This window comes from Rathayibacter sp. PhB1 (assembly GCF_004362935.1).
Classification (GTDB): domain Bacteria; phylum Actinomycetota; class Actinomycetes; order Actinomycetales; family Microbacteriaceae; genus Rathayibacter; species Rathayibacter festucae.
Window position 1 is genome coordinate 650,921 of the sequence record NZ_SNYD01000001.1, and the last position, 54,547, is coordinate 705,467.

Here is a 54,547-nt window from a genome sequence, read left to right on the forward strand (position 1 = left end):
GTCGCGGCTCCTTCCCGCGCGCCTGCGGCGCGCCCGCCAGACCCGAGCCAGGAGCCGCGACGAGGCACCGCACCCCTCCGGGCCGGCGGCTGCAGAGGGGCGCGCCCTGCGGGCGGCGCGGTGCGGAGTCCGGGGTAAGGGACCAGGTGCGGGCCGACCTCCGTGGTCAGGCGTGGAAGTGGACCTCGTCGCCTGGGGTCAGGTGGGCCATCTGGTCGAGGGAGGCGGCGGCCATGACAGCGATGACCGGGTAGCCGCCCGTTGTGGGGTGGTCGGGGCCGAAGAGGACGGGGAGGCCTGAGGGCGGGAGCTGGATCGCGCCGGGGACGAGGGCCTCGCTGGGGAGTTCGGGGGCGTCGCCTGTGGGGAGGGGGGTGCCGGTGAGGCGGAGGCCGATGCGGTCGGCGGAGGGGCTCAGGTGCCAGGGGCCGGCGAGGAGGCGCTGCCACGTGCCCGGGGGCAGGAGGTCGAGGCGGGGGCCTGGGAGGACGCGCAGGACGGGGTTCCGAGGCGCGTCGAAAGGCCACCAGTCGGGGAGGAGGACCTCGCCGGCGGGGGTGCCGAACGCGAGCAGGTCGCCGGGGCGGAGGGGGGCCGGGCCGAGGGCGGAGAGGGTGTCGCGGGAGCGGGAGCCGAGGACGGGTGGCGCGGCGATGCCGCCGCGGACGCCGAGGGTGCGGCGCAGGCCCGCAGTCAGGGGGCCGAGTCGCAGAACTGAACCCGCGGGCGCGAGCGTCGGCAGGACGCGGTCGAGGGCGGCGCCGTCGAGGGTCGCGGCTCCGGCGGCGCCGGTCAGGCTGATCCAGGCGGGGGTCTCGAAGCGGGCGGTGAAGCCGGCGCCGAGCGGTTCGAGCGCAGCCGCGTCCGGGGCGTTGCCGAGCAGGCGGTTCGCGAGGCGGAGAGCGCCGCGGTCCATCGCGCCGGAGCGTCCGACGCCGACGGCGGCGTGGCCGGGGCGGCCCTCGTCCTGGATCAGCGCGAGGGGGCCGGGGTCGAGGATGCGCAGGCTCACGGCAGCGCCCGGAAGCGGACTTCGTCGCCGGGGGCGAGCAGGGCGGGCGGCAGGCGCTCGATGTCCCAGAGCACTGCGTCGGTCGAGCCGATCAGCTGCCAGCCGCCGGGGGAGGAGCGCGGGTAGACGCCGGAGTAGCCGGCTGCGAGGGCGACCGCGCCGGCGGGGACGCGGGTGCGCGGCTCGGCGCGACGGGCGACCTCCGGCCAGGGGGCGAGCGCGACGAGGTAGGCGAAGCCGGGGGCGAAGCCGCCGAAGGCCGCGCGCCACGGGGTCACCGTGTGGCGGCGGATCAGCTCGGCGGGCGTCCAGCCCAGGGCGTCCGCCGCCTCGGCGAGGTCGACGCCGTCGTAGCGGACGGCGATCTCGTGCCGGCGGCCGATGGTGCCGGGCCCCGTCGGCTCCGTCGTCTCCGCTGTCCGCAGGATCCACGGGGACGCGGTCGCGACCGGCAGTGACTCGTCCAGCACGACGAGGACCGTTCGCGCGGCGGGGACGAGGTCGAGGACGCCCGCGGGCCGGGAGCGGTCGAGCGCCGCCGCGAGGGCGAGCGCCTCGTCGAGGCCGTCGACCTCGGCCAGCACGGCGCGATCGCCGGAGGGCAGCAGCCGCACCGGGATCACGGCGCAGCGCTCACCAGGGTGACGCCCGCCTCGGAGAGGGCCGCGCGCACCGCCTCCGCCATCGCGACGGCGCCGGGGGTGTCGCCGTGGACGCAGAGGGAGTCGACGTCGAGGGCGAGCTCCTCGCCGGAGACGGCCGTCACGGCACCCTCGAGGACCATCCGCACGGCCCGGGCGGCGACGACCGCCGGGTCGGTCAGCAGGTCGCCCGTCTCGCCGCGGTGCACCAGCGTGCCGTCGGCGCGGTAGCCGCGGTCGACGAACGCCTCGCGGAGGAACGGCAGGCCGGCGCTCGCCGCCGCGCGCTCGACGGCGGAGGACCCGAGGCCGAGCAGGGGCAGTGCGGCAGCGGTGTCCCGGACGGCGGCGGCCACGGCCTCCGCCTGCCGCTCGTCGTGCACGATGCGGTTGTAGAGGGCCCCGTGCGGCTTGACGTAGCGCACCTCCGTGCCCACGGCCCGCGCGACGGCCCGCAGGGCGCCGAGCTGGTAGACGACGTCGGCGTGCAGCTCGGCCGGGTCGACGGGGAGGTCGCGGCGGCCGAAGCCGGCGAGATCGCGGTAGGCGACGTGGGCGCCGATCGCCACTCCGCGCTCGGCGGCGGTGCGGCAGGTGGCGAGCATGATCGAGGGGTCGCCGGCGTGGAAGCCGCAGGCGACGTTGGCGCTCGTGACGAGCCGGAGCATCGCGTCGTCGTCGCCGAGCGACCACACGCCGAAGCCCTCGCCGAGGTCGGCGTTCAGATCGATCGTCCTCCGCATCCTCCGAGCCTACGGGCGGCGTCCAGCCGGGGCTCGCTAGCGTGGGCAGACGCGCTCGCGTTCCCACCCCCTCCGGACCACCGCTCGAGCGCGCCCCCACGAAGGAGAAAACATGCTGACCGTCAACGCCTACGCCGCCCCCTCCGCCACCGAGCCGCTCGTCCCCACCACGATCGAGCGCCGCGACGTCGGAGCGCACGACGTGCTCATCGAGATCGCCTACGCGGGCATCTGCCACTCCGACATCCACACCGTCCGCGGCGAGTGGGGCCCCGTCCAGTACCCCCTCACCGTCGGCCACGAGATCGTCGGCGTCGTCGCCGAAGTCGGCTCCGAGGTGTCCAAGCACAAGGTCGGCGACCGCGTCGGCGTCGGCTGCATGGTCAACTCCTGCCGCGAGTGCGAGAACTGCCTCGCCGGCGAGGAGCAGTACTGCCTGAAGGGCAACACCGGCACCTACGCCTCCGTCGACCGCGACGGCACCGTCACCCAGGGCGGCTACTCCACGCACGTCGTGGTCGTCGAGGACTTCGTGCTCCGCGTCCCGGAGTCGATCCCCTACGAGGCCGCCGCGCCGCTGCTCTGCGCCGGCATCACCACCTACTCGCCGCTCTCGCACTGGGAGGCGGGCCCCGGCAAGCGGGTCGCCGTCGTCGGTCTCGGCGGGCTCGGCCACATGGCCGTCAAGTTCGCGCACGCGATGGGCGCCGAGGTCACCGTGCTCTCGCAGTCGCTGAGCAAGAAGGAGGACGGCCTCCGTCTGGGTGCCGACCACTACTACGCGACGAAGGACGAGGAGACGTTCTCGACGCTCAAGAACACCTTCGACATCATCATCAACACGGTCAGCGCGCCGCTCGACCTGGACGCCTACCTCGGCCTCTTGCGCCGCAACGGCACGATGGTCAACGTCGGCGCTCCGGCCGAGGCGCTGCCGCTGCACGTCTTCACCCTGTTCGCCGCGCGCCGCTCGTTCGCGGGCTCGGGCATCGGCGGCATCCGCGAGACCCAGGAGATGCTCGACTTCTGCGCGGAGAAGGGCATCGCGAGCGAGGTCGAGGTCGTCTCGGCGTCGCAGATCAACGAGGCGTACGAGCGCGTGCTCGCCTCGGACGTGCGCTACCGCTTCGTCATCGACATCGCGACGCTCACGGAGTAGCGGTTCCACCGGCCGCGGGGTCGGCTACGGTCGTTCGCATGAGCGAGCGCAGCCACCCCGCGGTCGACCGCGTCCTGGCCGATCTCGAGGTGCACGGGGTGCGGCCCCCGGTCCGCTGGCTCGACGAGGCGGCGTCGACGGCGGCGCTCGCCGCGGCGGCCCTCGGCATCGAGGTCGGCCGGATCGCGAACTCGCTGATCTTCCTCCTCGACGGGTCGCCGCTGCTGGTGCTCACCAGCGGCGCGCACCGCGTCGACACCGACTGGCTGGGCGCCGAGCTCGGCGGGACGATCACCCGCGCCTCGGCGTCGGTCGTCAAGACCGCGACGGGCCAGACCATCGGCGGCGTCGCGCCGGTCGGTCACCCGACCCCGCTGCCCACCGTGGTCGACTCCGCGCTGACCGAGTAAGACGCCGTCTGGGCGGCCGCCGGCCACGCCCACACCGTCTACCCGACGACCGCCGCCGAGCTCGTCCGCGTCACCGGAGGTGCCCTGCGCCCGGTCGTCCCGCCGGCAGGCACGCCGATCGAATAGCCCGCTCCGCGGGCCACCCCTGCTGATCGAGTAGCCCGTTCCGCGGGCCACCCCTGCTGCTCGAGTAGCCCGCTCCGCGGGCGTATCGAGATCCACCCGCCTGGAGTCGTGGGGTCTCGATACGCCGCTGCGCGGCCACTCGACCAGCATGGGGCGACCACGCATGAGCAGGATGCCTGACCGCCGGTGGTGATCGGAGAGCCCGCGGAGCGGTCCCTCCCTGCTGATCGAGTAGCTCGCGGAGCGCGCGTATCGAGCGGCGAAGCCGCCTCGCGTCTCGGTGGTGAGGGAGAGGACGCGCCGCGCCCCTTCTCCTGCTGGTCGAGTAGCCCCGCAGGGGCGTATCGAGACCCACCACCGTCAGCAGGGCGGGTCTGCAGACTCGCGTTCTGACGGTGGTGGATCTCGATGCGCCCGCTCCGCGGGCTACTCGATCAGCATGGTTCGCCCCTGCCTACCGGGTGATCTCTCCTAGGAGATCGGAGGGTCAGCGGACGCGGCCCGCGCCGTCGGCCGCCGTCACGAGGAACAGCTCGGGGGTGCGGAAGCCCTTCTCGGCGAAGGCGGCGAGGACCGCCGCGCGGACCTCCTCCTCCTTCTCGACGGGGGTGAGTGCGATGGCGGAGCCGCCGAAGCCGCCGCCCGTCATCCGCGCACCGATCGCGCCGGCGCCGCGGGAGGCCTCGACCGCGGTGTCGAGCTCGGGGATCGAGATCTCGAAGTCGTCGCGGAGCGAGACGTGGCCGGCGTCGAGGAGCTCGCCGATCGCGCGCGGCCCCTGCTCGCGGAGGGTGCGGACGGTGGTGAGGACGCGGGCGTCCTCGGTCACCACGTGCTTCACGCGGCGGTAGGTCACGTCGTCGAGGAGCGCCTCGGCGCGCGGCAGGTCGTCCACCGACAGCTCACGCAGCGACTCCACCCCGAGCGTCGAGGCACCGAGCTCGCACGACGCACGGCGCTCGGCGTAGCCGCCGGTGGCGTGCGCGTGCTCGACCCGGGTGTCGATGACGAGGAGCACCAGCCCGGCCTCCTCGAAGCCGAGCGGGACGACCTCGGTGTCGAGGCTCCGGCAGTCGAGGAAGACGGCCGCGTCGCGCTCGCCGAACAGCGAGGCGGACTCGTCCATGATCCCGGTCGGCGCGCCGACGGCCACGTTCTCGGCGCGACGGCCCACGCGGGCGAGCGTCGCGCGGTCGAGCCCGAGCTCCCAGAGCTCGTTCAGCGCCACGGCCATCGCGCACATCAGCGCGGCCGAGCTGGAGAGCCCGGCGCCGACCGGCACGTCGGAGTCGACGAAGGCGTCGAAGCCCGAGCGCGCGCCGAGGTCGACGCCGTACTCGGTGAGCGCCCAGACGACGCCGAGCGGGTAGGCCGACCAGCCGTCGAGCGCGTCCGGCCCGAGGTCGTCCAGCGAGATCTCGACGTGCTCGGGGGAGAAGGCGCTCGAGATCCGGACGACCCGGTCCTCCCTCGGCGCGACGGCCATCGCGGTGGCGCGGTCGATGGCGAACGGGAAGACGAAGCCGTCGTTGTAGTCGGTGTGCTCGCCGATCAGATTGACGCGGCCGGGTCCGGCCCAGACGCCGACGGCCGGGTGGCCGTAGGCGCGCTCGAAGTCCTGCGCGGCGCGCTCGGCTACGGCGTCGAGGGAAGCGGAGGTGGTCATCGGTTCTCCTCGGGGGTGGTGTCGGCGGCGGGGAGCGACGCGTCGGGGTTCGCGGCCGCCTCGGCGGCCAGGGTGGCGGCGTCGGCGCGCTTGATCGCCTCGCGCAGGGCGGCGGCGCTCGTCTCAGGTGCGATGTCGCCGATCCAGGCGCCCATCGCCGCCTCGCTGCCCGCCAGGTACTTGAGCTTGGTGGCGGCGCGGCGCGGCGACGTGATCTGCAGCATGAGCCGCACCTCGTCGCGCCGCTCGTGCACCGGCGCCTGGTGCCAGGCGGAGATGTAGGGGGTGGGCGAGTCGTAGAGCGCATCGATCCCGCGCAGGAGCCGCTGGTAGACCACGGCGAGCTCGTCGCGCTCCTCGGGCGTCGTCTCGCTGATGTCGGCCACGTGGCGGTGCGGCAGCACGTGCACTTCGATGGGCCAGCGCGCGGCGAAGGGCACGAAGGCCGTCCAGTGCTCGCCGCGGACGAGCACGCGCTCGCCGGCCTGCTCGAAGGCGAGGATGTCCGCGAACATCCCGGGGCCGTAGGCGTCGAGCGACGCGAGCAGCCGCGTCGTCCGCGGGGTGACGTACGGGTAGGAGTAGATCTGGCCGTGCGGGTGGTGCAGGGTGACGCCGATCGCCTCTCCGCGGTTCTCGAACGGGAAGACCTGCTGCACCCCGGGCAGAGCCGACAGCGCTGCGACGCGGTCGGCCCACGCCTCCACGACGGTGCGAGCGCGCGAGGCGGAGAGGGTCGCGAACGAGCCCTCGTGCTCGGGGCTGAAGCAGACGACCTCGCAGCGGCCGACGCTCGTCAGGGTCCGGCCGAGGCCGAGCGTGCGGAGGTCCTCGAGGGACGCGGGCGCGTCCTCGTCCTCGAGCAGCGGCCCGAAGGACGGCGAGCGGTTCTCGAAGACGGCGACGTCGTAGACGCTCGGCACCTCCGACGGATTGGTGGGCGAGGCCGGGGCGAGCGGGTCGAGCTCGGCCGGCGGGAGGAAGACGCGGTTCTGCCGGGAGGCGGCGATCGACACCCACTCCCCGGTGAGGACGTCCTGGCGCATGCGCGCGGTCGCGGGACGGGGATCGAGCTCGCGGGCATCCGCCGAGCGCTCGGGAGGGAGGGACGTGTCCGCGTCATCGAAGTAGATGAGGTCGCGGCCGTCGGCGAGGACGTGCGGGCGCTTGACGACGCCGGCGGAGAGGGGGATCGCTTCGTTCATGGCACCGCCCACGATAGACCGCGACCTTCGGAAAGGAAAGCGTGGTTTCTCTTTGACAAGTCGATGGCGCGAAGGACACGATGGAGCTATGAGGACGGACGGGGAGCAGGAGAGCCGCTCGGCGCTCGAGCGCCGCTTCGAGATGCGGCTGCTCGCCGAGAAGCAGGGCTTCGTCTCCGTCGCGGACCTCTCCGATCGCCTCGGCGTCTCCGTCGTCACCGTCCGCTCCGACCTCGATCGGCTCGCCGGCGAGGGGACCGTCCAGCGCGTCCGCGGGGGAGCCGTGCCGACCGGCGAGCGCTCGGGGGAGCGCTCGTTCGAGGAGGGCCTCGCCTCCGCCTCCGACGAGAAGGCCGCGATCGGCCGGGAGGCCGCCGCCTCGGTCGTCTCGGGCGAGAGCGTGATCCTCGACGTCGGCACCACGACGCTCGCGATCGCCCACGCACTCGTGGCGCGGGACGACCTCCGCGACGTCACCGTCGTCACCAACGGCCTCAGCATCGCCCTCGCCCTCGAGCCCGCCATCCCGCGCTTCACCGTCGTCGTCACCGGCGGCACCCTGCGCCCGCTGCAGCACTCCCTCGTCGAGCCGCTCGCCTCCGAGGTGCTCGAGCGGATCCGCGCCGACGTCGTCTTCGTCGGCTGCACGGGCGTCCATCCGGAGGCGGGCGTGACCAACGTGAACCTGCCCGAGGCGACGCTCAAGCGCCGCATGCTGCACGCGGCCACCCGCCGCGTCGTGGTCGCCGACTCGAGCAAGCTCGGCGTCGTCGACCTCGGCCGGGTCGCCGGCACCGAGGAGTTCGACCGCCTGCTCACCGGTGCGGCCGCGGGCGACGCCGTCATGGGGCGGCTCGAGGCGGCGGGCCTCGCCGTCACCCGCTGCGGCACGCTCCGGCCCGGTCCGCAGGCCGACGGCGGTGCCGGTCCGTAGGATTCAGGGATGGCCGACTTCACTCCCGCCCCCGCAACCGGGCGCCAGTTCGCCCTCGACCTCACCGCCGAGGGACGCACCCTGCACGCCGTCGTCACGGAGGTGGCCGCAGGGCTGCGCCACCTCTCCGTCGACGGCGTCGAGATCACCGCCGGATACCCCGAGACCGTCGTCCCGCCGTTCGGCTCGGGCATCGTCCTGATGCCCTGGCCCAACCGCGTGAAGGACGGCCGCTGGCACCACGCCGGGCGCACCCAGCAGCTCGACATCACCGAGCCCAAGTACCACAACGCGATCCACGGCCTGCTGCGCAGCGCCTCCTACCGCGTCGTGGAGCAGGGCCCGTCCTTCGTCGAGCTCGCCGCGCCCGTCGTCCCGCAGGCGGGCTACCCGTTCCACCTCGAGACCACGGTCCGCTACGAGCTGCAGGCCGACGGCCTGAGGGTCGTGCACCGCGTCGTCAACGTCGGAGCCGACGAGGCGCCCGTCGCGATCGGCACGCACCCCTTCCTCGCGATCGGCGACGTCCCGACCGACGAGCTCGAGATCACGGTCGACGCGGCTGTGCACATCGAGGTCGACGAGCGGCTCAACCCCACGGGTCAGAGCCCGGTCGACGGCACCGAGTGGGACCTCCGCCGCGGCCGCCGGATCGGCGAGCTCGAGCTCGACGACGCCTGGGCCGACGTCACGATCGTCGACGGCGAGAGCGTCCACGGCCTCCGCGCCGACGACGGCCGCCGCGTGCTGCTCTGGGCCGACGCCTCGCACAACTTCATCCAGGTCTTCATCACCCGGATCTTCCCGGACGGCGACGACGTCAGGACCGCCATCGCGGTCGAGCCGATGACCGCGCCCGCCGAGGCGCTCAACTCCGGTCAGGGCCTGCGCTGGCTCGAGCCGGGCGAGGAGTGGAGCGTCGCCTGGGGCATCCGCCACGAGGGCTTCCCCGCCTCGTCATGACGACGAGCAGCACGAGCGCCGTCAGCACCTCCGCCGGCGGCACCTCCGCCGGGCGCGACGACGAGGCGAAGCGCGCCGCCCTCGTCGCGATGAAGCGGCTCGCCACCGGGCTGCTGGTGCTGATGGCGATCGTGTTCGCCGTGTCCTTCGCGCTCCAGGACCGCTACCCCTGGCTGCAGTGGGTGCGCGCGGCGAGCGAGGGCGGCATGGTCGGCGCGCTCGCGGACTGGTTCGCGGTGACGGCGCTCTTCCGGCGGCCGCTCGGGCTGCCGATCCCGCACACGGCGATCATCCCGACCAAGAAGGACGAGATCGGCGCGAGTCTCGCGCAGTTCGTCGAGGAGAACTTCCTTCGCGGCGCGATCGTCCGCGAGAAGCTCGACTCCTTCGGCATCGCCCGCCGTGCCGGGCTGTGGCTCGCCGAGCCCGAGAACGCGCACCGCGTCGGCGGCGAGAGCGCGGCGGCGGTCCGCTCCGCGATCGCGCTGCTCGACGACTCCGACGTGCAGCGCGTGATCGAGGCACTCGCCCGGCGCCACCTGCTCGACCCGCAGTGGGGCCCGCCGCTGGGCTCGCTCGTCGGCAGCGTCGTCGAGGCGGGGCACCACCGCCGGCTCGTCGACACGCTGGTCGAGCAGGCCGAGGCCTGGCTGATCGCGAATCCCGAGAGCTTCACGAGGATGGTCAGCGGCCGGCTCCCCAGCTGGCTGCCCTCCGCGGTCAGCCGGGCGGTCGACGAGCGGCTCTACCGCGAGGCCCTCGTCCTCGTCGAGACGATCCGCGACGACCAGGGCCACCCGTTCCGGATCGCGGTGGACGGCTACCTCGCGACGCTCGCGAAGGACCTCGGCAGCGATCCGGATCTGATCGCGCGCGTCGAGGAGATCAAGAACCGCGCCTTCGACAGCCCGCGGGTGCGCGAGCTCGCCGGGGACGCCTGGGAGTCGACGAAGTCGTCGCTGCTCGGCGCGATGGACGACCCGGAGAGCCCGCTGCGCGCGAGCATCGAGTCGATCGTCGTCGACCTCGGCCGCCGGCTCTCGACCGATCAGGCGCTCGCCTCGACCGTCGACACCTGGATCGGCACCGTCGCGGCGAACCTCGTCGACCGCTACCGGGGCGACATCGCCAGCATCATCGGCGAGACGATCGGCCGCTGGGACCCGCAGGAGACCTCCGAGAAGCTCGAGCTGCAGGTCGGCAAGGACCTGCAGTTCATCCGGATCAACGGCACCGTCGTCGGCTCGCTGGCCGGCCTGGTGATCTTCACCGTCGCCCACGCGCTCCTCGGCTCCTGACGCGGGACGACCGCCGGATCATGCGCGCGATCGGAACGGGTCGCTCGGGCCCGCTCCGCAAGCCCTCGCCGGTGTCGGTGGTCGGGCGTACGGTCGCAGCATGAGCGACGACATCCCCAACACCACCGATCCCGACGTCAAGACCGAGGGCGACGTCCTCGGCGCCCGTGCCGATGACGGCAGCGACACCAGCGCCAGCAAGGACCCGTCCGACTGGGTCACCGGCGACGAGCCGATGACCGGCCCGCAGCGCAGCTACCTCGACACCCTCGCCCGCGAGGCGGGCGAGACCCTCCCCGCCGACATCACGAAGGCGGAGGCGTCCGAGCACATCGACCGCCTGCAGTCCGCGACCGGCCGCGGCGACGGCAGCAAGTAGTCACCCGCACCACCCGCACCCGGGCGCACGACGGCTGAGAATTGCTGCCGTCGTGCGCCCCCGTGTCGGGGCCGTCAGGACGCGCCGACCCTCTCTAGGGTCACGGGCATGGCGATGTCCCGGACCACGCAGACGGCTCTCGATCTCATCGACGCGGTACGGATCCCGGAGGGGATCGACCCGCGTCTCGCCCGCCAGGTCTCGCTCTCGCTGAGACTCCTCCTCGAGTCCGACAGCTTCGGTCCGAGCGACCGGACGCTGCGCCGCCGCTCCCGCAGGCTGCGCGCCGGTCGCCTGGTCTGAGGGCCGCAGCAGGAGTGCCTGCGTGACCTCGCAGGGGGCAGACAGCGTGCGCGCAGCGGTCTAGAGTTCGGGTCATCCGGTCCGCCGGACGCCCGCGGGGCCGAGCACGGGGACGACGTCGTCTCACGAGCCGGGCCCGCCGTCCGCTCGCACGACGAGCGACCGCTCCCTGCCGACGCTCAGCGCCGACGCCGTCTCGATGAGGAGACCGTCATGCCGTCCTTCCGCTCCACCCTGCTCGCCCTCGCCGCCTCCGTCGCCCTCGTGGGCGCCGCCGCCACCCCCGCCCTCGCCGATCACAACGCCGGGGCCAACCTCGACGGCTACGCCTCGACCGACATCTCGTCGAACGGCTCCTGCTACTACGGCGCCCTGCTGCCCGCCGCGCCCGGCTACAGCCTCCAGACGAAGGACTACCGCTTCGTCCGGTCCGGGACGTCGCTGACGCTCGTCTGCGTCTTCACCGGCATCCCCGCCTTCGTGCCCGCCGACGACACGGTCACCGGTGACGACTACACGGCGCCGACCCGGCTCACCCGGTACGTCTCCCTCGGCTCGTGCCTCCCGCCCGGCGTCGACTCCGCCTCCGAGCTCTACCCGGACTACGAGCGCGAGGTGCCGAGGGTCGACGCGGTCACCTACTCCTACCGCTCGACCACCACGATGGTCTGCCACTGGCGCGTCGACCCCACGCGCTGACCCGCAGGGGCGGCCGGCGGTGTCCCCTTCCGCCGGCCGCCCCGCCCCCGCGGCCTGAGGAGCCGCCTCCGGCGGCGCCCGACGAGCCACCGGCCGCCCGGCCCATGCTCCCTCCATGCTGGTCGAGTAGCCGCCGCAGGCGGCGTATCGAGACCCACCCACCGCCCGAGCAGCACCACCAGGCGCCCCGCCACGACCCCGCCCCGACAGGACACTCCCCGATGACCCACCGCCTCCAGCCCCACCAGAGCACGACCGTCCGCCTGGTCCGCTGGTTCCGCACCGTGGACGGCTGGCAGTCCGAGATCGTCCGCGGCCGCCTCCTCGAGCACCACGACGGCGTCTGGCGCCTCGTCTCGTTCGAGGACGGCGAGGAGCGCGAGTACCCCGACGCCGCCTGGTCCCTCTGCCACGAGTGATCGCGGCCGTCGGCGGGAGGGGCGTCGAGCGCTTCCGCTCCGCCACGTCCACCGACGCATGTTCGCAGCGGTCGTGCTCGGGAGACGGCGGGAGGAGTGGGCCCCGTCGGGCTCGAACCGACGACCCGCGGATTAAAAGTCCGCTGCTCTGCCAACTGAGCTAGAGGCCCGCGGCATCCAGGGTAGCGCCCCTGCGCGTCCGGACCGGCGTCGGGCATACCCGCACAGGCGCAGGCGTTACCCTCCTCGAACCCCCACGAAGCAGGACGCGTCCGCGCGTCCGCCCGACCGCGGAAGGCGGCCCCATGACAGACGGCTTCCACAAGCCGACCAAGTTCCCCTCCCGCGTCTTCGAGGCGTTCCAGGGCGGGGAGGACCCGGCGCAGATCAGCCGGGTCGCCCACGAGACGGCGATCGCACTGCTCAGCCGGGTGCGCGAGGACCCGGATCCGGTGGTCATCGACCGCCTGGTCGAGTACACCGACCACAACGGCATCGACGCGCTCGCAGAGCTGTGGGCCCGCTCCAGCCCGTCCAGCCTCCCCGGCGCCCTCTGGCGCATCTACCTGCTGCGGCTCGTGATCCGGCAGGACCCGGAGAGCACGAGCTTCCTCTACCAGCGCGGCGTCGAGCTCTCGGCGACCATCGACCCGGTCGTCGCCGGCGCCGTCACGCCGACCGGCCCGGCCGAGATCACCGAGCTGGCCGACCGCATCCTCCGCGGAGTGTTCGACGGCGACTTCGCCGTCGCCCTCGACCGCGCCGCGGCCTTCTGCCGGGTGAGCGCCTCCGGTGCCGCCTCGGTGGCCGACGACGTCGAGCTGATCGACGGACCGCGGGCGAGCCAGCTGACCACCCGCGCCCTCCGCCTCTCGACCACCGCGGCCGAGCTGGTGAGCTGCGCACGCCTCTGGCGCAGCGACTCGCTCGAGTAGGAGCGGACTCCGCTACCCGATCGCGGCGCCCTGCGGCACCCCGCGTTCTCGCTCCGCGAACGCCCCTCGCGGGCCTGCGGGGGACAGCCGGTACACTGGTCGGAGCCGGATCGCAGTAACCCCGGGCTCCACTTATAGCCGCTTCGAGCGGCCTCGCGCCGAGAGGCGTTTCTGCGATCCGGCCCCTTCTCCTCTCGACAGCATCCCCAGCGGATCCCGGCGGCGAGCGAGGGCCCAGTGGCGGGCGGTCCGAGGCGCGAGTCCTCCCCTCCCGGCAGAGTCCCCGACAGACAGGCGACATCCGGAATGAAGAACCGCAGGGCACTCCGGATCGGCGCGCGGTGGTGGGCCGGGACCGCCCTCCTGGTGATCGCCGTCCTCCTCTTCCTCTCCGCCCCCGGCGTCGACGACGAGATCGGCGCCCTCCTCGGCAACGGCGTCGTCTTCTCGCAGGGTGCCCTGATGCGCACGCTCGCCGTGCTCGACACGGCCGCCGCGCTCTGGGTGCTGGTGCGTCCGCGCAGCTCCGCCGGTCTGACCGCGGCCCTCGCGGCCGTGATCGGACTCTGGCTCGCCCCGCGGATGGGCGCCGCGGCGCTGGTCGACCTGGGCGGCTTCGCTCTCGACGTGCGCTTCGTCGTCCTCCCCCTCGAAGTGTCGGTCGTGATCGCGGGACTCGCCGTGACAGCCTTCTGGATGACCCGGAATCTGAAGTCCCGGGCACGAGCAGGGCAGGGCGCATGAGCGACGACACCACCGCCGAGGGCACCGCCCCCGACCTCGGCGCTCTCCTCGAGCGGATCGCCGCGGGGGAGCAGGCCGCGTTCTCGCAGCTCTACGACCTCGTCGCCTCGCGCGTCCTCGGACTGATCACGCGGGTCCTGGTCGACCGCGCCCAGTCGGAGGAGGTGGCCCAGGAGGTCTTCCTCGAGATCTGGCAAACCGCTGGACGCTTCGCTCCGAATAAGGGAAGTGCGACGACCTGGATCCTCACGATGGCACACCGCAGGGCCATCGATCGGGTTCGCGCGGCCCAAGCGGGCCGCGATCGGGACGTCCGCATAGGAATCCGCGACCTCGGTCGCGACTACGACCAGGTCGCCGAGCAGGCGGAGGTGTCCCTCGAGCACGAGAAGGTCACCGCCGCCCTGGAGCGGCTGACCGAGCTCCAGCGGCAAGCGCTGCAGCTCGCGTACTACGGCGGCTACTCGCACAGCGAGATCGCCGGAATCCTGAACTGCCCCGTCGGTACCATAAAAACGCGCCTGCGCGACGGGATGATACGACTGAGAGAAGAGATGGGGGTGGCCCTGTGAACGACGTGCAACTCCCCGAAGATCCGCGCGAACTCGCAGCAGGACACGCACTCGGCATCCTCACCCCGGACGAGACCGCCCGGTACGAGAGATTCCTGGACGAGAATCCGGAGGCGCGCGGCGAGGCCGACGCGTTCTCGACCGTGGCCGAGGCGCTCGCCGCCGACGCTCCGGCGGTCGCACCGTCGCCGGCCCTGAAGGCCGATCTGATGGCGCTGATCGCGACCACGCCGCAGCTGCCCCGCGACGACACCGCCGATGCCCCGGCCGAGGACCTCGCCGACCGGCGCGAAGCGGCCCCGACCCTGCACGCCGTCGAGCCCTCCGCGGCCGCCGCGAGCGGGCCGTCGGCCGTTGCGCCGTCCGCGACCTCCGGCCGCCACGGCGCCGAGGCCCGCGCCCGCGGACGCTGGTTCACCCGCCCCGCCGTCTACCTCTCCGCCGCCGCCGCCGCGGCCGTCATCGTGGTCGGGGGAGTGGCGCTCCCGCCGCTGCTCACGCCCGATGCCGGGCAGAGCCAGCAGCTGAGCGCCCTCGAGCAGATCCGCAGCGCCCCCGACGTGCAGGAGACCGCCGGAGCCGTCGCGACCGGCGAGACCGCGACCCTGGTCTGGTCGGCCTCGCTCGGCCGCTCGGCGCTCGTCGTGGACGACCTCGCGCCCCTGCCCGACGACAAGACCTACGAGCTCTGGTACATCGGCTCGTCCGGCCCGGTCTCGGCCGGCACCTTCGACGGGGGTGACGGCCGCACGGTCGCTCCGCTCGAGGGCACGCTCGCCGAGGGCGCCGTCGTCGCGGTGACCGTCGAGGACGCGGGCGGCTCCGAGGCGCCGACCACGGACCCGATCCTGGCCATCGCGACCGCCTGACACCGCCACAGCACCGAGCGCACAAGAGCCGCACCCCGTGAAGGGGTGCGGCTCTTCTGCGTTCCCGGCGCGGAGTGGGCCGCTGCCGGCGGACCGCACCGGCTCCGGACAGCAGAAGAGCCGCACCCCCGGGGGAGTGCGGCTCTCGTGCGTGCGGTCGGAGACTCAGCCGAAGCGGCCCGAGACGTAGTCCTCGGTCGCCTGCACCGACGGCCGCGAGAAGATCGTGGCGGTGTCGTCGTACTCGATGAGCTTGCCGGGCTTGCCGGTGCCCGCGATGTTGAAGAACGCGGTGCGGTCCGAGACCCGCGAGGCCTGCTGCATGTTGTGGGTCACGATGACGATCGTGTAGTCGTTCTTGAGCTCCTCGATCAGGTCCTCGATCGCGAGGGTCGAGATCGGGTCGAGGGCCGAGCACGGCTCGTCCATCAGCAGCACGTCGGGGGAGACGGCGATGGCGCGGGCGATGCAGAGCCGCTGCTGCTGGCCGCCGGAGAGGCCGGAGCCGGGCTTCTCGAGCCGGTCCTTGACCTCGTTCCAGAGGTTCGCGCCCTGCAGCGACTTCTCGACGAGGTCGTCCGCGTCAGACTTCGAGATGCGGCGGTTGTTGAGCTTGACGCCGGCCAGCACGTTGTCGCGGATGGACATCGTGGGGAACGGGTTGGGGCGCTGGAAGACCATGCCCACCTGGCGGCGCACGAGCACCGGGTCGACACCCGGGCCGTAGAGGTTGTTGCCGTCGATCAGCACCTCGCCGTCGACGTAGGCGCCGGGGATGACCTCGTGCATGCGGTTGAGCGTGCGGAGGAAGGTCGACTTGCCGCAGCCGGAGGGGCCGATGAACGCCGTGACGGTGCGGGGCTCGATGGTGAGACCGACTCCCTCGACCGCGAGGAACTTGCTGTAGTAGACGTTGAGGTCGTTGACTTCGATGCGCTTGGACAACGGAGATCCTTAGGGTTAGCGGCCGAGCTTGGGGGCGAAGATGCGCGCGACCAGGCGAGCGAGCAGGTTGAGCAGCATGACGATCAGGATGAGGACCAGCGCGCCGGTCCAGGCCCGATCGATGTAGGCGGCCGCGTCGGCCCCCTGGTCGGCGTACTGGCGGAACACGAAGACCGGGAGGGTCATCATCCGGTCGTCGAACGGGTTGTAGTTCATCGACTGGGTGAACCCGGCGACGATGAGCAGCGGGGCGGTCTCGCCGATGACGCGGGCGATCGAGAGCATGACGCCCGTGACGATGCCGGCGATCGAGGTCGGCAGGACGATCTTGACGACGGTCAGCCACTTCGGCACGCCGAGGGCGAAGGACGCCTCGCGCAGCTCGTTCGGGACCAGGCGCAGCATCTCCTCGGTGGAGCGCACGACGACCGGGATCATCAGCACCGACAGCGCGATCGCGCCGCCGAAGCCCATCCGGATGCCGTCGCCGAAGAGCAGCACCAGCAGGGCGTAGGCGAAGAGGCCGGCGACGATCGAGGGGATGCCGGTCATCACGTCGACGAAGAAGGTGATGCCGCGGGCGAGCGCGCCCCGGCCGTACTCGACGAGGTAGATGGCCGTCATCAGGCCGATCGGGATCGAGATGACCGCGGCCAGCGCCGTGATGATCAGCGTGCCCATGATCGCGTGCAGCGCTCCGCCGCCCTCGCCGACGACGTTGCGCATCGAGGAGGTGAAGAAGAGGAGGTCGAAGCGCGCGGCGCCCGCGGTGACCGCCGTGTACATCAGCGAGATCAGCGGGATCAGCGCGACGACGAACGCGGCGGTGACCAGGGTGGTGACGACCCGGTCCGTCGCGCGGCGGGGGCCCTCGACCAGGCGGGCGAGGACGAAGACGGCGACCGTGTAGAGCACGGCGCCGAAGAAGACGGTGCCGACGACGTCGAAGCCCTGGGTGGTGCCGGTGACGGCGAGGAGGGCGTAGACGAGCGCCATCACGGCGATGCTGCCGACCAGGAGGGCGACGGGCGCCCACTTGGGCAGCTGGCCGCTGGTGAGCGTGTTGACCGGCGCAGGGACCGCGTCCTCGACGCGGCGCTGGCGGGGCGGAGTCATCGTGACCATCAGTTCGCTCCCGAGAAGGCCTTGCGGCGGTTGATGATGTAGCGGGCGAGCATGTTGACGAGCAGCGTGATGACGAAGAGCATCAGGCCGGAGGCGACGAGCTCGTTGACCTTCAGGCCGTAGGCCTCGGGGAAGCTCAGCGCGATGTTCGCGGCGACGGTGTTCGAGTTCGTCGACTGCAGCAGGGCGAAGTTCACGACGAAGGACGGCGAGAGCACGATGGCGACCGCCATCGTCTCGCCGAGTGCGCGGCCGAGGCCGAGCATCGACGCGGAGATGATGCCGGGGCGGCCGAAGGGCAGGACCGCGGTGCGGACCATCTCCCAGCGGGTCGCGCCCAGGGCGAGCGCGGCCTCCTCGTGCAGCGTCGGCGTCTGGAGGAACACCTCGCGCGAGATCGCCGTGACGATCGGCAGGATCATGACCGCGAGCACGAGGGCGACGGTCAGGATCGTGCGGCCGGTGCCGGAGACCGGGCCGTTGAAGAGCGGGAACCAGCCGAAGGCGTCCGTGAGGAACGCGTAGAACGGCTGGACGAAGGGGGCGAGCACCGTGATGCCCCAGAGGCCGAAGACGACCGACGGCACGGCGGCCAGCAGGTCGATCACGTAGCCGAGGCCCTGCGCGAGCTTGCGCGGGGCGTAGTGCGAGATGAAGAGCGCGATCCCGATCGCGATGGGGACGGCGATCACCATCGCGAGCCCGGCGGCGTAGACGGTGCCGAAGACGAGCGGACCGACGTAGGACCAGAAGCCCGCTCCGCCGGAGATCGTGTCGGGGGACGCCGTGAGAGCCGGGATCGACTGGACGACCAGGAAGAGGGCGACGGCGGCGAGGATGACGAGGATCAGCGCGCCGGAGGCGACTGCCGTTCCGGAGAAGATCCGGTCTGCGGGCCGCTGCTTCGCCTTGATGGCGCCGACGGGCCGCTCTGCGGTGGTCATGTGGGTGTCCCTGCGTTCGGTGTGGGGGAGGGGGCCGAGCCGTGACGCGGCCCCGGACCGGCTGGGGTCCGGGGCCGCGTCATGAGGGGGAGGTTACTTGATCGACTCGATGGCCGTCGCGACCTGGGTCGACAGCTCGGACGAGAGCGGCGCGGCGCCGGCGGAGGTGGCGGCCTCCTGCTGGCCCTCCTCGCTGGTCACGTAGCCGAGGTACGCCTTGACGAGCTCGCCCGTCGCGGCGTCCTGGTACTCCTGGCAGGCGATGAGGTAGCTCACCAGGACGACCGGGTAGACGCCGGACTCCTCGGAGGCGTAGTCGATCTCGTAGACGATGTCGTTCTCGGGACGGTCGGTCGCCTCGGGGGACGCGTCGACGATCGCGGCAGCGGCCTCGGGCGAGTAGGCGACGAAGTCCTCGCCGACCTTCACCTTGGCGGTGCCCAGGCTGCCGGCGCGGGAGGCGTCGGCGTAGCCGATGGTGTTCTGGCCGTTGGTGACGGTGTCGATGACGCCCGAGGTGCCCTGGGCCGCCTCGCCGCCCTCGTAGGGCCAGACTCCGTCGGGCTCGGCGTCCCACACGGTGGGCGCGGTCGCGTTGAGGTACGCGGCGAAGTTCTCGGTGGTGCCCGAGTCGTCCGAGCGGTGCACGGCGGTGATGTTCGAGGACGGGAGCGTCGCGTCGGGGTTCAGCGCGGCGATCTCGGGGGCGTTCCAGGTGGTGATGGTGCCCTTGAAGATGCCAGCGATGGTGGCGGCGTCGAGGTTCAGCTCGTCGAGGCCCTCCACGTTGAAGACGATCGCGATCGGCGAGATGTAGGCCGGGACGTCGATGGCGGAGGTGCCGTCGGCGCACTTGCCGAAGGAGCCGTCGAGCTCCTCGAGCTTCAGCGCGCGGTCCGAGCCGGCGAAGTCGGCGCCGCCGGCGATGAAGGCCTCACGGCCCGCGCCGGAGCCGTCGGGGGAGTAGTTGACGGTGACGCCGGTGTTCGCCTGCTGGAAGGCGGAGACCCAGGCCTCCTGGGCGGAGCCCTGCGAGGAGGCGCCGATGCCGTTGAGGGTGCCCTCGAGGGTGCTGGCGGAGCCGGAGGAGGACGAGTCGCCGGTGGCGGCGGGCCCCTCGTTGGCAGCACAGGAGGTCAGCGTGATGGCTGCGACGGCGGCGATGACGGCCGCCTGGCCGAGACGCGAGAAACGCACAAGTATCCCTTTCGGGTAGGAAAGCAGGGGGATGGACGGGCTTAGTGCGGCCCGCCAGCGAGAGTACGGAGGGGTCGTGTCCTGCCCCCGTCCGCTCGGTGAACGCGCGGTGAACGACGGGCCGCCCTCAGGCGCCGCGGAGCGCGGAGGAGCACTATTCGCGCGGCACTCCGGCGGCCCGGGCGCGGCTCACTCGAGCGGTGCGTGCGTCTCGATCGCGACGATGCCGGAGCCCGGGTGCTCGACGGAGAGGTGCACGACCGCGAAGCCGCCGGTCGGCAGGTCGGAGGCCTCCTCGAGGTACGGGCCGATCGGCGTCGCGGTGGCCAGCGCCAGCTCGCGCAGGATCTCGGGGATCACCGGACCGTGGCTGCAGAGCACGGCGCTCTTGCGCGCGCGGACCCGCTTGCCGACGACCGAGCGGACGTCGGCGGCGCCGTGCTCGTGCGCGTCCTGGCTGAGGTCCTCCGAGAGGCGGACCGGCCGCTTGAGCAGCGCGGAGAGCGGAGCGATCGTGGCCCGGCAGCGCTTCGCCGTGCTCGTGACGAGCCGACGGGGCCGCCAGGCGGCGACGGCGCGGCTCGCGGCGGCCGCCTCCTCGTCGCCGCGGCGGTTGAGCCGCCGGGTGGAGTCGCGCCCGTCCCAGGAGGACGCGGGGACCGCCTTGGCGTGCCGGAGCACCACGACGGCGAAGGTGTCGTGGGTGCCGCGCGAGACGATCCGCGCGAACTCGTCGACGATCTCGATGTCGTGCGGGTAGGTCAGGTAGCTGCGGGCGCGCTTGATCGTGACCCACTCGAGCGCCTCGACCTCGCGGTTCGGCACGAAGTCCGAGGCGAGCACCGCCTTCTCGGTCACCCGGGCCGCCCAGTAGTGCACGGTCTTCGGTCGCCCGTTCGGCAGGGCGTACTGCACGGTGCCGAGCGGCACTCCGAGCGCGACCGCGAACCCGGTCTCCTCGCGGATCTCGCGCACCGCGGTCTCCGGCAGCGACTCGCCCGGATCGACCTTCCCCTTGGGCAGGCTGACGTCCTTGCGGTGCGGCCGGTGGATCACCAGGACGTGCAGGCGCCCCTCGATGATCCGCCAGCACACGGCGCCGGCCGCGTAGACGGTCCCCGTCACGGCGTCAGCGGGTGGAGGCTCGGGAGCCGGTCCGCGTCGCCGTGCGCTTGCGGTGCGTGATGTGCGCCATCAGCCGGTTCTGCAGATCGGAGAGGGGTGCGCCGTCCTCGTCGAGGTGGTGCCGCGTCCAGATCCCGTCCGGGCCGAGCCACCACGAGGCGGTCTTCTCGTCCATCGCGCGGTCGAACATGTCGGCGATCTCGCTGAGGTGCGCCGGCTCGACGATCCGCACCAGCGCCTCGACGCGGCGGTCGAGGTTGCGGTGCATCATGTCGGCGCTGCCGATGAAGACCTCGGGCTCGCCGCCGTTGACGAAGCTGAAGATGCGGGAGTGCTCGAGGTAGCGCCCGAGGATGGAGCGGACGCGGATGTTCTCCGAGAGGCCCTCCTGCCCGGGCTTCAGCCCGCAGATGCCGCGGACCCAGACGTCCACGGGCACGCCGGCCTGGCTCGCGCGGTAGAGCGCGTCGATCACCGACTCGTCGACGATCGAGTTCATCTTGATCCGGATGCCCGAGGGGCGGCCGGCGCGGGCGTTCTCGGTCTCGGCCGCGATCCGCTTCAGCAGTCCCTTGCGCAGGTGGCGCGGCGCGACCAGCAGGCGCTTGAACTTCTTCTCGATCGCGTAGCCGGAGAGCTCGTTGAAGAGGCGGGTGAGGTCCTTGCCGACCTCGGGGTCGGCGGTCAGCAGGCCGAGGTCCTCGTAGATGCGCGAGGTCTTCGGGTTGTAGTTGCCGGTGCCGATGTGGGAGTAATGCCGCAGCACGCCGCCCTTCTCCTGGCGGATGACCAGCGCGAGCTTGCAGTGGGTCTTCAGACCGACGAGGCCGTAGACCACGTGGACGCCGGCCTTCTCGAGCTTGCGGGCCCAGGAGATGTTGGCCTTCTCGTCGAAGCGCGCCTTGATCTCGACGAGGGCGAGCACCTGCTTGCCGGACTCCGCGGCGTCGATCAGCGCCTCGACGATGGGGGAGTCGCCCGAGGTGCGGTACAGCGTCTGCTTGATCGCCAGCACGTCGGGGTCGGCCGCGGCCTGCTCGAGGAACGCCTGGACGCTCGTCGCGAAGGACTCGTAGGGGTGGTGCAGCAGCACGTCGCCGCGCGAGACCGCCTTGAAGATGTCCTGGCGCTGGTTCGGCTCGCTCGGCGAGAGCTGCGCGGCCGTCGTCGGGACGTGGTTGGGGTACTTCAGGTCCGGCCGGTCGATCTTCTGCAGGCTGAACAGGCCGCCGAGGTCGAGCGGCGCGGGGAGCTTGTAGACCTCCTGCGTGGTGATGTCGAGCTCGCGGACGAGGAGCCCGAGGGTCTCGTCATCCATGTCGTCGGTCACCTCGAGGCGGATGGGCGGGCCGAACCGGCGGCGGAGGAGCTCCTTCTCGAGCGCCTTGATCAGATTCTCGGTCTCGTCCTCGTCGACCTCGACGTCCTCGTTGCGGGTGACCCGGAAGACGTGGTGGTCGAGGATCTCCATGCCCGGGAAGAGGTCGTCGAGCTGATTCGCGATCAAGTCCTCGAGCGAGATGAAGCGCATCGGCTCACCGGGGGCGGCGACGCCGGCGATCCGCACGAAGCGCGGCAGCATCTGCGGCACCTTGAGGCGGGCGAACTCGGTCTTCTGCGTCTTCGGGTTCCGCACCCGCACCGAGAGGTTGAGCGAGAGCCCCGAGATGTAGGGGAACGGGTGCGCCGGGTCGACGGCCAGCGGCATCAGCACGGGGAAGACCTGCGCCGAGAAGTAGTCGTCGAGCACCTCGCGCTCGGCGTCGCTGAGCTCGCTCCAGCGGACGATGTCGATCCCGGCGTCGCGGAGGGCCGGCTCGACGAGCTCCTTGAAGGCGCGCGAGTGCCGCTGCTGCAGCAGGTGCGCCTTCTCCGAGATGTCGGTCAGCACGTCGACCGGCACGCGCCCGATGTTGGTGGGGAGTGCGAGGCCGGTGAGGATGCGGCGCTTCAGCCCGGCGACGCGGACCATGAAGAACTCGTCGAGGTTGGACGAGAAGATCGCGAGGAAGTTGGCCCGCTCGAGCGCCGGGACCAGCGGGTCCTCGGCGAGCTCGAGCACGCGCTGGTTGAACGCCAGCCAGCTCAGCTCGCGGTCGAGATAGCGGTCGTCCGGGAGCAGGGGGTCGGAGTGACCCTCCTCCTCCTCGTCGAAGTCGTCGTCGAGCTCGTCGCTCAGGCCGTCTTCGAGAATCAGGTTGTCGCCGTCCATGCGACCATCCTGGCACCGCCTCGGACGCGCCCGCGCCGCCCGTGGTGAATGCCGGGTGAACCCGGCCTGGGGAGGAGCCTCGGAGCCGGTGCGCCGCTCAGCGCACCGCGGGGCGGCGGTGCAGGTACTGCACGTCGACGGCGGCGTCGGTGAAGCCGAGAGAGCGGTACAGCGCCACGGCGGAGCGGTTCTCCGCCTCGACGTAGAGGTCCGCGACGGTGCAGCCGCGCTCGAGCATCCGGGCGAGTCCCGCCCCGAGGAGCGTCCGCCCGAGCCCGCGACCGGCGGTCTCGGGAGCCACGCCGAGGACGTAGATCTCGCCCGTCGTCGACTCCGGCTCGATCTTCAGCCAGTCGTAGCCGACGAGCGCGCCGTCGGCGTCGCGGAGCAGGAGGAGGTCCTCGTCGTCGTACCAGGACTCGGCCCGGCGTGCGGCCAGGTCGTCCTCGGTGATCCGGCCCTGCTCCGGGTGCGCGGCGAAGACCCGGGCGTTGAGGGCGACCCACTCGGCCGGGTCGAGGTCGCGGCCGTCGGAGAGCGCGAAGCCCTCGGGGACGCTCACCTCGGGGGCGACGAGCGGATCGAGCGCGAGGTGCAGCAGCGTCCGCACCGGCGCGAAGTCGTGCGAGGCGGCGAGGGCCCTGGCCGCCGGGTGGTCGCCGTGCGCCCAGGCCAGGAGCCCGGTGCGCCCGCTCGCGAGCACCTGATCGAGCACGGCGCGGCCGAAGCCGACGCCGCGCCACTCCGGATCGACGACGAACTCGAGCTCGCCCTGGCCGAGCACGGCGGCCGCCACCACGACGTCGGCGCGCAGGCCGACGAGGAGCGTGCGCGACCCGGCCCGCGCGTCGATCAGGGTCTGATCGCTGAACGGGGGCCGGCCGTCGAACCAGGCGGCCCGGCCGATCAGGTGCTCGAGCCCCGCGGCGACGGCGGGATCGGCCAGGTTCTCAACCGAGAGATTGAGCGACTCGTTCATTGTCCTCTTCGTACACGTTGAAGCGGTATCCGACGTTGCGGACCGTCCCGATGAGCGATTCCAGATCGCCGAGCTTGGCGCGCAGGCGCCGCACGTGCACGTCGACCGTGCGGGTGCCGCCGAAGTAGTCGTACCCCCAGACCTCGCTGAGCAGCTGCTCGCGGGTGAAGACGCGCGACGGGTGCGTCGCGAAGAACCGCAGCAGCTCGAACTCCTTGAAGGTGAGGTCGAGCGGGCGCCCATGCACCTTCGCGGAGTAGCTGGCCTCGTCGATCACGACGCCGGACGCCTGGATCCGCGAGGTCGACTGCTCCTGCGCGAGCCGGCCGATGACCAGCCGGATGCGGGCGTCGACCTCGGCGGGGCCGGCCGAGTCGAGGATGACGTCGTTCACGCCCCAGTCCGCGGAGACCGCGGTGAGACCGCCCTCGGTGAGGATGAGGATGAGCGGGACGTTGATCCCGGTGGTGGTCAGGATCTTGCAGAGCGACTTCGCGCTGGCCAGGTCCTGCCGGGCGTCGACGAAGATGAGGTCGCAGCTCGGGGCGTTCACGAGGTGCGCCGGCTCCGCCGGGATCTGCCGGGTCTTGTGGCTGAGCAGGCCCAGTGCGGGGAGGACCTCCGAGCCACCGGCTGAGGTCAGTATCAACAACTGCGCCACGGATCCTCCAGGATTGGTCTCCGGCAATACTAGCGGCGGGTCGGAGAGGCCGATTCCCTGGGGCACAATTGAGGGATGGGCAGGGATCGCGCGGGAGTGGCAGCGGTCTGGGTGCTCGCGCTCCTCGGCTCCGTCGTCACCCTGGTGATCGCCCCGGCCGTCTCGCAGCAGCTCTGGCTGGCGCTGACCTTCGGCGGCTGCGTCCTCGCGACCTTCGCCGTCCAGCTCGCCGTGGCGAAGGCGGACGGCTATCTGGTGCGCACGATGACGAGCGTCGTCGGCGCGATGGTCGTCGTCGCGGTCGCCAGCGGCATCGCCGCCCTCACCTCGCTCTGATCGGGCCTCCTCCACCCCGTCGCGTCGGTGCCGCCGGATAGGATGGAGTCATGCTTCTCGCCCTCGAACTCTTCTATCTCGGACTGCTCGGGCTCGCCTCCCTCGCGATCGCGTGGGTCTCCGGCGTGGTCGTCTACAAGCTCTACCGCGGCCAGCGCTAGCCGCCGCCGGAGCAGGTTTGATCTCCCTCCCCTCGGGCCTCCCGCCCGAACTCGTCCCGCTCTCCTGGCTGCTCGGCGTCTGGGAGGGATCGGGCGTCATCGACTACGCCGTCGGCGACGACTCCGTGCAGGCCGAGTTCGGCCACCGCGTGAGCTTCAGCTACGACGGCCTGCCCTACCTCAACTACAGCTCGTACACCTGGCTGCTCGAGGACGACAGCGAGGTCGGCCACCGGCCGCTCGTGAGCGAGATGGGCTACTGGCGGCTCAGCCGCCCGCTCACCGACGCCGACGCCGGCCCCGCGATGCTGCCGGGCCGCGGTGCGCCCGCGTTCCCCGACGCCGAGTCGGTCGAGACGCTGCGCAACGGCGGCGGCGGCTTCGACATCGAGGTCGCGCTCGTGCACCCCGACGGAGTCAGCGAGCTGTACCTCGGCCAGGTCAAGGGCCCGCGGATCGACCTCGCGACCGACGCCGTCATGCGCACCGCCGCCGCGAAGGACTACGCGGCCGCCACCCGCCTCTACGGCCTCGTCGACGACCACCTGCTCTGGGCCTGGGACATCGCCGCGCTCGGCCAGGGGCTCCGCACCCACTCCTCCGGAAGGCTCGCCCGTGTCGAATGAGACCGCGTCCTCGGAGCGGCTGCCGATCTCCCCGCTCCTGTCGGTCTCGGGCGCCGTCGTCGGGACCAGTGCGGCCGAGCCCGGCGTCGCCGCGCACTACGGCGAGCCGTTCCGCGAGCAGCGGGCGCTCGCCGCGGGCACCGCGATCGTCGACCTCTCGGGTCGCGGCGTCGTCACCGTCACCGGCCCCGACCGCCTCACCTGGCTCGACTCGCTGACCAGCCAGGCGCTCGCCCGCCTCGCCCCCGGCGACTCGGCCGAGACCCTGCTGCTGGACCCGTCCGGGCGGATCGAGCACCTCATCCGCGTCGTCGACGACGGCGAGACCGCCTGGCTCCTCCTCGACCGAGACGAGACGCCGGGGCTCGCGGCCTGGCTCGACCGGATGCGCTTCATGCTCCGCGTCGAGATCGCCGACCGCACCGCCGAGTTCGCGACGCTCGCGACCCTCGGCGACGGCCCCGCGACCGCGCTCGCCCTCGAGCTCGCGGGGGAGTCCGGCATCAGCTGGCTCGACCCGTGGGCGCAGGTGCAGCCCGGCGGCTGGCAGTACGCCACCGCTCCCGCGCACCCCGCGGCCGGCTGGGCCGCCCGCGAGACCCTCGTGCCGCGCGCGGCGCTCGACGGGCTCGAGTCCCGGACCCGCGCGGCGGGCGTGGCGCTCGCCGGCTCCGACGCCCTCGAGGCGCTCCGCATCGCCGCCTGGCGCCCGCGGCATGCGACCGAGGTCGACGACCGCTCGATCCCGCACGAGCTCGACCTGCTCCGCTCCTCGGTGCACCTGGCCAAGGGCTGCTACCGCGGTCAGGAGACGGTCGCCAAGGTGCACAATCTCGGCCACCCGCCCCGCCGCCTCGTGCTGCTGCAGCTCGACGGCTCCGACTCCGCCCTGCCCGGGCACGGCGACGTCGTCACGGCGCTCAAGGGCGGCGAGCCGGTCGAGGTCGGCACCGTCACCGCGAGCGCCTGGCACTACGAGGAGGGCCCCATCGCCCTCGCCGTGGTGAAGCGCTCGGTCCCCGTCGACCTCGAGCTCACCGTGCTGGCCGGCGAGATCCGCGTCTCCGCCGCCCAGGAGGTCGTCGTGCCGCCGGGCGCCGGCGCCGAGGCGGGAGTGCCCCGCCTGCCCCGCCTCGGGGCCGCGACCAGGTAGGCCACGCCGTGGTGGCCGCAGGACCCGCTCGGCGGGATCGGGCGGCCGCGCGGATCCGGGCGCTCGTCCGCCTCGACGACGTCCGGCCCGGCCGCGGCGTCGCGCGTGCCGTGGCGTCGCTGCCCGCGGTGCTGCAGATCGTCCTCGCGGCGGTCCTCGCCTACTCCGTCTCGCGCTTCGTCTTCGGGCACCCCGCCCCGGTGCTGTCGCTGACGGCGACCATCTCGAGCCTGGGCATCGCGCGCGACACCCGGCCGAAGCAGGTCGCCGAGACCGCGATCGGCATGCTGATCGGGATCACCGCGAGCGAGGTGCTGCTGCTGCTCTGGGGCACCGGGGTCTGGCAGCTGGCCGTCGTGCTCGCGATCGTCTTCACCGTGGGGCGGGCGCTCTCGCCGTCGCCCGGCTTCGCGGTGGCGGCCGGCACGCAGGCGATGCTGGTGATGATCCTGCCCGCGCCCGACGGGGGAGTGTTCACCCGGAGCCTCGACGGTCTGGTCGGCGGGCTCGCCGCGCTGCTGTGCACCGCGATCGTGCCGCGCAATCCGCTCCGGGCAGCTCGCGCCGAGGCGCGGCGGCTGGTGTCGGCACTGGCGGAGACGATCGACGCGCTCGCCGACGCGCTCCGCCGGGGCGATCAGGCGGCCTCCGCGGCGGCGCTGGAGCGCGTCCGCGGCACGCAGCCGGTGATCGACGGCTGGACGGCCGCCCTCGACTCGGCGATCGGAGTCGCACGGATCTCGCCGTTCGTCCGGCGGCACCGCGCCGAGCTGGAGCGGCAGCGCACGATGCTCGCCGCGCTCGACCTCGCGACCCGCAACCTCCGCATCGTCGCGCGGCGCACCGACTTCCTGGTCGGCGACGCCGTGCCGCGGCCGGCGCTCGCCGACGTCGTCGCGGACTTCGGCCCGGGGATCGCCCTGCTCGGCCGCGCCGTCACCGAGCCCGCGGTGCTCGCGCTCGCGCGTCAGGACCTCGTGCTGCTCGCGACGACCCTCGACCCGCAGGCGCTGATCCCCGAGGCGCGGCTGGCGGAGAAGACGCTGCTGGTCATCCTCCGTCCGCTCGTCGTCGACCTGCTGACGGCGACCGGGGCGAGCTCGGCCGAGGCGAGAGCCGCGCTGCCCGAGCTCGCCTGACCGGCCGGGCTCCTCCGGCGCTCACGCGTTGGTGGCGTCCTGCACCTCGCCCACGAGCTCCTCGATGATGTCCTCGAGGAAGAGGATACCGGTGGTGCGGCCGTCGGCGTCGACCACCCGGGCGAGGTGCGCGCCGGTGCGCCGGAGCGCGGCGAGCGCGTCCTCCAGCTCGTCGCCGGCCGAGACCGCGGCGAGCCGGCGGATCCGCTTGCGCGGCACCGGCACCTCGGTCGCGTCGAGGTCGGAGACGTCCTTGAGGTGCAGGTAGCCGCCGGGCAGTCCGTCGCCGTCCGCGAGCAGGTAGCGCGAGTAGCCGTGCTCGGCCACTGCGCGGCGCACGTCCGCGGGCGAGGCCTCGGCGGGAAGCAGCACCATCCGCTCGAGCGGGACCGCGACGTCCGCGACCCGCTTGGTCGTGAACTCGAACGCCGCAGTGACGGTTCCGGAGGCGTCGACCAGCACGCCCTCACGGGTCGACTGGCGGACGATCGCGGCGACCTCGTCGAGCGTGAAGGCGCTGGTCGCCTCGTCCTTCGGCTCCACCCGCACCAGGCGGAGGATGCCGTTGGCGACCGCGTTCAGCGACCAGATCACCGGCTTCACCAGGCGCGAGACGAGCACGAGCGGCGGGGCGAGGAGCAGCGCGGCCCGGGTCGGCACCGAGAACGCCAGGTTCTTCGGCACCATCTCTCCGAACACGACGTGCAGGAAGGTGACGAGCAGCAGCGCGGCGACGAACGCGATCACGCCGATCGCCTCCGCGGACAGCGCCGTGAAGCCCAGCGGGATCTCGAGCAGGTGGTGGATCGCCGGCTCGGAGACGTTGAGGATGACCAGCGAGCAGACGGTGATGCCCAGCTGGCTCGTCGCGAGCATCAGGGTGGCGTGCTCCATCGCCCAGAGCGTGGTCTTCGCCGCGCGGCTGCCCGCATCGGCCCGCGGCTCGATCTGCGAGCGGCGAGCCGAGATGACGGCGAACTCGGCGCCGACGAAGAAGGCGTTGACGATCAGCAGGACCACGAGCCAGGCGATCCCCGGCAGGTACTCACTCATGGACGGCCCCCTCGGCTCGGAGGGCGGCGACGCCGACGGCATCGCCGCCGTCGGTCTCGTCTCCGGCGGCGGACGGGGTGAAGCGGACGCGGTCGACGCGGTGGGCGGCGACGCGGTCGACCCGCAGCACGCCGCCGGCCACGGTGACCTCGTCGCCGAGCTCGGGCACGCGGCCGAGGGTCGAGGCGAGGAAGCCGGCGACCGTGTCGTAGTCCTCGCCCTCGGGCACGACGGCGCCGAGGCGCTCCGCGACCTCGTCGGGGCGCAGCTCGCCGCCGAAGGTCGCCGAGCGGCCGGAGCGGACGACGCCGGCGCGGCTGCGGTCGTGCTCGTCCTCCAGCTCGCCGACGATCTCCTCGACGAGGTCCTCGAGCGTCACGACGCCCGCGGTCCCGCCGTACTCGTCGACGACGACCGCGATCGCGAGGCCGCTGCCGCGCAGGGGAGCGAGCAGGGCGTCGGCGCGCGCGGTCTCGGGGACGCGCATCGGCGCGATCATCAGCGACTCGGCCGTCACCCGGGCACGCTGCTCCGGCTCGAGCGCGAAGGCGTGCTTGACGTGCAGGACACCGCGGACGTCGTCGGAGTCGCGGCCGATGACGGGGAAGCGCGAGAAGCCGGTGCGGTTCGCCAGCCGCACGACGTCCTCCGCGGTGCTCTGCAGTGTGACGGAGGCCATCCGCACCCGCGGCGTCATCACGTCGGCGACGCTGCGGCTCGAGAAGCGGAGCGTGCGGTGCAGCAGGTCCGCGTGATCGCTGTCGAGTGTGCCCTCGAGCACCGAGCGGCGCACCAGCGAGCCGAGCTCGTCGGCGCTGCGGGCGCCCGAGAGCTCCTCCTTGGGCTCGATGCCCATCGCGCGGATCAGGGCGTTCGCGGTGTTGTTGAAGAGCAGGATCACGGGCTTGAAGACCGTGGTGAAGAGGATCTGGAACGGCACGACGATCTGCGCGGTCCTCAGCGGCAGCGCCAGCGCGAAGTTCTTGGGGACCAGCTCGCCGATCACCATCGAGAAGACCGTCGCCAGCAGGACGCCGACGACCGTGCCGATGCCCGGCACGATCTCGGCCGGGATCCCGAGCGAGCGCAGCGGATCGCCGAGCAGGGAGCTGATCGCGGGCTCGAAGGTGTAGCCGGTGAGCAGTGTGGTGAGCGTGATGCCCAGCTGCGCGCCGGAGAGATGGGTGGAGGTGATCCGCAGGGCGGAGATCGTCGGCTCGAGGCGCTTCTCACCGCGGGCGCGGCGCTCCTCGAGCTCGTTGCGGTCGAGGTTGACCAGCGCGAACTCGGAGGCGACGAAGAGACCGGTGCCGACGGTGAGGAGGAGGCCGATGACGATGCCGAGCCATTCAGGCACCCGGAGCACCGCCGATCAGGGTCGCGGTCGGTGCGGCGGGCGAAGGTTCAGGGGGAGGGTCGTCCATGGGGCACGAGGGTAGCGGGCGTGAATATGAGAATGCTCACAGTGACGGGGCCGGGTCGAGCGGAGCCACCGCCTCCCACGCGACGGTCACCTCGCCGAGCCGCCACCGCCGCCGGCCGCCGAGGATCGGCCACTCGCCGCGGAGCGTCTCGACGGCGGCGATCCAGCGCTGCGTCGGCCCGTAGACGGCGAGCGGGGCGGCGTGCAGCCAGGCCCGCTCGAGCGCGAGCAGGAAGGCGTGCACCGGCTCGCCCGCGACGTTGCGGTGGATCAGCGCCTTCGGCAGCCGCTCCGCCGCGATCATCGGCGAGGGCACGCCGCCGAGCCGGAGCGACAGGGTGAGCGAGCGCGGCCCCTCGCGTCCGATCTCGATCCAGGTGCAGATCCGGCCGATCTCGTCGCAGGTCCCCTCCACCAGCACGCCGTCGGGGGTCAGCCGGTCGGTCATCGTCCGCCACGCCTCCGCCACCGCGGACTCGTCGTACTGCCGGAGCACGTTGAAGGCGCGGATCACGCTCGCCCGCTGCCGTCCGGGCAAAGGCACCTCGAAGCCGCCGCGCTCGAAGCGCACCCGGGCGTCGGCCGGGAAGGCGGTGCCCCCTTCACGGACCCGCTCCAGCTGCCGTCGCGCGGTCTGGACGCGGGCCGGCTCGATCTCGAAGCCGACCACGTCGACGCCGGGTGCTGCGCGGACGAGGCGGCGGTGCAGCTCGAGCGTGGTGACCGCGCTCGCGCCGAAGCCGAGGTCGACGACGACGGGCTCCGGGGTCGTGCGGAGCGCCGGCAGCTCGGCCAGCCGGCGGTCCACCCGGCGGAGGCGGTTCGTGCCCGTCGTGCCGCGGGTGACGGCTCCGATCGGCATGGTCTCCAGCGTATCCGTGGGCGCAGGGGCCGCCTCTAAGCTGGACGCATGTCCGAGACCTACACCCTCATCCTCGTGCGCCACGGCAACAGCGAGTGGAACCAGAAGAACCTGTTCACCGGCTGGGTCGACGTGCGGCTGACCGAGCAGGGCGTCGCGGAGGCGACCCGCGCCGGCGAGCTGCTGGTCGAGGCGGAGCTGCACCCCGACGTCGTGTACACCTCCCGCCAGACGCGCGCGATCCAGACCGCGAACATCGCGCTCGAGAAGGCCGACCGCCTGTGGATCGACGTGAAGCGCTCCTGGCGCCTCAACGAGCGCCACTACGGCGCGCTGCAGGGCAAGGACAAGGCGCAGACCCTCGCCGAGTACGGCCCCGAGCAGTTCATGACCTGGCGCCGCTCGTTCGACGTGCCGCCGCCCCCCATCGACGACGAGGACCAGTACTCGCAGGCGCACGACGAGCGCTACGCCGACCTCGGCGACGACCTGCCCCGCACCGAGTCGCTCAAGCTCGTGATCGAGCGGATGCTGCCCTACTGGGAGTCGGACATCAAGCCGGATCTCGCCTCGGGCAAGACCGTCATGATCACCGCGCACGGCAACTCGCTGCGCGCGCTGGTGAAGACCCTCGACGGGATCTCCGACTCGGACATCGCCGAGCTGAACATCCCGACCGGCATCCCCCTCGTCTACACCCTCGACGAGAACTTCGAGCCGATCGGCGAGGCCCGCTACCTCGACCCCGAGGCCGCCGCCGCCGGCGCCGCCGCCGTCGCCGCCCAGGGCGCCAAGAAGTAGCCCACCCCCTCGCACGGCCCGCCGGAGTCCCGACTCCCGCGGGCCGTCCGCGTCCGCACCCCGCCCTCGCCTGACGGTGGATCTCGATACGCACGCTGCGCGCGCTACTCGATCACCATGAACGAGCCGGGTCGCGATACGCGCCCCTTGCATGCTGGTCGAGTAGCCGCGGCACGCGGCGTATCGAGACCGCGCGTCCGTACGACGGTGGATCTCGATACGCGCGCCGCGCGCGCTACTCGATCAGCATGGACGAGCCGGGTCGCGGAACGCGCCCCTTGCATGCTGGTCGAGTAGCCGCGGCACGCGGCGTATCGAGACCCCGCGTCCTTCAGACGGTGGATCTCGATACGCGCGCTGCGCGCGCTACTCGATCAGCATGGAAGCGCGGGCGATCGACCAGCGAGGCACGGCAGCTGTCACTCGACGCCCGGGCGCTGAGAGTCGAGACCAGCCGCCCCCCCCACAAGGCGAACGGGCGAATCGCGTGCCAGCGATTCGTCATAGCCGTACGCGTCCCGCTCTGCGGAACGCGCCCACGCGACCTGCCGACCGCGGTCGATATCGCGCTCCGCGCGACATCGACAAATGAACTCAGCCCCAGTCGCCCGAGATCAGGTACTGGACCTTCTTCGCGATAGACACCGCGTGGTCGGCGAAGCGCTCGTGGTAGCGGCTGGCGAGGGTCGCGTCGACGGTGTCGGCGGCCTGGCCCTTCCACGCCTCGCTGAGGACCTTGTCGAAGACGCTGACGTGCAGCTCGTCGATCTTGTCGTCCTCGTCGCGGATCTCCTCGGCGAGGCGGGGGTCCTGCGTGCGCAGCAGCTCGGTGAGCTTGTGCGCGACGACGACGTCGAGGCGGCCCATCTCGACGAAGGTCGGGCGGAGCGACTTCGGCACGACCTTGTCGGGGAAGCGGTAGCGGGAGAGCTGAGCGATGTGCTCGGCGATGTCGCCCATCCGCTCGAGCGAGGCGCTGATCCGCAGCGCGGACACGACGGTCCGCAGGTCGCGGGCGACGGGGCCCTGGCGGGCGAGGATGTCGATCGCGAGCTCGTCGAGGCTGATGGCCAGCTCGTCGATGCGGGCGTCGCTGGCGATGACCTCCTCGGCGAGGGACACGTCGGAGTGGTTGAACGCCTGGGTCGCCTTCTCGATCGCGATCTCGACGAGTCCGGAGATCTCGACGAGCCGATCCTGAACCTCGGCCAGCTCCTGCTGGAAAACTTCGCGCATCTTCTTCTCGACCCTCTCTGCGGCACGCACGGAGACCGGTGCCGATCCGCGCCGCGCACGGCGCTGCGACTGCACCAGTCCGGCGCAGGCGCAGCCATGATGACCACGGCAGGTTAACGAACGGTGCCGAGCGTTTGAACAGTACTCGACCCGCGACCCGTCGCCGGGCATCCGGTAGGGAGACGCGCGGTGGATGGATAGCCTGGGAGCGTGGATCCGGGCCTGATCGTCGTGCTGTCGCTCGTTCTCGGCATCGTCATCGGGATCGTCCTCACCAGTGTCGTCACCCTCGCCGCGCGCCAGGGCCGGATCGCGGCGGAGGTCGTCACCGTCGGCCTGCCCGAGGGCATCGGCGCGATCATCGACGCCGTCGGCGCTCCCGCGTTCGTGACCGACCCCTCCCACAACGTGCTGAAGGCGTCCGCCCGCGCGATCTCGCTCGGCCTCGTCTCCCAGGACACGCTGCTCCACCCGGATCTGGTCGCGATCGTCGACCGGGTGCGCCGCTTCGGCGACGACATCGAGCAGGACCTGGAGCTGGCGACGAGCCCGCTCTCGGACGCCGCGGTCACCCTCGTCGTGCACGCCACGCGGCTCGGCTCCCGCTTCGTCCTCGTCCTCGCCGAGGACCACACCGAGGCCCGCCGGCTGGAGGCGGTCCGCCGCGACTTCGTCGCCAACATCTCGCACGAGCTGAAGACGCCGATCGGCGCGGTCGGCCTGCTCGCCGAGGCCCTCGACTCCGCCGCCGACGACCCGAAGCAGGTCCGCCGGTTCGCGCACCGCCTGACCCAGGAGTCGCACCGCCTCGCGAAGATCACCCGCGAGATCATCGAGCTCTCCCGCCTGCAGTCGGCGGACGTCGCCGGCTCCGCGGAGGTCGTCCGCGTCGACGACATCGTGGTCGCCGCGCTCGAGACGACGCATGTGATGGCGGAGTCGCACGACGTCACCCTCGTCAAGGGCGGGATGAAGAAGGCGTACGTCGCCGGCCAGGAGAAGATGCTCGTCTCGGCGCTGCACAATCTGCTGGCCAACGCCATCCAGTACTCCCCGCCCGGCTCCCGCGTCGGGATCGGCGTCCGCTCGACCGGCGGCGTCGTCGAGATCGCCGTCACCGACCAGGGCATCGGCATCCCCGAGGAGGACCTCGACCGCGTCTTCGAGCGCTTCTACCGCGTCGACCAGGCCCGCTCCCGCCACACCGGCGGCACCGGGCTCGGCCTCAGCATCGTCAAGCACGCCGTGCAGAACCACGGCGGCGACGTCCGGGTCTGGTCCAAGCCGGGCCGCGGCAGCACCTTCACCATCCGACTCCCCGAAGTAGACCCGGCCAGGACGCCCTTCGCGTCCGCCGCCCCGATAGGAGACACCGCGTGACCAGCATCCTGCTCGTCGAGGACGAGAGCGCCCTCAGCGAGCCGCTCAGCTACCTGCTCGAACGCGAGGGCTACGACGTCACCGTCGCCGAGGACGGCCTGCGCGCCGTCGCCGCCTTCGACGAGGGCGAGTACGACCTGATCCTGCTCGACCTCATGCTCCCCGGCATGCCCGGCACCGAGGTGTGCCGCGAGATCCGCACCCGCTCCGCGATCCCGATCATCATGGTCACCGCGAAGGACTCCGAGGTGGACATCGTCGTCGGACTCGAGCTCGGTGCGGACGACTACGTCACCAAGCCGTACTCGACCCGCGAGCTGCTCGCCCGGATCCGCGCTGTCCTCCGCCGCCGCACCGAGGACCCGGGGGAGGAGCGCATCGTCGTCGCCGGCCCCGTCCGCATGGACATCGAGCGCCACACCGTCGAGGTCGACGGCGTCGAGACCCCGATGCCGCTCAAGGAGTTCGAGCTCCTCGAGATGCTTCTCCGCAACGCCGGCCGCGTCCTCACCCGCGGCCAGCTGATCGACCGCGTCTGGGGCAGCGACTACTTCGGCGACACCAAGACCCTCGACGTCCACGTCAAGCGCATCCGCTCCAAGATCGAGAAGACGCCCAAGGAGCCGGTGCTCCTGGTGACGGTCCGCGGCCTCGGCTACCGCTTCGACGCCTGAGACCGCGGGGCCTGGCGGGGGCGTCTGCGGGGTTGTCGCCGGGTGCAATGGAACATGCTGGTCGAGTAGCCCCGCAGGGGCGTATCGAGACCCGCCGTCGCCGGGGCGCGGAGTCTGCAGACCGGGCTTCTGATGCCGGTGGATCTCGATACGCCCGCGCAGCGGGCTACTCGATCAGCAAGTGGGCCCGCTGCGCGGGCTACTCGATCAGCATCTGGTCGCACGACGAAGGGCCGCCCACCGAGGTGGACGGCCCTTCGCGGGAGCGGGTGCTACTCCGCCGGGGCGTCGACGCCGGGCTGCACGGTCGGGGTGGGCAGCGCCGTCTGCGCCGGGTTCGGCGTGGGCGTGAGGGTCGGGCTGGCCGACGGGGCCGGGGTCAGCGTCGCGTAGGCCTCGAGGGCGTTCGTCAGGATCGGGACGAGCAGCTCCTCGCCCTCCTCCGAGCCGTACTGGAAGTAGACGGGGAACAGGCTGCCGGGGATCGTGTCGAGGCCCTCCATGGTGACCGACTCGGTGCTGCCCGGGCGGACCTCCGTGCGACCGGGGACAGCGTCCACCGTGTCGCTGGTGCGGCCCGTGCTCGCCTCGTACTGCACCTCGACGCTCACCGTCTCGTCGGTGTCGTTGACCAGGGACACGACCAGCGTGCCGGTCTCGCCGTCCTCGGAGATGATCATCGCGTTGCGGATGGCGAGATCGCCGATCGTCGCACCCACTCCGTCGCTCGGGTCGTAGATGGCCCGCGTCGCCTGCGGGGCGACCAGGTTGCAGCCGGCGGTGGCGAACGCGACGCCGACCGCGAGAACGACGGATGCAGCGATGCGCGCCTTCACGGGTTCCTCCAGATCATCGGCTCCGCCCGCCCCGGACAGGGCGGAATCGAGGTGCAGGAGCCGGAAAAAGACTAGCGCAGCCTCGTCGGCGTCCCGGCCGGGCTGCCCCCTCCTCCCGCCCGCTGCTACTGTGACCGGCGGCGAAAGGACGTCCCGTTGAACACCGTCTCCGGATCGGCGCCGACCGCGGCCGTCGTGATCGTCGCCGCCGGCAGCGGCACCCGCCTCGGGCGCGAGCTGCCCAAGGCCTACGTCGAGTGCGCCGGCGTCACGATCCTCGAGCGCAGCCTCCGCACGGTGCTCACCCTCGCCGAGCCGGTCCAGGTGGTCGTGGTGGCACCGGAGTCCCTCGTCGAGGAGACCGCCGCGCTCTGCCGCCGCGCCTCCGGGTCCGCCGTCGAGGTCCTCGTCACCGCCGGCGGATCGACCCGCCAGGACTCCGTCGCCCGCGGGCTCGCCCTCCTGCACCCGGGAGTCGCCACCGTCCTCGTGCACGACGCCGCCCGGGCCCTCACACCCGTCGCGCAGTTCGAGCGGGTGCTCGCCGCCGTCCGCTCGACCGGCGGCGGCGCGATCCCGGGCCTGCCCGTCACCGACACCATCAAGCTGGTCGGTGCCGACGCGGCGATCCTCGACACGGTCGACCGCTCGCAGCTCGCCGCCGTGCAGACGCCGCAGGGCTTCCCCCGCCGCCTGCTCGACGAGGCCTACGCGGCCGCCGGCCGGGAGTTCACCGACGACGCCGCCCTCCTCGCCGCTCACGGCCGCGGCTCCGTCGTCGTCCCCGGCGATCCGCTCGCCTTCAAGATCACCACGCCCTGGGACCTCGCTCGCGCGGAGCAGCTGCTCGCGCCGCCGCCGTCGGCCGCGGTGCCGCGCGTCGGCATCGGCACCGACGTGCACGCCTTCGACGACGCGTCGCCGCTCTGGCTCGCCGGACTTCACTGGCCGGGGGAGCGCGGACTCTCCGGGCACAGCGACGGCGACCCCGTCGCGCACGCGATCTGCGACGCGCTGCTCGCCGCGGCGAACCTCGGCGACATCGGCTCCCGCTTCGGCACGGACGACCCGCGGTTCCAGGACGCGCACGGCGAGGTCTTCCTCCGCGCCACCCGCGAGCTCGTCGAGGCGGCCGGCTTCACGATCGGCAACGTGTCGGTCCAGCTGATCGGCAACCGCCCGAAGTTCTCCCCGCGGCGGGACGAGGCCCAGCAGCTGCTGTCCGCTCTCCTCGGCGCCCCGGTCAGCGTCGCCGCGACGACCTCGGACGCGCTCGGCTTCACCGGGCGCGGGGAGGGGGTCGCCGCGACGGCCACGGCGCTCGTCCTCCCCGCTCTCGGATCCGCGCACTGATCCACCGCGCCAGCCCGCCGCCCGGCCGCGCCCGCCCCGCCCGGTAAACTCGCGGCGTGACTCTGCGACTGCACGACTCGAAGGCCCAGGCCCTCGTCGACTTCGTCCCCCTCCGCGAGAACGAGGTCGGGATGTACGTCTGCGGACCCACGGTGCAGTCGTCGCCGCACATCGGGCACCTGCGCTCCGCCCTGGTCTACGACCAGCTGCGCCGCTGGCTCGCCTACCGCGGCTATCGGGTCACCCTCGTCCGCAACGTGACGGACATCGACGACAAGATCCTCGCGATCGCCGAGCAGGCCCGCCGCGCGGCCGGCGAGGGCGAGCCCTCGGAGCAGTGGTGGGCGCTCGCCTACCGCGTCGAGCTGGAGTTCACCGCCGCCTACTCCGCGCTCGGCATCCTGCCGCCCACCTACGAGCCGCGCGCGACGGCGAGCATCGCCGAGATGGTCGCGCTCGTGCAGCGCCTGATCGAGCTGGGCCACGCCTACCCCGCTCCCGACGACTCCGGCGACGTCTACTTCGACACCCGCTCCTGGCCGGACTACGGCGCGCTCACGCACCAGCGCCTCGAGAGCATGGAGGCGGCGACCGACGCCGACCCGCGCGGCAAGCGCGACCCGCACGACTTCGCGCTGTGGAAGGGCATGAAGCCCGACGAGCCCGAGTCCGCCTCCTGGGCCTCGCCCTGGGGGAGGGGCCGTCCCGGCTGGCACATCGAGTGCTCCGCGATGTCGACCAAGTACCTCGGCACCCAGTTCGACATCCACGGCGGCGGGCTCGACCTGCGCTTCCCGCACCACGAGAACGAGCTCGCCCAGTCGAGCGCCGCGGGCCACGCCTTCGCCAGCTACTGGCTGCACAACGGGCTCGTCTCGGTCACCGGGCAGAAGATGAGCAAGTCGCTCGGCAACTCCGTCTTCGCCTCCGAGCTGCTCGACTCCGCCCGTCCGCTGGTCGTCCGCTACTACCTCGGCTCGGCGCACTACCGCTCGACGCTGGAGTTCCACGACGGCGCGCTCGAGGAGGCCGAGGCCGCGCTCGAGCGGATCGAGGGCTTCCTCGACCGCTCCCGTCGGCGCCTCGAGGGCACCCGCTTCGCCGCCGTCGGCGAGCCGGTCGTGCCCGACGAGTTCGCCGAGGCGATGGATGACGACCTCTCGGTCCCGCAGGCCATCGGAGTGCTGCACGAGACCGTGCGGGCCGGCAACGCCGCCCTCGACGCGGAGGACCTCGGCACGGTGTCCGCGTTGCGCACCCAGGTCCTCGCCATGGCCTCGGTCCTCGGGATCGACCCGGAGGCCCCCGAGTGGGCGCGCTCCGACGACGAGCCCACCTACCGGGCCCTCACCGTGCTCGTCGACCGCCTGGTCGCCGAGCGGCAGACCGCGCGCGAGCAGCGCGACTGGGCGGCCGCCGACCGCATCCGAACCGATCTCGCTGCTGCGGGAATCACGATCGAAGACACCCAGACGGGTGCGCATTGGAGTCTCGATGGCGAATAAGCCCGGCCGCCCAGGAGCGGTCCGCAAGAAGAGCAAGGGCAAGGCCGTCGGTTCCGGCGGTCAGGGCCGTCAGGCCCTCGAGGGCAAGAAGCCCACACCCAAGGCCGAGGACCGGCCGTACCACCCCGCGGGCAAGGCGAAGCTGGCGCGCGAGCGCTTCGTCGCCGCCGGCGGCAAGGGCCGACCCGGAGCGGCGCTGAACGGCGCGGCCCGCGGCCAAGGTCGTCCGGCCCCGTCGCGGAAGCCCAAGAGCGGCGACGAGTCCGAGATGGTCACCGGCCGCAACTCGGTCCTCGAGGTGCTGCGCGCCAAGATCCCCGCGACGACGCTCTACCTCGCGACGCGCATCGAGATGGACGACCGGGTCAAGGAGGCGCTCAAGCTCGCCACCGCCCGCGGCATCCCCGTCCTCGAGGTCATGCGGACGGAGCTCGACCGCCTCGCCGGCCCGGACTCCGTGCACCAGGGCCTCGTGCTCAAGGTCCCGCCGTACGAGTACGCGCACCCGAGCGACCTGCTCGAGCGCAGCGTCTCCCGCGGCGTCGTCCCGCTGTTCGTCGCGCTCGACGGCATCACCGACCCGCGCAACCTCGGCGCGATCATCCGCTCCGTGGCGGCCTTCGGCGGGCAGGGCGTCATCGTGCCCCAGCGCCGCTCGGTCGGACTGAACTCCGCCGCCTGGAAGACCTCGGCCGGAGCCGCCGCGCGCGTGCCCGTCGCGATGGCGTCCAACCTCACCGCGATGATCAAGGACTACAAGCGCGACGGCGTCTTCGTCATCGGCCTCGACGGCGACGGCGACACCATGCTCCCCGGCCTCGAGCTCGCCGACCGCCCACTGCTCGTCGTCGTCGGCAGCGAGGGCAAGGGCCTCTCCCGCCTCGTCACCGAGCAGTGCGACGCCGTCGTCTCCATCCCGATCAGCGCCGCCACCGAATCGCTCAACGCCGGCATCGCGGCGTCGGTCGCGCTCTACGAGATCTCCAAACTCCGCGCCGCCTCCGAGTAGCACAGGCAGCGCGGGCGCCGGCACGGCGATCTGCGGCGTTGTCGTCGGGCGCGATACCGCCGGTATCGCTTCCTCCTCCGCCTTGCAGCTCACCGCGCCGGCACCCGCGCTGACGCCGGGGGAGGGGCGAGGGGCGCCGCCTTCGGCGAGCGAGGGCTGAGGGGCGCCGCCTTCGGCGAGCGGATGAGCATGCTGAACGGTCACCGCCGGCTCGGGTGCGCTTCATGCTGATCGAGTAGCCCGCGGAGCGGGCGTATCGAGATCCGCCTTTGCCCGGAGTCGGGTCTGCAGGCCGGGCTGCTGGTGACGGTGGGTCTCGATACGCCGCTGCGCGGCTACTCGACCAGCATGAAGGGGCACCGCCCTCGGCGAGCGACGGCGGAGGGGGCACCGCCTTCGGCGAGCGGGGGAGCATGCTGATCGGCCACCGCCGGCCAGGGGGCGCTTCATGCTGATCGAGTAGCCCGCGGAGCGGGCGTATCGAGATCCGCCCTGCCCGGAGTCAGGTCTGCAGGCCGGACTGCTGGTGACGGTGGGTCTCGATACGCCGCTGCGCGGCTACTCGACCAGCATGAAGAGGCGCCGCCTTCGGCGAGCAGGGGAGCATGCTGATCGAGTAGGCCGCGGAGCGGGCGTATCGAGATCCGCGTCAGCACGCGCCGCAGACGACGAAGGGCTCGTGCCGGATCCGGAGTCCGCACGAGCCCTTCGGCGTGCCGGGTCAGACGTTCTTCATCCAGTCGACGTCGGCGTCCTCGTCGGTCAGCTCGGCGTCGCCGGCGCCGTCGATGACGAGGTTCGGCAGGGTGATCGCCTCGGTCGGCGGGGCGATGATGGTCGCCTCGTCGCGGCGGTGGCGCAGGATGTCGTTCACATAGGCGGTGACCGCCTCGGCCAGCGGCACGTCGCGCGCCTGCTGCTGCGACATGAACCAGCGGTGCTCGAGCAGCTGGTGGAACATCTCCGCCGGCTCCAGCCGCCCCTTCAGGTCGCGCGGGATCGAGCGGATGACCGGCTCGAACACCTGCGCGAGCCACTCGTGGGCGACCATCTCCTCGTCCAGCCCCTGCTTGTCGTAGGTGGCGGTGTAGGAGTCGAGGTCGTTCAGCAGGCGGCGCGCCTGGTTCTCCTGCGCGTCCAGCCCGGTCAGCCGCAGCAGGCGACGCTGGTGGTGGCCCGCGTCGACGACCTTCGGCTGGATCCGCACAGTGGAGCCCGCCTCGTCGGTCTTGATCGCGAGCTCCTCGATGTCGAAGCCCAGCTCGTTGAGCCGGTTCACCCGGTCGTTGATGCGCCAGCGCTCGGAGGTCGAGAACGACTCCGCCCCGGTCAGCTCCTTCCAGAGGCTGCGGTAGGCCGCGACGATGCCGTCGGACACCGTGATCGGGTCGAGGTCGTCGTCGACGCGCCCGCCCGCCTCGAGGTCCAGCAGCTCGCCGGCGATGTTGACCCGGGCGATCTCGAGGTCGTTCTCGCGCTGGCCGTTGGAGAGGCCGCCCGAGTAGAGCTGCCCGGTCTCCGCGTCCACGAGGTACGCCGCGAAGGCGCCCGCGTCGCGCCGGAACAGCGTGTTCGAGAGCGAGACGTCGCCCCAGAAGAAGCCGATGACGTGCAGGCGCACCAGCAGCAGCGCCAGCGCATCGACGAGGCGGGTGGCCGTGTCGGGACGCAGCGTCTGCGAGAACAGCGCGCGGTAGGGGAGCGAGAACTTGAGGTGCCGGGTCACCAGCACGGCGGGCAGCTCGTCGCCCTCGTCGTCGGTGCGGTTCGTGATCACGGCGCCCGGCACGACGCACGGGACGTCGAGCCGCTGCAGGGTCTTGAGCATCTCGTACTCGCGCCGCGACATCTCCGCCGTCGTCTCCTTCACGGCGACGACGTGGCCGGAGAGGTGCGCGAAGCGGACCGTGTGCCGCGAGATGCCCTTGGGCAGCGCGGCGATGTACTCGTCGGGCCAGTCGTTCAGCCGCAGGTTCCACGGCAGGTCGAGGAGGGCGGGGTCGACCGTGGCCGAGGTGATGTTGAGGGAGCCGGACATGGCGCGCCGTTCGTGTCGGGAGTCGGACGGTGGAGGGGCCCGGACGAACGCTGCCGCCGCCTCGGAGGAGACGGCGGCAGCGTGTGCGCGGGGGCGGAGCCTAGGAGAGGCGCAGTCCCGACTCGCCGTCGAAGATGTGCACGCGGTGGTTCGCGGTCACGTAGACGCGGTCGCCCGCGGTCGGGTGCACGCGGCCGTCGACGCGCGCGACGATGTCGGTGCGGCGACCCTCGACCTCGGTGTGGCCGTAGAGGTAGCCGTCCGAGCCGAGCTCCTCGATCAGGTCGACCTCGATCGGCAGGCCGCCGGACTGGGTCGAGACGGTGACGTCCTCGGGGCGCACGCCGAGCGTGACGACCTTCTGGGTGGTCTTCGCGAGCGCCTCGCGGGCGATCGGGAGGACCGTGTCGCCGAACTTGACGCCGCCGTCGGTGACGTCCGCGTGGAACAGGTTCATCGCGGGCGAGCCGATGAAGCCGGCGACGAAGACGTTGTTCGGGTTCTCGTAGAGGTCGCGGGGCGTGCCGACCTGCTGGAGCAGTCCGTCCTTGAGGACCGCGATGCGGTCGCCCATGGTGAGCGCCTCGGTCTGGTCGTGGGTGACGTAGACCGTGGTGATGCCCAGGCGGCGCTGGAGCGTGCCGATCTGCGTGCGGGTCTGGACGCGGAGCTTGGCGTCGAGGTTCGACAGCGGCTCGTCCATGAGGAACACCTGCGGCTTGCGGACGATGGCGCGGCCCATCGCGACGCGCTGACGCTGGCCACCCGAGAGGGCCTTCGGCTTGCGGTTCAGGTAGGGCTCGAGGTCGAGCATCTTCGCGGCCTCGAGGACCCGCGCGGCGCGCTCGTCCTTGTTGATGCCGGCGATCTTGAGCGCGAAGCCCATGTTCTCGGCGACCGACATGTGCGGGTAGAGCGCGTAGTTCTGGAAGACCATCGCGATGTCGCGGTCCTTCGGCGGAACGTCCGTGACGTTGCGGTCGCCGATCAGGATGCGGCCCTCGTTGACCTCTTCGAGGCCGGCGAGCATGCGCAGGGAGGTGGACTTGCCGCAGCCGGAGGGGCCGACGAGGACGAGGAACTCGCCGTCTCCGACCTCGAGGTTCAGCTTGTCGACCGAGGCACGCGTGGCCCCGGGGTAGACGCGGGACGCGTTGTCATAGGTTACGGACGCCATTGTTCTTGCTCCTTCACCGGCAGGTACGTGCCGGACGATCCGAGTGAATGGAAGTGACGGTCGTCGTCGCGTGGGCGACTCCGACCAACCGTCACAGTATGCCACGCGCCACCGGACGGGGGGAGCCGCGGTCCGACGGCGGGCGCCGGGTCCCGGCGGTATCCGTCGTTTGGAGGTTTCCCAGGGCTCGCGCGTAGGATTCCGGCGAGTCGCAGCCCGGCGGCACTTCCCCTCTCATTCGGAGCGTTCTTGTCATGACCATCGGCGGAGCCAACGACCGTCTCTCGAAGAACCAGCGTCGAGAGGCCGCGCGCGAGAAGGCCCGTCGACTCCGCGAGCAGCAGAAGCGCCGCGACCGCGTCAGCCGCTTCGCCCTGCAGGGCGGACTCGCGATCGTGGTGATCGCCATCGTCGCGGTCGTCGTCTTCGCCGTCACCTCGAGCATCCGCCCGGCCGGCCCGGGTCCCGCCAACATGGCGAGCGACGGCGTCCTCGTCACCGAGGGCCTCGTCGCCTCGACCACCCCGGCGATCCCGGCCGACGGCACCCCGACCCCGAGCGTGCTCGACACCTCCACGGGCACCGTCGACATCCGGGTGTACCTCGACTACCTCTGCCCCTACTGCGGCCAGTTCGAGCAGACCAACGGCGACCAGATCAAGGAGTGGGTCACCAGCGGTGCCGCCACGGTCGAGATCCACCCGATCGCCATCCTGACCACCCGCTCGAACGGCACCAAGTACTCGGAGCGCGCGGCCAACGCCGCGGCCTGCGTCGCGGACCGGTCGCCCGACTCCTTCTTCGACTTCAACGCGGCGCTGTTCGCCGAGCAGCCGGCGGAGGGCACCGACGGCCTCTCCGACGACCAGCTCAAGCAGGCCGCCGCCGACGCGGGCGTCGAGGACACCGCCGCGGTGAACTCCTGCATCGACGACCAGTCCTTCGTCAGCTGGGTGCGCGCGGCCACGGAGCGCGCCACCTCCGGCCCGCTGCCGGGCACCGAGGTCGCGTCCGTCTCGGGCACCCCGACGGTCCTCGTCAACGGCGAGGCGTACACCGGCTCGCTGACCGACGCCGACGCCTTCAGCTCGTTCGTGCTCTCGGCCGCCGCCGACACCTACTCGTCGGCCACGCCGACCCCGACGCCCGCCGCGGGCTAGGCCGCGGACCCGCCGAGAGGGGTCGGAGCACAGGAAGGGCCCCGGGAGACCGGGGCCCTACGTCGTGCACCTCGGGAGGCCTGAGCCCGGTCGCCGCAGGGGGAGGCGCTCCGGGGAGGAGGACGGCCCGCGATCGCGCGACAGCCGGTTCCGCGCCTCCGCGTCGGCCGCTCGCTCCCGTGGATAGGCTCACCCGATCTCACCGGGGGGGGGCCGCCATGACAACGCCGCCGATCGTCACGCCGACGACCGCCAGGACACCGATCTTCGAGGGCGTCCAGGCCTTGCGCTTCGTCGCGGCTCTCGTGGTCGTCATCACGCACGCCACGTTCTACGCGCACGAGCGCCTCGACGACTCGATCACCGTCTGGAACGGCGCCGCCGCGGGTGTCGACGTCTTCTTCGTCGTCTCCGGCTTCGTGATGGCGGTCACCGCGGGTCCCTTCGAGGTGAGGGGCGGCTGGCGGTTCTTCGCCGTCCGCCGCGTGATCCGGATCGTCCCGCTGTACTGGATCGCCACGACCCTGAAGATCGCGTCGATCCTCGTCCTGCCCGGGGCAGTGCTGCACGCCGCCCTCACCCCGTGGTCAGGAGTCGCGTCCTACCTCTTCCTGCCCGCTCGCAATCCCGACGGCGCGGTGGAGCCGCTCCTCGGCGTCGGCTGGACCCTCACCTACGAGACGGCCTTCTACGCGGTCTTCGCCCTGGGGCTGCTCCTGCGGCGGAACGTCCTCGTGTTCGCGTCGACGGTCGTGCTCGTCGTCGCGTCCGGCCATCTCCTCCGCCCGGCCGAGGACTGGCCGGCCTGGGCGGTCTACTTCGACCCGCTCGTCCTGTACTTCGCGATCGGCATGGCGATCGGGAGGATCCCCATGCTTCCGCGCGCGCGCCGCGGCCTGCTCCTCGCGCTGGGCGCCGCCGCCGTGTTCACCGTCGTCGCGGCTCTCGCACCGGAGGGGATCTCCTGGCAGCGCGACGCGCTCTTCCGGAAGGGGATCGTCACCGCCGCGTTCGTCGCGGTGGTCCTGGCCGAACCGCTCTTCCGGCGGCTCGCATCGCGTCGTGGCGCGAACCGCCTCCTCCGGCGACCGCTGCTCGCCCTGGGCGAGGCGTCCTACAGCCTGTACCTCTTCCATCCCCTGATTGGGCCGGTCGTGCCCGCCGTCCTGGCACTGATCGGCCTGCGAGCGGGAGTCCTCTCGGTGGCCGGCACGATCGCCGTCTCGCTGGTCGCCGGGCTCGTGATCCACCGCTGGGTCGAGAGGCCGCTCACGCGGAGGCTGCGAGGGCTGCCGTACGCCGGACTGCCGCCGGACGGCCTGAAGCAGAAGGGTGTCGCGGAGGAGCGGCAGGCCGATCGGCCGCTCACGAGACCGCCTCGGAGCCGACGACGGGACTTGAACCCGTAACCGCCCGATTACAAGTCGGGTGCGCTACCAATTGCGCCACGTCGGCAGGTGCGTGTCCGCACCGGGCCACCCTATCGCGGGGCCGGAAGCCGCCTCGGCTCCGGCCCGCGCGGGCGGATCACGGCTCGAGGATGCTCAGGTGCCGCTCGGCCGGCGTTGGCCGCTTCGGCCCGCCGATCTTGCCGTCGGGCCGGCCGACGTAGAGCCAGCCGAGGAGCTCCTCGCCCTTCTCCAGGCGGTGCGCCTTCCGCACGGCCTTGGCGCGGGTGTACGAGCCGGTGCGCCAGAAGACGCCCCACCCGGCCTCGTCGAGCAGCAGGCTGAGCAGGTGCGCGACGCCCGAGGCGACGGCCTCCTGCTCCCAGGCGGGCACCTTCGACTTCTTGATGCTCACGACGACCGCGAGGAGGAGGGAGGCGCGGTGCGTCTTCTCGATGTGCTTGCGCGCGTCCTTCTTGTCGCCGGACGCGGCGGCGAAGCTGCGCCCGATGCGGTCGCGCGCCGCCCCGCGGATCTCGATGACCCGCCACGGCCGGAGCGAGCTGTGGTCCGCGAGCCGCGAGGCGGCCGAGACGTACGCCGCGATCTCCTCGTGCCCCGGCGCCTCCGCGGTCACCTTCGAGCGGGAGCGCCGGGCCAGGACGGCCTCGAGCACGGGAGTCGCGGCCACGGTCACTCGCCCTCGGTCGTGAAGTTCATCGCGATCGAGTTCATGCAGTAGCGGTCTCCCGTGGGCGTGCCGAAGCCGTCCGGGAAGACGTGACCCAGGTGCGAGCCGCAGTTGGCGCAGCGGACCTCGGTGCGGACCATGCCCAGGGTGCTGTCCTCGATGAGCTGCACCGCGTCGGGGCGGATGGACTCGTAGAAGCTCGGCCAGCCGCAGCCGGAGTCGAACTTGGTGCCGCTCTTGAACAGCTCGGCGTGGCACGCCGCGCAGGTGTAGAGCCCCTCGCGGTGCTCGTCGAGCAGCTCGCCGGTCCACGGGCGCTCGGTGGCGGCCTGGCGCAGCACCGAGTACTGCTCGCGGTCGAGCTCCTCGCGCCACTCGGCGTCGGTCTTGTTCACGGAATACGACGACATGGGTCTCCCTAGGAATCCTGGTCAGTGTACGGGGGAGGGCGCTCCCCTCTCCTCTCGTAAACTCTCCGCCGTGCAGCTGAATTCCGTGATCTCGAAGGCGTGGAGCGAACTCACGACCGAGGAGGTCTACGCGTTCGCGCGGCTGCGGACCGATGTGTTCCTGCGCGAGCAGCGGGTCGACGACGAGGAGCTCGACGGCCGCGATCTGGAGCCGACGACGCGGCACTGGTGGATCGCCGACGAGCGCGGCACGGCCGCCTACCTCCGCACCCTCCGGGACGAGCGGCCCGAGCACCGCGACGCCCACCGGGTGATCGGGCGGGTGGTGACCCGGGCCGACCGACGCGGGGAGGGCCTCGCCCACCGGCTGGTGAGCGCGGTCCTGGAGCGCCACGGGGACGAGCCGCTCCTGCTCCACGCGCAGTCGTACATCGCGGGCCTCTACGCGCGGTCGGGCTTCGAGCCGTTCGGCGACGAGTTCGACGAGGCGGGCATCCCGCACATCGGCATGTACCGGAGCGCCTCAGCCGCCGCCGAGCCGTCCCTCCCTACTGTGGAGGGATGAGCAGGGCCACGGACGTCGAGCGCAGCACGGGCGCCGTCCTGTCCGAGCGGGATCGCCGCGTCCTCGAGTTCGAGGGCGAGTGGACGGCCCGCGCCGGGGACAAGGACGACGCGATCCGCGAGAGGTTCGGCCTCTCGGTCGCCCGCTACTATCAGGTGCTCAGCGCGGTTCTGGCCTCACCGGCCGCCCTCGCGCACGACCCGATGCTCGTCAAGCGGCTGCAGCGCATCCGCGACGGGCGCGCCGGCGCCCGCGCCGCGCGCCGCCTCGGGCGCCCCGAGTAGACGAGCTGCTCGGGCCCACGAACGGAAGGCCGGCCGTACCGACGATGACCACCACCGCTCCGAAGGACCGCTTCGACGAGATCCCGGCCACCGAGGGTCGCGTCGGCGCCCACCGCCGCCCGCCCGCCCCGCACGCCCGCGCGGTCGCGCTGGCCTGGGCGGCCCTGGCCACCGGAGTGATCGTGCTGCTCGGCTTCATCGGCCTGCTCGTGATCGACAACCGGGTGCAGTTCAACGACGTCTTCACGCCGCCCACCGGCATCGCCGAGACGGAGGCGACCCCCGCGGTCACCCCCACGGTCGACCCGGCCCTCGCGCTCGCGGTCCTGAACGGGACGGCGACGGCGGGCCTCGCCGCGAACGCCGGGGACGCACTGGCCGCGGCGGGCTGGAGCGTGCCCACGGTCGCGAACGCGAACACCGAGGAGGAGACGGCCACGACGATCTACTACACTGACCCCGCGCTCGAGGGCGCGGCGCTCGGTGTCGCTCAGGCGCTCGGCGTCGGCACGCCGGCTCTGACGCAGGACTTCGTCGAGACCGGATCCGTCGTCGTCGTGCTCGGCTCGGACTATCCGCCGCAGTAGCGCGGCGGCGCGGACGCCCCCGGAGCACCCCCTCGGGGCGTGTCCCGGGGGCGTTCTGTTTCCGGCACGTTTAATTCATGTTGAATCCCGGACAACTCTTTCCCACGGGCGCTTTCCGCCCCATTCCGGGCCGAAACGCTGGCTTATGCTCCCTAATCAGGCACCTGCGCATCGCTCGTGTCGCAGGCAGCACAGCACTTTGGGAGTGAGAGATGGCGAACGGAACCGTCAAGTGGTTCAACTCTGAGAAGGGCTACGGCTTCATCACGGTCGACGGCGGCGGGCAGGACGTGTTCGTCCACTACTCCGCCATCGACATGTCGGGATACAAGGTCCTCGAAGAGGGCCAGCACGTCGCGTTCGAGGTCGGCACCGGGTCCAAGGGCCCGCAGGCCGAATCGGTGCGCGTGGTCTGAAGCCCCCGCCCTGCCTGGAGCCGTCGTCCGCCTCGTGCGGACGGCGGCTCCTCGCGTTGCGCCAGGCGCCGGCGTCACTTGCACTCCTCCCGGGTGAGTGCCAGAATCGCTGTTGGCACTCGCTCCAGTCGAGTGCCAACGACGGAATTCCCCTGACGTCCGGGAGGGACGAAGAACACACATGGCCAAGATCATTGCTTTTGACGAAGAAGCCCGCCGCGGCCTCGAGCGTGGACTCAACACCCTGGCCGATGCGGTCAAGGTGACCCTCGGCCCGCGCGGCCGCAACGTCGTGCTCGAGAAGAAGTGGGGAGCCCCCACCATCACGAACGACGGCGTCTCGATCGCCAAGGAGATCGAGCTCGACGAGCCGTACGAGAAGATCGGCGCCGAGCTCGTCAAGGAGGTCGCCAAGAAGACCGACGACGTCGCCGGCGACGGCACCACCACCGCGACCGTCCTCGCCCAGGCGCTCGTCCGCGAGGGCCTGCGCAACGTCGCGGCCGGCGCCGACCCGATCAGCCTGAAGAAGGGCATCGAGAAGGCCGTCAAGGCCGTCACCGCCGAGCTCGTCGCCGGCGCCAAGGCGATCGAGACCAAGGAGGAGATCGCGGCCACGGCCTCCATCTCCGCCGCGGACCCCGAGATCGGCGCGATCATCGCCGAGGCGATCGACAAGGTCGGCAAGGAGGGCGTCGTCACCGTCGAGGAGTCGAACACCTTCGGCACCGAGCTCGAGCTGACCGAGGGCATGCGCTTCGACAAGGGCTACCTGTCGCAGTACTTCGTCACGGACCCCGACCGCCAGGAGGCCGTGTTCGAGGACCCGTACATCCTGATCGTCAACTCCAAGGTCTCGAACATCAAGGACCTCCTCCCCGTCGTCGACAAGGTGATCCAGGCGGGCAAGCAGCTGCTGATCATCGCCGAGGACGTCGACGGCGAGGCGCTGGCGACCCTGGTCGTCAACAAGATCCGCGGCATCTTCAAGTCGGTCGCCGTCAAGGCCCCCGGCTTCGGCGACCGTCGCAAGGCGCAGCTCCAGGACATCGCGATCCTCACCGGCGGCCAGGTCATCTCCGAGGAGGTCGGCCTCAAGCTCGAGAACGTCACCCTCGACCTGCTCGGCTCGGCCCGCAAGGTCGTCATCACCAAGGACGAGACCACGATCGTCGAGGGTGCCGGCGACGCCGAGGCCATCGCCGGTCGCGTCGCGCAGATCCGCGGCGAGATCGAGAACACCGACAGCGACTACGACCGCGAGAAGCTCCAGGAGCGTCTCGCGAAGCTCGCCGGAGGCGTCGCGGTCATCAAGGCCGGAGCTGCGACCGAGGTCGAGCTCAAGGAGCGCAAGCACCGCATTGAGGACGCCGTCCGCAACGCGAAGGCCGCCGTCGAGGAGGGCATCGTCGCCGGTGGTGGCGTCGCCCTCATCCAGGCCGGCAAGCTCGCATTCGAGAAGCTCGAGCTCGTCGGAGACGAGGCGACCGGCGCGAACATCGTCAAGGTCGCCATCGACGCGCCGCTCAAGCAGATCGCGCTGAACGCCGGTCTCGAGCCGGGTGTCGTCGCCGCCAAGGTCCGCGAGCTGCCCACCGGACACGGCCTCAACGCCGCGACCGGCGAGTACGTCGACCTGATCGCCGCCGGCATCATCGACCCGGTCAAGGTCACGCGCTCCGCTCTGCAGAACGCGGCCTCGATCGCCGGTCTGTTCCTCACCACGGAGGCCGTCGTCGCCGACAAGCCCGAGCGGAACCCCGTCGCCGCAGGCGGAGACCCCACGGGTGGCATGGACTTCTAGTCCGACCCGAACCACGCAGAAGGCGGTTCCCCTCCGGGGGGAGCCGCCTTCGGCGTTCCCGGGCGGCGTCCTCGGCCCGCAGACGGTCGAGGACGCCGCCGGCGGGTCAGAACGCGAACAGGCGCGCGTTGGCCTCCTCGGTCTCCGCGTACTGCTGCCCCGCCGTCCCCAGGGCGAGCGCGATCGACTCGAGCCCGTCGTCGACCTGCCCCTGCGTGGTCCGCCAGAGGCCGACCACTCCCTGGAACGCGGTCGAGGCCTGCCCCGTCCACGAGCTCTCGAGGCCGGTGAGCAGGCCGAGCATGCCGGCCACCTCGGCGCGGATGCGGTCCGCGGAGCCGTGGATCGAGCCGCTCGCGGTGCTGATCGCGTCGATGTCGGTCTGGAAATGGGTCATGTCAGGTCCTCTCACTCGTCCGCGCAGTTCGGCGCGTGGGAGAGAACCTAGGGCGGACCGCGTCGGCCGCGCGGGCGGTCAGGCCGCAGCTGGGGACGGATCGCCGTCCGGGTCGACGGTGAGGAGAGGCAGGGCGACCCGGAAGGTGGCGCCGCCGCCCGGAGTCTCGACGACGTCGACACGGCCCTTGTGCGCCGCGACGATGGAGGAGACGATGGCGAGCCCCAGGCCGCTGCCGCCGGTCTCGCGGGTGCGCGAGGTGTCGGCGCGCCAGAAGCGCTGGAAGATCTTCTCCCGGATCTGCGGCGGGATGCCCTCGCCGTGGTCGATGACCTCGAGGAACGCCAGCCTCCGCGCGCGGTCGACGGCGACGCCGACCTCGATCGGGGTGTCCTCGGGGGTGTAGCGGACGGCGTTGCCGATCAGGTTGGTCAGCACCTGGCGGATCTTGTTCTCCTCCGCCATCACGAGAGCCGGGACGCCGACCTGCTCGGGCTCGGGGGCGGTGCCCGCCGCGAGGTCCTCGGCCGGGACACGGCGCGGGCGGCGGCGGAAGCGCGCCAGGCGTGCACCGGCGGCCGCGATCGGTCCGGTGAGCCCGGCGGCGGCCGGAACCTCCATGGTCTGGGTCGCGGTGCCGGACGGCTCGTCCATCTCGAGCGCGGGCGTCTCGACGGGGGTGTCGTCGCGGGTCTCGACGCCGAAGTCGCGGTCGGGCCAGGAGGCCATGGCGTCCATTGCGGCGTCGCGGGCGAGCGGCATCAGGTCGACGGGGGAGAGGGCGAGCGGCTTGGTCTCGTCGAGGCGGGCGAGCTCGAGGAGGTCCTCGACGAGGCCGCCCATCCGGATCGCCTCCTTCTCGATGCGCTCCATCGCCTGGCCGACCGCCTCGGGCGTCTGCAGCGCGCCCATCCGATAGAGCTCGGCGTAGCCGCGGACGGAGACGAGGGGGGTGCGCAGCTCGTGGCTCGCGTCGCCGACGAAGCGGCGCATCTGGTCGATGGTGCGGGCGCGGTCGCGGAAGGCGCTGTCGATGCGCACCAGCATCGCGTTCAGCGAGCGGTTGAGGCGGCCGACCTCGGTGTTGGGCGTGGTGCCGTCCAGGCGCTGGCTGAAGTCGCCGTCGGCGATCGCGGCGGCGGTCTGCTCGACCTGGCGCAGGGGAGCGAACGTCGTGGTGACGAGCAGGCGCGTCAGCATCGCGCCGATGACGACGATCGCGACGCCGAACCCGAGGAAGATCGTCAGGTAGATCGTCATGATGTTGTCGATGTCGCGCGTCGACGTGGCGAGCAGCAGCGTCTGGTAGTCGTTCCCGCGGGAGTACACCGTCGAGACGGCGTGGTACTCGATCCGGTCGTTGACGCTCATCAGCGCCTTCGGCTCGCTGGAGGCGCTCAGGGCGTCCTCGATCGAGTAGCGCGAGGGGAAGGCGGGGTCGGTGCCCTGCCCGGCGTTCGAGTAGACGAGCTTCCCCGAGGAGTCGTACACGGCGCCGTAGTAGTCGTCCGACTCGGAGAACTGCGAGACCCCCTGGGCGGAGAGGTCGGTCGCCACCTTCTGCACCTTGTCGGCCAGCTGCGCGTCGAGCTGAGCGACGAGCTGCGGCTTCAGCATCGTCATCGTGCCGATGCCGGACACCAGCAGGCCGAGCGTCAGCAGGAGGACGGTGACGGCCGTGATCTTCGTGCGCAGCGAGATGGAGTTCCACCGCTCGGCCAGACCCTGGTGCATGGCGGTGGAACTCCCTCGAAGTCGTGCGGGCGCCCGCCCCCTCACGGGGCCGGCGCCGGGGCGGCGGAGGTCAGACCTTCGCGACCTTCAGCATGTATCCGAATCCTCGCTTGGTCTGGATGAGCGATTCCTCCGAATGCGTGTCGAGCTTACGTCGCAGGTACGAGATGTAGGACTCGACGATGCCCGCATCGCCGTTGAAGTCGTACTCCCAGACGTGATCGAGGATCTGCGCCTTGCTGAGCACCCGGTTGGGGTTGAGCATCAGGTAGCGCAGCAGCTTGAACTCGGTCGGGCTCAGCTCGACCGGCTCGTCGCCCACGAGGACCTCGTGCGTGTCCTGGTCCATCGTGAGCTCGCCGGCGCGGATGACCGCGTCCTCCTCGGCGTGCATCGTGCGGCGGAGGATCGCCTTGATGCGCGCCACGATCTCGTCGAGGCTGAACGGCTTGGTGACGTAGTCGTCGCCGCCGACGGTGAGACCGGTGATCTTGTCCTCGGTGTCGTCCTTCGCCGTGAGGAAGAGGATCGGCGAGGTGTAGCCGGCGGACCGCAGGCGCTTGGTGACGCCGAAGCCGTTCATGTCCGGCAGCATCACGTCGAGGATGATGAGGTCCGGCTCCTCCTCGAGGACTGCGGAGATCGCCTGAGCGCCGTTGCCCACTGCGCGCACGGCGAAGCCGGCGAAGCGGAGGCTCGTGGTGAGCAGGTCGCGGATGTTGGGCTCGTCGTCGACGATGAGAATGCGGGGTCCGTCCATGCGGACAGTATCTGCGCGTGGCCTGGATGAAGTCTGGGAGTCGCGTGACCGGTTGCTCGTCGAGGGCTCGGCGCGGCCGGAGAGGTCTCCGCTAGGAGGAACGGCGGCGGCGGACGCCGACCACGAGCATCGCGATCATCATCAGGAAGGCGATCGGCAGGCCGACGAGCGGCAGCGCGAGGACGAACTGCCAGAGGCTCCCGCTGTAGTCGCGGACGCCCATCATCGGCGCCACCAGGACGGCGATGAACGCGATCACCGTCACGACGATGATCGCGACGAACATGTAGGCGAGCACGCGCTCCGCGCGTCCGATGCCCGCGGGCTGCTGTGGCTTCACGGGTCAAGGATAGGGCGGGTGCCGTCCTCTAAACTGATGGCTGCTTCATTTCCAGGAGGGGTTCTGCATGCCTACCGGCAAGGTCAAGTTCTACGACGAGGAGAAGGGCTTCGGCTTCATCAGCACTGATGACGGCCAGGAGGTCTTCCTGCACGCTTCCGCGCTGCCCTCCGGGACCGCGGTCAAGGCCGGCACCCGCCTCGAGTTCGGCATCGCCGACGGCAAGCGCGGTGCGCAGGCTCTCTCGGCCCGCATCATCGACACCCCGCCCAGCATGGTCAAGCTCAGCCGCAAGTCGGCCGACGACATGTCCGTGATCGTCGAGGACACGGTCAAGCTGCTCGACGGCATCGGCACCGGCCTCAAGCGCGGCCGCTACCCCGACAAGGCCCACGGGCGCACCATCGCGACGCTGCTGCGCCGGGTCGCGGACGAGCTCGATGCCTGACGCCGGCGAGACGACCGGCGATCCGTCGCCCGAGAACGACGAGACTCCGGGCACCGGGTCCGAGGCCCCGACCGAGGGTCCCGTGGACTCGCAGGACGGCGTCCCGGCGTCGCGCACCTCCGCGCCGGCGGTCTGGAGCGACGAGATCGACGAGGAGGACGAGGACGACTCCGACGAGGACTCCGACTCCGAGTCCGACGACGGAGGAGAGTCGGACGCCGGGTCCGCAGTGGCCGCCGGAGAGCCGGAGCCCGCGCCCGTGTACGAGCTCGACGCCGTCCTCGCCGCCTCGGAGGACCGAGCGCGCGAGGCGCTCCTCGACATCACGACCGCCGACACGATCGGCGACCTGGTCGCGACGCTCGCCCAGGGCGAGCACGTGGTCTCGCTGCAGTTCACGAACCTGATGCGCGGATACCCGGGCTGGCTCTGGACGGCGACGCTGTCGAGGATCGACGAGTCCGAGGACGTCAACGTCCTCGAGGTCGAGCTGCTGCCGGGCGAGGGCTCCGTGCTCGCGCCCGACTGGGTGCCGT

Annotated in this window: 57 protein-coding genes, 2 tRNA genes and 1 pseudogene (1 of these 60 only partly in view); 32 read left to right on the plus strand and 28 right to left on the minus strand. The window is 71.9% G+C overall.

What is annotated here, in order from left to right; translation table 11 throughout:
• Positions 1-166 precede the first annotated feature (166 nt).
• From EDF17_RS03110 to EDF17_RS03120, 3 genes are read right to left on the minus strand one after another with little or no spacing between them, the layout of a single operon-like run.
• A complete protein-coding gene (locus EDF17_RS03110) occupies positions 167-1,012 on the minus strand; it encodes a biotin-dependent carboxyltransferase family protein (protein ID WP_243732771.1) in 846 nt (281 codons plus the stop codon).
• Positions 1,009-1,635 carry an allophanate hydrolase subunit 1 gene (locus tag EDF17_RS03115; protein WP_243732772.1) on the minus strand — a complete coding sequence of 209 codons (627 nt, stop codon included), beginning with the start codon at positions 1,633-1,635 and terminating at the stop codon, positions 1,009-1,011. The genes EDF17_RS03110 and EDF17_RS03115 overlap by 4 nt, the downstream gene beginning before the upstream one ends.
• A complete protein-coding gene (locus tag EDF17_RS03120) occupies positions 1,632-2,396 on the minus strand; it encodes a 5-oxoprolinase subunit PxpA (RefSeq protein WP_123445128.1) in 765 nt (254 codons plus the stop codon). The genes EDF17_RS03115 and EDF17_RS03120 overlap by 4 nt, the downstream gene beginning before the upstream one ends.
• A 112-nt stretch (positions 2,397-2,508) precedes the next feature.
• On the opposite strand from EDF17_RS03120, the gene EDF17_RS03125 reads away from it, so the two are divergent.
• Together EDF17_RS03125 and EDF17_RS03130 are read left to right on the plus strand one after the other, a co-directional pair.
• Positions 2,509-3,555: an NAD(P)-dependent alcohol dehydrogenase gene (locus EDF17_RS03125; RefSeq protein WP_123445129.1), complete on the plus strand. Its 1,047-nt coding sequence runs from the start codon at positions 2,509-2,511 to the stop codon at positions 3,553-3,555.
• A 38-nt stretch (positions 3,556-3,593) separates the two neighbouring features.
• Positions 3,594-4,091 (plus strand): annotated as a pseudogene (locus tag EDF17_RS03130) (YbaK/EbsC family protein).
• A gap of 487 nt (positions 4,092-4,578) precedes the next feature.
• Here the strand turns inward: EDF17_RS03130 and galK are convergent.
• Together galK and galT are read right to left on the minus strand one after the other, a co-directional pair.
• A complete protein-coding gene (galK, locus tag EDF17_RS03135) occupies positions 4,579-5,757 on the minus strand; it encodes a galactokinase (protein ID WP_123445130.1) in 1,179 nt (392 codons plus the stop codon).
• Positions 5,754-6,962, minus strand: coding sequence for a galactose-1-phosphate uridylyltransferase (galT, locus tag EDF17_RS03140; RefSeq protein ID WP_123445131.1), 1,209 nt, complete (start codon positions 6,960-6,962; stop codon positions 5,754-5,756). The genes galK and galT overlap by 4 nt, the downstream gene beginning before the upstream one ends.
• Positions 6,963-7,050: 88 nt before the next feature.
• On the opposite strand from galT, the gene EDF17_RS03145 reads away from it, so the two are divergent.
• From EDF17_RS03145 to EDF17_RS19720, 7 genes are all read left to right on the plus strand, one after another.
• Positions 7,051-7,896 carry a DeoR/GlpR family DNA-binding transcription regulator gene (locus tag EDF17_RS03145; RefSeq protein WP_185019942.1) on the plus strand — a complete coding sequence of 282 codons (846 nt, stop codon included), beginning with the start codon at positions 7,051-7,053 and terminating at the stop codon, positions 7,894-7,896.
• 9 nt (positions 7,897-7,905) lie between these two features.
• Positions 7,906-8,859, plus strand: coding sequence for an aldose 1-epimerase family protein (locus EDF17_RS03150; RefSeq protein WP_123445132.1), 954 nt, complete (start codon positions 7,906-7,908; stop codon positions 8,857-8,859).
• Positions 8,856-10,157, plus strand: coding sequence for a DUF445 domain-containing protein (locus EDF17_RS03155; RefSeq protein WP_123445133.1), 1,302 nt, complete (start codon positions 8,856-8,858; stop codon positions 10,155-10,157). The genes EDF17_RS03150 and EDF17_RS03155 overlap by 4 nt, the downstream gene beginning before the upstream one ends.
• A 100-nt stretch (positions 10,158-10,257) precedes the next feature.
• Positions 10,258-10,536 carry a DUF3072 domain-containing protein gene (locus EDF17_RS03160; RefSeq protein WP_123445134.1) on the plus strand — a complete coding sequence of 93 codons (279 nt, stop codon included), beginning with the start codon at positions 10,258-10,260 and terminating at the stop codon, positions 10,534-10,536.
• Between the two features lie 108 nt (positions 10,537-10,644).
• Positions 10,645-10,839, plus strand: a complete 195-nt coding sequence (locus EDF17_RS03165; protein ID WP_123445135.1) for a hypothetical protein — start codon at positions 10,645-10,647, stop codon at positions 10,837-10,839.
• Positions 10,840-11,052: 213 nt separating this feature from the next.
• Positions 11,053-11,538 carry a hypothetical protein gene (locus EDF17_RS03170; protein WP_123445136.1) on the plus strand — a complete coding sequence of 162 codons (486 nt, stop codon included), beginning with the start codon at positions 11,053-11,055 and terminating at the stop codon, positions 11,536-11,538.
• Positions 11,539-11,759: 221 nt separating this feature from the next.
• Entirely contained in the window at positions 11,760-11,957 is a 198-nt protein-coding gene (locus tag EDF17_RS19720) for a hypothetical protein (RefSeq protein ID WP_123735091.1), read from the plus strand.
• Between the two features lie 97 nt (positions 11,958-12,054).
• Here the strand turns inward: EDF17_RS19720 and EDF17_RS03175 are convergent.
• Positions 12,055-12,127, minus strand: a tRNA-Lys gene (locus tag EDF17_RS03175).
• Positions 12,128-12,262: 135 nt separating this feature from the next.
• On the opposite strand from EDF17_RS03175, the gene EDF17_RS03180 reads away from it, so the two are divergent.
• The 4 genes from EDF17_RS03180 (at position 12,263) to EDF17_RS03195 (ending at position 15,077) form a co-directional block, all read left to right on the plus strand.
• Positions 12,263-12,892, plus strand: coding sequence for a DNA-directed RNA polymerase subunit beta (locus EDF17_RS03180; RefSeq protein WP_123445137.1), 630 nt, complete (start codon positions 12,263-12,265; stop codon positions 12,890-12,892).
• Between the two features lie 306 nt (positions 12,893-13,198).
• Positions 13,199-13,636: a hypothetical protein gene (locus tag EDF17_RS03185; protein WP_123445138.1), complete on the plus strand. Its 438-nt coding sequence runs from the start codon at positions 13,199-13,201 to the stop codon at positions 13,634-13,636.
• Positions 13,633-14,208, plus strand: coding sequence for an ECF RNA polymerase sigma factor SigK (sigK, locus tag EDF17_RS03190; RefSeq protein WP_123445139.1), 576 nt, complete (start codon positions 13,633-13,635; stop codon positions 14,206-14,208). Before EDF17_RS03185 ends, sigK begins: the two co-directional genes overlap by 4 nt.
• A gap of 5 nt (positions 14,209-14,213) precedes the next feature.
• Positions 14,214-15,077, plus strand: a complete 864-nt coding sequence (locus tag EDF17_RS03195; protein WP_133671852.1) for an anti-sigma factor — start codon at positions 14,214-14,216, stop codon at positions 15,075-15,077.
• Positions 15,078-15,242: 165 nt separating this feature from the next.
• Here EDF17_RS03195 and pstB read toward each other — a convergent pair whose 3' ends face one another.
• From pstB to EDF17_RS03235, 8 genes are all read right to left on the minus strand, one after another.
• Positions 15,243-16,022: a phosphate ABC transporter ATP-binding protein PstB gene (gene pstB / locus EDF17_RS03200; RefSeq protein ID WP_123445141.1), complete on the minus strand. Its 780-nt coding sequence runs from the start codon at positions 16,020-16,022 to the stop codon at positions 15,243-15,245.
• 15 nt (positions 16,023-16,037) lie between these two features.
• On the minus strand, positions 16,038-17,138 hold the full coding sequence (gene pstA / locus EDF17_RS03205) for a phosphate ABC transporter permease PstA (protein ID WP_123445374.1): 1,101 nt from the start codon (positions 17,136-17,138) through the stop codon (positions 16,038-16,040).
• Positions 17,139-17,146: 8 nt separating this feature from the next.
• Entirely contained in the window at positions 17,147-18,091 is a 945-nt protein-coding gene (gene pstC / locus EDF17_RS03210; RefSeq protein ID WP_123445142.1) for a phosphate ABC transporter permease subunit PstC, read from the minus strand.
• Between the two features lie 93 nt (positions 18,092-18,184).
• On the minus strand, positions 18,185-19,288 hold the full coding sequence (locus EDF17_RS03215) for a phosphate ABC transporter substrate-binding protein PstS (protein WP_123445143.1): 1,104 nt from the start codon (positions 19,286-19,288) through the stop codon (positions 18,185-18,187).
• Positions 19,289-19,477: 189 nt separating this feature from the next.
• Positions 19,478-20,413, minus strand: a complete 936-nt coding sequence (locus EDF17_RS03220; RefSeq protein ID WP_123445144.1) for an NUDIX domain-containing protein — start codon at positions 20,411-20,413, stop codon at positions 19,478-19,480.
• Between the two features lie 4 nt (positions 20,414-20,417).
• The gene (locus EDF17_RS03225; RefSeq protein ID WP_123445145.1) at positions 20,418-22,625 is read right to left on the minus strand and encodes an RNA degradosome polyphosphate kinase; all 2,208 of its coding nucleotides are present in this window, start codon (positions 22,623-22,625) and stop codon (positions 20,418-20,420) included.
• A gap of 97 nt (positions 22,626-22,722) precedes the next feature.
• Positions 22,723-23,604 carry a mycothiol synthase gene (gene mshD / locus EDF17_RS03230; RefSeq protein WP_123445146.1) on the minus strand — a complete coding sequence of 294 codons (882 nt, stop codon included), beginning with the start codon at positions 23,602-23,604 and terminating at the stop codon, positions 22,723-22,725.
• Positions 23,576-24,265: a response regulator transcription factor gene (locus tag EDF17_RS03235; protein WP_123445147.1), complete on the minus strand. Its 690-nt coding sequence runs from the start codon at positions 24,263-24,265 to the stop codon at positions 23,576-23,578. The genes mshD and EDF17_RS03235 overlap by 29 nt, the downstream gene beginning before the upstream one ends.
• A 75-nt stretch (positions 24,266-24,340) precedes the next feature.
• On the opposite strand from EDF17_RS03235, the gene EDF17_RS03240 reads away from it, so the two are divergent.
• The 4 genes from EDF17_RS03240 to EDF17_RS19725 all read left to right on the plus strand — a co-directional run bounded on the left by EDF17_RS03240 (position 24,341) and on the right by EDF17_RS19725 (position 27,680).
• Positions 24,341-24,601, plus strand: a complete 261-nt coding sequence (locus EDF17_RS03240; RefSeq protein ID WP_133671854.1) for a hypothetical protein — start codon at positions 24,341-24,343, stop codon at positions 24,599-24,601.
• Between the two features lie 178 nt (positions 24,602-24,779).
• Complete coding sequence (locus EDF17_RS03245) at positions 24,780-25,388, plus strand: FABP family protein (protein WP_123445149.1); 609 nt, start codon at positions 24,780-24,782, stop codon at positions 25,386-25,388.
• 37 nt (positions 25,389-25,425) lie between these two features.
• Entirely contained in the window at positions 25,426-26,541 is a 1,116-nt protein-coding gene (locus EDF17_RS03250) for a folate-binding protein (protein WP_243732783.1), read from the plus strand.
• Positions 26,542-26,549: 8 nt separating this feature from the next.
• Entirely contained in the window at positions 26,550-27,680 is a 1,131-nt protein-coding gene (locus tag EDF17_RS19725; protein WP_166649585.1) for an FUSC family protein, read from the plus strand.
• A 21-nt stretch (positions 27,681-27,701) separates the two neighbouring features.
• Here the strand turns inward: EDF17_RS19725 and EDF17_RS03260 are convergent, their stop codons facing one another.
• The 3 genes from EDF17_RS03260 to EDF17_RS03270 all read right to left on the minus strand — a co-directional run bounded on the left by EDF17_RS03260 (position 27,702) and on the right by EDF17_RS03270 (position 31,018).
• Entirely contained in the window at positions 27,702-28,733 is a 1,032-nt protein-coding gene (locus EDF17_RS03260; protein ID WP_123445376.1) for a hemolysin family protein, read from the minus strand.
• Positions 28,726-30,090, minus strand: a complete 1,365-nt coding sequence (locus tag EDF17_RS03265; RefSeq protein WP_123445377.1) for a hemolysin family protein — start codon at positions 30,088-30,090, stop codon at positions 28,726-28,728. The genes EDF17_RS03260 and EDF17_RS03265 overlap by 8 nt, the downstream gene beginning before the upstream one ends.
• Positions 30,091-30,193: 103 nt before the next feature.
• Positions 30,194-31,018 carry a class I SAM-dependent methyltransferase gene (locus tag EDF17_RS03270; RefSeq protein WP_123445150.1) on the minus strand — a complete coding sequence of 275 codons (825 nt, stop codon included), beginning with the start codon at positions 31,016-31,018 and terminating at the stop codon, positions 30,194-30,196.
• Between the two features lie 48 nt (positions 31,019-31,066).
• Here EDF17_RS03270 and EDF17_RS03275 point away from each other — a divergent pair, with 48 nt between their 5' ends.
• The gene (locus tag EDF17_RS03275) at positions 31,067-31,819 is read left to right on the plus strand and encodes a phosphoglyceromutase (protein ID WP_123445151.1); all 753 of its coding nucleotides are present in this window, start codon (positions 31,067-31,069) and stop codon (positions 31,817-31,819) included.
• A gap of 594 nt (positions 31,820-32,413) precedes the next feature.
• Here EDF17_RS03275 and phoU read toward each other — a convergent pair.
• Complete coding sequence (gene phoU / locus EDF17_RS03280) at positions 32,414-33,055, minus strand: phosphate signaling complex protein PhoU (protein WP_123445152.1); 642 nt, start codon at positions 33,053-33,055, stop codon at positions 32,414-32,416.
• A 210-nt stretch (positions 33,056-33,265) separates the two neighbouring features.
• Here phoU and EDF17_RS03285 point away from each other — a divergent pair, with 210 nt between their 5' ends.
• Together EDF17_RS03285 and EDF17_RS03290 are read left to right on the plus strand one after the other, a co-directional pair.
• Entirely contained in the window at positions 33,266-34,435 is a 1,170-nt protein-coding gene (locus EDF17_RS03285; RefSeq protein WP_123445153.1) for an ATP-binding protein, read from the plus strand.
• The gene (locus tag EDF17_RS03290) at positions 34,432-35,109 is read left to right on the plus strand and encodes a response regulator transcription factor (RefSeq protein WP_123445154.1); all 678 of its coding nucleotides are present in this window, start codon (positions 34,432-34,434) and stop codon (positions 35,107-35,109) included. The genes EDF17_RS03285 and EDF17_RS03290 overlap by 4 nt, the downstream gene beginning before the upstream one ends.
• A 272-nt stretch (positions 35,110-35,381) precedes the next feature.
• On the opposite strand, the gene EDF17_RS03295 is transcribed toward EDF17_RS03290, so the two are convergent.
• Positions 35,382-35,945 (minus strand): hypothetical protein, encoded by a 564-nt coding sequence (locus tag EDF17_RS03295; protein WP_123445155.1) that lies wholly within the window; start codon positions 35,943-35,945, stop codon positions 35,382-35,384.
• A gap of 156 nt (positions 35,946-36,101) precedes the next feature.
• Here EDF17_RS03295 and ispD point away from each other — a divergent pair, with 156 nt between their 5' ends.
• Genes ispD through rlmB form a run of 3 tightly spaced genes read left to right on the plus strand, consistent with a single transcriptional unit; the run spans position 36,102 to position 39,812 of the window.
• Positions 36,102-37,298 (plus strand): 2-C-methyl-D-erythritol 4-phosphate cytidylyltransferase, encoded by a 1,197-nt coding sequence (gene ispD, locus EDF17_RS03300; protein WP_123445156.1) that lies wholly within the window; start codon positions 36,102-36,104, stop codon positions 37,296-37,298.
• Positions 37,299-37,354: 56 nt separating this feature from the next.
• Positions 37,355-38,803: a cysteine--tRNA ligase gene (gene cysS / locus EDF17_RS03305; protein ID WP_123445157.1), complete on the plus strand. Its 1,449-nt coding sequence runs from the start codon at positions 37,355-37,357 to the stop codon at positions 38,801-38,803.
• Positions 38,793-39,812 (plus strand): 23S rRNA (guanosine(2251)-2'-O)-methyltransferase RlmB, encoded by a 1,020-nt coding sequence (rlmB, locus tag EDF17_RS03310; RefSeq protein WP_123445158.1) that lies wholly within the window; start codon positions 38,793-38,795, stop codon positions 39,810-39,812. The genes cysS and rlmB overlap by 11 nt, the downstream gene beginning before the upstream one ends.
• Before the next feature lie 721 nt (positions 39,813-40,533).
• Here the strand turns inward: rlmB and EDF17_RS03315 are convergent.
• Together EDF17_RS03315 and ugpC are read right to left on the minus strand one after the other, a co-directional pair.
• Complete coding sequence (locus EDF17_RS03315; protein ID WP_123445159.1) at positions 40,534-41,850, minus strand: DUF4032 domain-containing protein; 1,317 nt, start codon at positions 41,848-41,850, stop codon at positions 40,534-40,536.
• A 100-nt stretch (positions 41,851-41,950) separates the two neighbouring features.
• The gene (ugpC, locus tag EDF17_RS03320) at positions 41,951-43,027 is read right to left on the minus strand and encodes a sn-glycerol-3-phosphate ABC transporter ATP-binding protein UgpC (RefSeq protein ID WP_123445160.1); all 1,077 of its coding nucleotides are present in this window, start codon (positions 43,025-43,027) and stop codon (positions 41,951-41,953) included.
• 254 nt (positions 43,028-43,281) lie between these two features.
• On the opposite strand from ugpC, the gene EDF17_RS03325 reads away from it, so the two are divergent.
• Together EDF17_RS03325 and EDF17_RS03330 are read left to right on the plus strand one after the other, a co-directional pair.
• Positions 43,282-44,187 carry a thioredoxin domain-containing protein gene (locus tag EDF17_RS03325; protein WP_123445161.1) on the plus strand — a complete coding sequence of 302 codons (906 nt, stop codon included), beginning with the start codon at positions 43,282-43,284 and terminating at the stop codon, positions 44,185-44,187.
• Positions 44,188-44,405: 218 nt separating this feature from the next.
• Positions 44,406-45,596: an acyltransferase gene (locus tag EDF17_RS03330; RefSeq protein WP_123445162.1), complete on the plus strand. Its 1,191-nt coding sequence runs from the start codon at positions 44,406-44,408 to the stop codon at positions 45,594-45,596.
• Here the strand turns inward: EDF17_RS03330 and EDF17_RS03335 are convergent.
• The 3 genes from EDF17_RS03335 to msrB form a co-directional block, all read right to left on the minus strand.
• Positions 45,570-45,642, minus strand: a tRNA-Thr gene (locus tag EDF17_RS03335). The two genes, EDF17_RS03330 and EDF17_RS03335, sit on opposite strands and share 27 nt — an antisense overlap.
• A 72-nt stretch (positions 45,643-45,714) precedes the next feature.
• Positions 45,715-46,272 (minus strand): nitroreductase family protein, encoded by a 558-nt coding sequence (locus tag EDF17_RS03340; protein ID WP_123445163.1) that lies wholly within the window; start codon positions 46,270-46,272, stop codon positions 45,715-45,717.
• Positions 46,269-46,676, minus strand: coding sequence for a peptide-methionine (R)-S-oxide reductase MsrB (gene msrB, locus EDF17_RS03345; RefSeq protein WP_123445164.1), 408 nt, complete (start codon positions 46,674-46,676; stop codon positions 46,269-46,271). The genes EDF17_RS03340 and msrB overlap by 4 nt, the downstream gene beginning before the upstream one ends.
• A gap of 70 nt (positions 46,677-46,746) precedes the next feature.
• On the opposite strand from msrB, the gene EDF17_RS03350 reads away from it, so the two are divergent.
• From EDF17_RS03350 to groL, 5 genes are all read left to right on the plus strand, one after another.
• Complete coding sequence (locus tag EDF17_RS03350) at positions 46,747-47,241, plus strand: GNAT family N-acetyltransferase (RefSeq protein ID WP_243582848.1); 495 nt, start codon at positions 46,747-46,749, stop codon at positions 47,239-47,241.
• Complete coding sequence (locus EDF17_RS03355; RefSeq protein ID WP_123445166.1) at positions 47,238-47,525, plus strand: DUF3263 domain-containing protein; 288 nt, start codon at positions 47,238-47,240, stop codon at positions 47,523-47,525. Before EDF17_RS03350 ends, EDF17_RS03355 begins: the two co-directional genes overlap by 4 nt.
• Before the next feature lie 44 nt (positions 47,526-47,569).
• A complete protein-coding gene (locus EDF17_RS03360) occupies positions 47,570-48,112 on the plus strand; it encodes a LytR C-terminal domain-containing protein (RefSeq protein WP_123445167.1) in 543 nt (180 codons plus the stop codon).
• 212 nt (positions 48,113-48,324) lie between these two features.
• Positions 48,325-48,528, plus strand: coding sequence for a cold-shock protein (locus EDF17_RS03365; protein WP_123445168.1), 204 nt, complete (start codon positions 48,325-48,327; stop codon positions 48,526-48,528).
• A 181-nt stretch (positions 48,529-48,709) separates the two neighbouring features.
• Positions 48,710-50,332, plus strand: coding sequence for a chaperonin GroEL (gene groL / locus EDF17_RS03370; protein ID WP_123445169.1), 1,623 nt, complete (start codon positions 48,710-48,712; stop codon positions 50,330-50,332).
• Between the two features lie 106 nt (positions 50,333-50,438).
• Here the strand turns inward: groL and EDF17_RS03375 are convergent, their stop codons facing one another.
• From EDF17_RS03375 to EDF17_RS03390, 4 genes are all read right to left on the minus strand, one after another.
• Positions 50,439-50,729 carry a WXG100 family type VII secretion target gene (locus EDF17_RS03375; RefSeq protein WP_123445170.1) on the minus strand — a complete coding sequence of 97 codons (291 nt, stop codon included), beginning with the start codon at positions 50,727-50,729 and terminating at the stop codon, positions 50,439-50,441.
• Positions 50,730-50,807: 78 nt separating this feature from the next.
• Positions 50,808-52,463, minus strand: a complete 1,656-nt coding sequence (locus EDF17_RS03380) for a HAMP domain-containing sensor histidine kinase (RefSeq protein WP_123445171.1) — start codon at positions 52,461-52,463, stop codon at positions 50,808-50,810.
• Positions 52,464-52,533: 70 nt separating this feature from the next.
• On the minus strand, positions 52,534-53,223 hold the full coding sequence (locus EDF17_RS03385) for a response regulator transcription factor (protein WP_085475163.1): 690 nt from the start codon (positions 53,221-53,223) through the stop codon (positions 52,534-52,536).
• Between the two features lie 91 nt (positions 53,224-53,314).
• Positions 53,315-53,563 (minus strand): hypothetical protein, encoded by a 249-nt coding sequence (locus EDF17_RS03390; RefSeq protein ID WP_243582849.1) that lies wholly within the window; start codon positions 53,561-53,563, stop codon positions 53,315-53,317.
• A gap of 67 nt (positions 53,564-53,630) precedes the next feature.
• Here EDF17_RS03390 and EDF17_RS03395 point away from each other — a divergent pair, with 67 nt between their 5' ends.
• Together EDF17_RS03395 and EDF17_RS03400 are read left to right on the plus strand one after the other, a co-directional pair.
• A complete protein-coding gene (locus EDF17_RS03395) occupies positions 53,631-54,011 on the plus strand; it encodes a cold shock domain-containing protein (RefSeq protein ID WP_123445172.1) in 381 nt (126 codons plus the stop codon).
• Positions 54,004-54,547, plus strand: partial view of a DUF3027 domain-containing protein gene (locus EDF17_RS03400; protein ID WP_123445173.1) — the 5' portion only. Its footprint extends 359 nt past the window's final position; 544 of the gene's 903 nt are visible here — the first part of the coding sequence; its start codon is at positions 54,004-54,006; the stop codon falls past the right edge of the window. Before EDF17_RS03395 ends, EDF17_RS03400 begins: the two co-directional genes overlap by 8 nt.

Bases quoted from the DNA above. Each gene is read 5' to 3' on its own strand.
- EDF17_RS03120 (WP_123445128.1), bottom strand. From the start codon at position 2,396: ATGCGGAGGACGATCGATCTGAACGCCGACCTCGGCGAGGGCTTCGGC.
- EDF17_RS03125 (WP_123445129.1), top strand. From the start codon at position 2,509: ATGCTGACCGTCAACGCCTACGCCGCCCCCTCCGCCACCGAGCCGCTC.
- galK (WP_123445130.1), bottom strand. From the start codon at position 5,757: ATGACCACCTCCGCTTCCCTCGACGCCGTAGCCGAGCGCGCCGCGCAG.
- galT (WP_123445131.1), bottom strand. From the start codon at position 6,962: ATGAACGAAGCGATCCCCCTCTCCGCCGGCGTCGTCAAGCGCCCGCAC.
- EDF17_RS03145 (WP_185019942.1), top strand. From the start codon at position 7,051: ATGAGGACGGACGGGGAGCAGGAGAGCCGCTCGGCGCTCGAGCGCCGC.
- EDF17_RS03150 (WP_123445132.1), top strand. From the start codon at position 7,906: ATGGCCGACTTCACTCCCGCCCCCGCAACCGGGCGCCAGTTCGCCCTC.
- EDF17_RS03155 (WP_123445133.1), top strand. From the start codon at position 8,856: ATGACGACGAGCAGCACGAGCGCCGTCAGCACCTCCGCCGGCGGCACC.
- EDF17_RS03160 (WP_123445134.1), top strand. From the start codon at position 10,258: ATGAGCGACGACATCCCCAACACCACCGATCCCGACGTCAAGACCGAG.
- EDF17_RS03165 (WP_123445135.1), top strand. From the start codon at position 10,645: ATGGCGATGTCCCGGACCACGCAGACGGCTCTCGATCTCATCGACGCG.
- EDF17_RS03170 (WP_123445136.1), top strand. From the start codon at position 11,053: ATGCCGTCCTTCCGCTCCACCCTGCTCGCCCTCGCCGCCTCCGTCGCC.
- EDF17_RS19720 (WP_123735091.1), top strand. From the start codon at position 11,760: ATGACCCACCGCCTCCAGCCCCACCAGAGCACGACCGTCCGCCTGGTC.
- EDF17_RS03180 (WP_123445137.1), top strand. From the start codon at position 12,263: ATGACAGACGGCTTCCACAAGCCGACCAAGTTCCCCTCCCGCGTCTTC.
- EDF17_RS03185 (WP_123445138.1), top strand. From the start codon at position 13,199: ATGAAGAACCGCAGGGCACTCCGGATCGGCGCGCGGTGGTGGGCCGGG.
- sigK (WP_123445139.1), top strand. From the start codon at position 13,633: ATGAGCGACGACACCACCGCCGAGGGCACCGCCCCCGACCTCGGCGCT.
- pstA (WP_123445374.1), bottom strand. From the start codon at position 17,138: ATGACTCCGCCCCGCCAGCGCCGCGTCGAGGACGCGGTCCCTGCGCCG.
- pstC (WP_123445142.1), bottom strand. From the start codon at position 18,091: ATGACCACCGCAGAGCGGCCCGTCGGCGCCATCAAGGCGAAGCAGCGG.
- EDF17_RS03225 (WP_123445145.1), bottom strand. From the start codon at position 22,625: ATGGACGGCGACAACCTGATTCTCGAAGACGGCCTGAGCGACGAGCTC.
- mshD (WP_123445146.1), bottom strand. From the start codon at position 23,604: ATGAACGAGTCGCTCAATCTCTCGGTTGAGAACCTGGCCGATCCCGCC.
- EDF17_RS03240 (WP_133671854.1), top strand. From the start codon at position 24,341: ATGGGCAGGGATCGCGCGGGAGTGGCAGCGGTCTGGGTGCTCGCGCTC.
- EDF17_RS03260 (WP_123445376.1), bottom strand. From the start codon at position 28,733: ATGAGTGAGTACCTGCCGGGGATCGCCTGGCTCGTGGTCCTGCTGATC.
- EDF17_RS03270 (WP_123445150.1), bottom strand. From the start codon at position 31,018: ATGCCGATCGGAGCCGTCACCCGCGGCACGACGGGCACGAACCGCCTC.
- EDF17_RS03275 (WP_123445151.1), top strand. From the start codon at position 31,067: ATGTCCGAGACCTACACCCTCATCCTCGTGCGCCACGGCAACAGCGAG.
- phoU (WP_123445152.1), bottom strand. From the start codon at position 33,055: ATGCGCGAAGTTTTCCAGCAGGAGCTGGCCGAGGTTCAGGATCGGCTC.
- rlmB (WP_123445158.1), top strand. From the start codon at position 38,793: ATGGCGAATAAGCCCGGCCGCCCAGGAGCGGTCCGCAAGAAGAGCAAG.
- EDF17_RS03315 (WP_123445159.1), bottom strand. From the start codon at position 41,850: ATGTCCGGCTCCCTCAACATCACCTCGGCCACGGTCGACCCCGCCCTC.
- ugpC (WP_123445160.1), bottom strand. From the start codon at position 43,027: ATGGCGTCCGTAACCTATGACAACGCGTCCCGCGTCTACCCCGGGGCC.
- EDF17_RS03325 (WP_123445161.1), top strand. From the start codon at position 43,282: ATGACCATCGGCGGAGCCAACGACCGTCTCTCGAAGAACCAGCGTCGA.
- EDF17_RS03330 (WP_123445162.1), top strand. From the start codon at position 44,406: ATGACAACGCCGCCGATCGTCACGCCGACGACCGCCAGGACACCGATC.
- msrB (WP_123445164.1), bottom strand. From the start codon at position 46,676: ATGTCGTCGTATTCCGTGAACAAGACCGACGCCGAGTGGCGCGAGGAG.
- EDF17_RS03355 (WP_123445166.1), top strand. From the start codon at position 47,238: ATGAGCAGGGCCACGGACGTCGAGCGCAGCACGGGCGCCGTCCTGTCC.
- EDF17_RS03360 (WP_123445167.1), top strand. From the start codon at position 47,570: ATGACCACCACCGCTCCGAAGGACCGCTTCGACGAGATCCCGGCCACC.
- EDF17_RS03365 (WP_123445168.1), top strand. From the start codon at position 48,325: ATGGCGAACGGAACCGTCAAGTGGTTCAACTCTGAGAAGGGCTACGGC.
- groL (WP_123445169.1), top strand. From the start codon at position 48,710: ATGGCCAAGATCATTGCTTTTGACGAAGAAGCCCGCCGCGGCCTCGAG.
- EDF17_RS03375 (WP_123445170.1), bottom strand. From the start codon at position 50,729: ATGACCCATTTCCAGACCGACATCGACGCGATCAGCACCGCGAGCGGC.
- EDF17_RS03380 (WP_123445171.1), bottom strand. From the start codon at position 52,463: ATGCACCAGGGTCTGGCCGAGCGGTGGAACTCCATCTCGCTGCGCACG.
- EDF17_RS03385 (WP_085475163.1), bottom strand. From the start codon at position 53,223: ATGGACGGACCCCGCATTCTCATCGTCGACGACGAGCCCAACATCCGC.
- EDF17_RS03395 (WP_123445172.1), top strand. From the start codon at position 53,631: ATGCCTACCGGCAAGGTCAAGTTCTACGACGAGGAGAAGGGCTTCGGC.